Source organism: Acinetobacter sp. 25-47-122, assembly GCF_056779695.1.
This window is the reverse complement of record NZ_JBWYIJ010000013.1, coordinates 57,672-99,781: the sequence shown is the minus strand read 5'-3', so window position 1 is coordinate 99,781 and position 42,110 is coordinate 57,672. Positions and strand designations below refer to the sequence as shown.

Genomic DNA, 42,110 nt, shown 5'->3' with positions numbered 1-42,110 from the left:
TTGAGCTGAACGAAGCGTTTGCAGCACAAGCATTGGCGTGTACACGTGACCTAGGTTTAGCCGACGATGATGCACGTGTAAACCCAAATGGCGGTGCAATTGCACTGGGTCATCCATTGGGTGCATCAGGTGCGCGTTTGGTGACGACTGCACTGAATCAACTAGAAGCAACTGGTGGCAAATATGCATTGTGCTCTATGTGTATCGGTGTGGGTCAAGGCATCGCTTTAATTATTGAACGTGTTTAACTATTAAAAACCCCCTCCCTTTTATCAAGGGAGGTCGGGAGGGATTCTATGCCTACTTTTTCTTCAAATGATGCGCAAATCAATTATCAAACTTTTGGTGATTCAAGCAAGCCTGCTCTTGTTTTCTCTAACTCTTTAGGGACAAATTTCAGCATGTGGCAATCACAAATTGAGTTTTTTAAAGCTTCTCATTATGTGATTTGTTATGACACGCGTGGTCATGGTGCATCAGACGCGCCTCAAGGTCCATATACCATTGATCAACTTGGTCAAGATGTGGTGAATTTACTCGACCATTTAAATGTTGAAAAAGCTGCATTCTGTGGTATTTCGATGGGTGGTTTGACAGGTCAATGGTTAGCAATCAATCATCCTCAACGCTTTAGTCATGTGATTGTGTGTAATACCGCCGCTAAAATTGGCAATGAAAATGCTTGGAATGATCGTGCCGTATTGGTTCGTGAACAAGGTTTAGCACCGATTGCATCAACGGCTGCAGGTCGTTGGTTTACAGATCCCTTTATCCAAAGCAACCCAGCAGTGATTGAAAAACTTTCAAACGACTTAGGAGCTGGCAGCCCTGAAGGTTATGCAAGCTGCTGTGAAGCTTTGGCTAAGGCGGATGTGCGTGAACAACTCAAACAGATTTCGATTCCTGTATTGATTATTGCAGGTCAGCAAGACCCTGTGACCACTGTGGCAGATGGTCAGTTTATGCAAGCCGCGATTGCGGGTAGTCAACATGTTGAGATTAATGCTTCGCACATTTCGAATGTTGAACAACCACAAGCGTTTAACCAGGCTGTGGCTGAATTTATTCAGGCTTAAGTTCGGAACAACTCAAACCTGAACTCAGGAAACATCACTTGTCACGGGTGACTCATCTTGACGCTTTGCCAGATTGCTCCACCAGTCTGGCTTTTTTTTTCACAGTAATTAGACCATGAACAACGACAATTAAATATCAGTCTCGTGATTCCTTAAAACGGCGATAGTTATGTCATAAGTGATTGAAACGATTTCACTCATCATTCTCAAAGATTCAGATGATTCTTCTAATTTTATCTTAAATCAATTGTTTAAGTAAATTTTTGAAGCGTTATTTTAGAAGCTAAAATCCGCTTAATTATGCCTATATCTTAGTTTATATTACTCAATTATGATCAACATCGATTAGTCGTGAGTATAGTGTTTAAATTAAAAACCCATCACCTAGATGATGGGTTAATTGTTGATGTCTAAAGATTTAGATTAATACGCCCACTGGATGAGCAATCGAAATAGACCAGCAATCAATAATAGACTTAAAAAACCACCGAGCCATAAAACAATAAACCACCCTGCTTGATTCAGTTTCATTATCATTCTCCTCAGTGATAACCTTCGTCACCAACACGGACCTTGTCTCTAAATACCCAATAAGATAAAGCGGTATAAAACAATATAATTGGGATTAGAATGAGTGCACCAATGAGAGCAAATAATTGACTACTTTGAGGTGCAGCAGCTTGCCAAATCGTTACACTTGGCGGAATGATATTCGGCCATAAACTAATTAAGAAGCCCGTATACGCAAGAAATACCAAAGCCAATGTATAGATGAAAGGTGCAAATTCCTGACGACGTTTACAAGCTCTGAGCGCAAGGAAAGTAAAAATCAATACCAGTATTGGTACGGGGCTGAAATACCACATTTGTGGTTGGCTAAACCAGCGCTGTGCAATATCGTCATGTACAAGGGGGGTATAAATACTGACAGCGCCAAATATTAGAAATAACGCGATCATAAGCTTAGGCATCAGACGGTACATATGATCTTGGACACGCTCATCCGTTTTAAAGATTAACCATCCGCAACCGAGTGTCGCGTATAAAGCAACAACGCCTAAACCTGTAAAGAGTGAAAATGGAGTGAGCCAATCCAGACCACCACCCGTGAACACACCATTAGTGGTCTGAATTCCTTGAATATAAGCGCCTAAAATCACACCTTGTAAAAATGAAGCTAAAATTGAACCCCAAATAAATGCTTGGTCCCAAAGTGCTTTAGTCCGATTAGCCTTAAAACGAAACTCAAAAGCGACTCCACGAAATATAAGCGCGATCACCATTAAGGTGATGGGCATATATAATGCGGACAATACAGTCGAATAGACCAGTGGAAAAGCGGCAAATAAACCAGCTCCACCAAGTACCATCCAAGTCTCATTGCCATCCCATACGGGTGCTACAGTATTCATCATGACATCACGCTCTTGGCGATCTTTCACAAATGGAAATAAAATACCAATTCCCAAATCAAAACCATCAAGAACGACATAAATCAACACACCTAGTGCGATGATCACAATCCAAATCAATGATAAATCAATCATTTCAAATTCTCCTGATCATTCACCTTGTTTGATGCTTCAAGTTGTTGTTCATTATCAATGGTACTCATCGGGCGTTTAGACGCTCGGATCACTTCGCCATCTGAATGTGGTGTTGAATAAATAAATTCTGGTCCTTTCACCATCATTTTCAACATATAAAAGATACCGATACCAAATACGATGCAGTACACCACAACAAAAATAATCAGCGTCAGCCCAACCTGTTCAGCAGAGACAGGAGATAACGCATCTTTCGTACGCATTACGCCATAGATAATCCAAGGTTGACGTCCCACCTCTGTAGTAAACCAGCCTGCCAATAATGCAATAAAACCTGAAGGCCCCATCCACAAAGCAAACTTGTGCAACCATTTAGAATCATAGAAGTTGCCTGTCTTACGTAGCCATAGACCAAATACAGCCAGTAAGATCATGAGCATGCCCATACCCACCATGATTCGGAAACTCCAAAAAACGATGGTTGAATTAGGTCGATCCTCAGGTGCGAATTCTTTTAAGCCTTTAACCTCACCATCAAGGGTATGTGTCATGATCAGGCTACCCAGATTTGGAATACCAATCGCATATTTAGTTTCTTCAGCTTCCATATCTGGAATACCAAATAGATACAACGGCATACCATGATCTTTATTGGTTTCCCAATGACCTTCGATTGCAGCTAATTTAGCAGGCTGATGTTCTAAGGTATTCAATCCATGTAAATCACCCACGAACATCTGTAGTGGAGCTAAAGCAAGGATCATCCACATTGCCATCGAGAATGACTTTTTAACTAACGCATCACGACGTCCTTTGAGTAGATGCCATGCAGCAGTAGCTGCAACCAATAAGCCTGAAACCAAGAAAGCGGCCAGTGCCATATGCGCTAATCGATAAGGAAAGGATGGGTTAAAGACAATCGCGAACCAATCTTGAGGAACGATTATTCCATTTTCAAATGCAAAGCCTTGAGGTGATTGCATCCAGCTATTAGATGACAGAATCCAAAACATGGATATACATGTTCCAATTGCCACCATTAAGGTTGCAAAAAAATGCGTCTTTGGTCCAACTCGCCCCCAGCCAAACAACATGATACCGAGGAAACCAGCTTCTAAGAAAAATGCACTGAGCACTTCATATGTCAGCAATGGTCCAGTGACACTACCAGCTATACGTGAAAATTCACTCCAGTTGGTTCCAAACTGATAGCTCATCACTACGCCTGAAACGACACCCATACCAAATGATAGTGCAAATATTTTGATCCAAAATTTAAACAGATCTCGATAAACAGGATCATTCGTTTTAAGCCAACGCCATTCGAGCACAGCCAAAAAACTTGCCAATCCAATCGAAATTGCTGGAAAGATAATGTGAAATGAAACAGTGAATGCAAATTGTATACGCGCCAATTCGAGCGCTGTTAGTCCTAGATCCATGACGTCACCTTATCGTTGAATTTTGTGGTGAATGTTGTTCTTCACTGAGTTTAAAACTACAGTCACAATTACATTGTAGATGTCATGTATCACTCCGATAACACGCGATTTTAAATTCACTTTTTTGAGGATGAGTGAATACCGTCTGTTGGCTACAGACTGTTTAAAGATTTTTTTCATAATATTGAACTCTACATAAATTGATTAAGATCAAAATGATCCAAGGTTTAAATCAATTAGAGTCCAAAAGGTGGCGCTCGGCCTTGAGGCAGAAGATAGAGCTTCTGTAGAGAAAAATAGACGTGCCAAAAAGAATTGCGGTAGAAACTCAGCTTAACTTGTAAGCGATCAAAAATTTCTTTTACACCAAAATCAAATGGTAAGACGAGGTCACCATACACAGTGCAATATTGGCATTGGTGAGTAATTTGATTATGGTCGTGATGATGTTCGTGTTCACTCAAATGGTGGACGAGATCGTGATAAGTCTCATGAACATGCTGATGGCGTTCTGGAGAAAGTAAATTATGCATAATAGACATACATACCGGAGCGATATGAAATTTCTCCGGTAAGATCGGTTGTAAATAAACCGCTAGTTGTAATAACACCGTTGCAAATGCAATGATGAGTCCACTAGATCTAAACAAAATTTCCTCTCAACTCTTTTCGATAAAGAGTGTTTAGAAACATAGAAAAAATCAAGTTAATAACCGACTAGGCTGATCAACTTTCATACTTAACTATACGCCTATTGAACTTGTTTTTAAAGCCTTTTTCAATTTTATACATAACATGTATTTATAATATTTATAAAAATTAAAGTAGCTAAATTTTATGATTTGAAAAAATTTAAAGGAATTTTCAAATAAGATACTCCATTGTGTTCAGTGGACGGAAATTTGCCACCGTTTATATTAATTTGAATGGCTGGTAAAATGAGCTTTGGCATCCCCAATGTCGCGTCACGGCTATTGCGCATTTCCACAAAATCAATCTTTTTTGAATCAATTCGAATGTGTATATTCGATTCTTTTTGCGTTCTTATATCCGTTTGACACATATATTGATGTCGATTTTCTGGTAAATAATCGTGACATAGATATACACGCATATGATCAGGCAGTTGATAAAGCTTCTGAACTGAATCAAATAATTCTGCTGCACTGCCCCGTGGAAAATCACATCGTGCTGTACCATAGTCTGGCATAAATATAGTATCACCCACGAAAACTGCATCACCTATCACATAACTAAGACAAGCAGGTGTATGACCAGGCGTTGGAATGTTGTAGGCTTCAATTTCTCCAATTCTGAAACACTCATGATCTTTAAATAAATAATCGAATGGTTGCTGTGCGTTTATTGCTTTAATATCCAATTGATAAATTGAGCCAAATGTTTCTTGTACAATTCCAATATGATGACTCATGGCAATTTTGCCACCCAGCTTTGATTTTAAATATTGCGCAGCGGTCAAATGATCAGCATGCACATGTGTTTCTAAAATCCACTCAACCTTGTAATGCTGTTCATGTATGTATTGAATAATCTGGTCAGCATGTTCCGTCGTTGTTGTCGCAGAAGCAGCATCAAAATCTAAAACACTATCGATAATGGCACAACTTAATGTCACAGGATCAGCCACGACATAACTAAATGTATTGGTATTTTGATCAAAAAAATCTTTAATTAGCGGCTTGATGTGATCTTGAGTGGCGTCTTTCATCACTAGTTTCATAATTATGCGCCCATCCATTTACGGTGAATCAAAACTCCTATCAACATCGCAATCACAAAATAGAGTGATTGATAATGCCCTAAACCAATCAATGTTAATCCTGGTGCTGGACAGATGCCTGCGATGCCCCATCCTATACCAAACAAGCTAGCACCTATGATGAGCTTGTTATCAAGCTGATTGTTCTTTGGTAAATCAATCGTCTCATTGAATAGAGTTAAAGGTCTTTCACTTCTGGTTACGATCTGAAAGGGTATGAATGCCACGACAATGGCACCCATCATGACAAATGCCAAACTTGCATCCCACTCCCCAAATAAATCAAGAAAATTAAGAACTTTTTCAGGGTTCGACATTCCAGATAACATGAGCCCCACGGAAAAAAGTGAGCCAAACAAAAAAGCAAAAAGGTTTTTCATTTAGAATGCTCCTGTGACATGCCGAATTAAATAAACCGTTATAAAGCCTGTCACCATAAAGCTCAGTGTTGCCACAATAGATCTTTTGGACAATCTACTTAAACCACAAATGCCATGCCCACTTGTACAGCCAGAACCTAAACGTGTTCCAAATCCAACTAAAATACCTGCCACGATCATCATGAATGGACTTGCTTCGAGTTCAATTTCAGGCTGAACCCAAATACCATAGATAAAGGGTGTGATGATGAGACCCAGTAAAAACCACAATGCTGGTGTTTTGAAAACTGTATGCGGATTTAGTACTTGACCGATTAAACCACTAATCCCTGCTATTAGACCATTCACATATAAGTATCCAACCACAGATAAACCGAGTAGTGCTCCACCTAAAAAAGCAATCACAAAATCATGCATAACAATTTACTTATTTACAATATATTTTTTTATATTATATAATTTTGAAAAATAATCAAGATGCTTTAACATACGCATCCTTCTGTTTCAAAGGAACATCCAATGCCGTCTGATGTTGAATTCAATCAAATGGATTTTTCACAAGTTGATCAAGTCAGCGATCGACTTAAAGTCCTGTCGAATCCTGATCGCTTAAAGATACTTTGTATTTTAGCAGATGGTGAATTGAACGTTCAGGAAATTGAGAATCGAACTCAAATTTTTCAACCCACGCTTTCACAACAGTTAACCGTATTACGTAAAGCTGAAATGGTGGTGACTCGTCGTGAAGGTAAACAAATTTTTTATCAAGTGAGTGATCCTAAAGTCCTCACCATTATGCAAACGCTTTATAGCTTATATTGCGATCCTACTTCATAATCTTGCAATTCTTTCAGTTGTGGATATGAGACTCAAATACGATCATATTCTCCATACAAATGACCATGTATTAAATTTTAAAGTTTTGTATTCAAGAGTACTAAAGACCAAAAAATTCTATTTTTCAAAAACTTCTTGCAAGTCTTTTGCCATTCCTTGCATAGACTTGAACTCTCCTTGTTGATTTTTCCATACCATAGCGGGCGTGGAAAAAAATCCATATTTATCCATGAGTGACTCGTTATAGTCGATTTTTTCATGTAAAGATTTTGATATATTTTGCGTAACAACTAATCGCTCTTTACCTTTCTTTTTATTGTAGTCATTAAATACTTTAGCAGGATCACTTGAGTTAAGTATGGTGGCAATTTGCCCTCGACTTTCTTCTCGAATCACACCAACTTGTATATGTCGAAGTTGAACTTTTCCCGAGTTTACCCATGGTCGTGCAGCTTCCCAAAATTGATGGCAATATGGGCAGTTAGGATCTGAAAATACATAAACAACGCGTGCTGCTGTATTTTCACCATCTTGAATCCAAGTCGACTTTTCAATGCTCTTCCATACATCATCTAATACGGCGTCTTTGACATGTGTATTTAATGCTTCAATAGAAATATTTTCACCTTGAGCATTATATAAATCACCCATAATGTAATATTTCTGATCATTAGAAATAAAAACCGTGCCTGGATGTTGGTTCATATGCCCTACCCATCCTCTCATACCTGCTGGTGCTGGAATTTCTTTTACAAACTCAAAGCCCTCTGCTGAAATCTGCTTTTTTAAATCCGCATAACTAACGCTACTTATTAAAAATACGCTAGACAACAATATTAATTTATTTATATCTTTCATAACCTTTAGCTCTACTCAGCTGTCATTTTAATTAAATATTCTTGCAATTTTGCAGCGCTTAACTCACCCATATGTCTATCCACCAATTTACCTTTTTCATCGTAAAACAATGTAGTTGGCAAGCCAAAACTATTGATCTGCTTGGGCATTTCACCATTTACATCAAGTCTGACATTTTTAAAGTTGAAGCTGTGTTTTTGTAAATAGTTTTGAACCGTTGTGATATCTTCACCTTGATTGAGCATCACAAAATGAATATTGGGATGAGCCTTTTGTGCTTGAAAAAGTATTGGCATCTCTCTATGACATGGCGGGCACCAACTCGCCCACAAATTAACGACTGTAGGCTGTCCCAAAAAATCTGTGAAATACCCTTCATTCTTATTTTCACTATGATCAGTTGGGAGTATCTGAAAACTTAGATCAGGATAAAAACTTTCAACCTTGTATTGAGTTTTTATCATTACGCCAATCGCTACCCATAATAAAAACACCCCAACTAAAATGATTTTCATTTTTGTTCGTAAGCTTCGATTGAGAATGATATAGCTTAGCCCACCGAAGAATAATCCACTCCATAAGTTAAATCCTTTATCTTGGATTTTGAGTATATCTAAAGGATTTTCAATATAAATCTCCCAATAGAACATAACAAAGATGACTCTAGCGGCAACTGCTCCAATAATGATGCTTGTCCACACTGAATCTTTACTGATTTTGACTTGGGTATCTGTCCATTTATAGTGATAACCTAAAACATTGATCAGGATACTGATGAACAGTATCCCACTGAATAGAATCAATAAAACCCATGGAAACATGAGTGATCCAAGTTGAATCCCATCAAATGAAATCATTACTGAACCATCCCGACAGATTGTTCCAGCAATCGATTTAATAACTGTGTTGCAGTAAAAGTGCCAGTCAAACGCAGATCACGTATTTCATCATGTTGCGTATTTAAAAAAATAAATGTTGGCGGACCTAAAATTTGCCATTTTTTTAACAGTTCATCTTGGCTTGGTTCAAAATGAGTGAGATCTAATTTAATTAAAACCAACTCATTGAGTTTGGCTTGAACATCTTCACGCGGAAGTACCTCTTTTTCTATCGGTTGACATGCAACACACCAATCTGCGTAAACATCAATTACTACGGCTTTACCTTGATTTGCTTCCAAAACATTTGAAAGCTGCGCGGCAGAGTTGACTTTATGCCATGTATGTAATGTTTCGGCCTTCGTTACAAGCGAGTGCGTATACCCTTGCTGCACATAATTCACTCCTAAAAACATCATGCCAAGACTGAGTAATATGATGATGCTTTTAACCACTATTTTTTCGACATAAGGTCGCATTTTCCAGAGTAAATATACAGCGAATCTAAGAAGTAAAAGACCCATCAGAATTTGATAAATACTGGTTGGAATAAGTGGCCGTACAAAATAAATGGCCACAAGCAACATCACGAAACCAAAACAGACCTTGAGTCGATCCATCCATACCCCAGGTTTAGGTAAAAAATGCGTCCCGAAAACTGCCGCAATAAAAAGCGGCAAACCAATCCCAATGCCCAAAACAAAAAGATAAGTGGCCCCTAATAAAGGTTGGTTCAACTGTGAGACAAATATCAATGCTCCAGCCAACGGAGCACTCATGCAGGGTCCAACTATCAGTGCAGAAATCATCCCCATGAGTCCTGCACCGATCAATGTTCCACCTTTTTGTTTTTGTTGCCAAAGATCTAAGCGTTGTAACATTCCTTGAGGTAAAGAGATTTGAAATACACCAAAAAGATTAAGGGCAAAAATAATAAACAGGAGACTAAAAATACTAATGAAGATCGGACTTTGAAACCAACGCTGAAAACTATAGCCCAGTTGAGAAACAACGAATCCCATTAACGCATAAACGATAGCCATCCCTGTGACAAAAATAAAAGCTATTACCGCGGCACGATAACCTCTGTGATTTTGCACAAGAATGCCTGATAAAATCGGAATTAAGGGCAATGAACAAGGCAAGAATGCCAACAATATTCCAAGTCCTAAAAACACCAATAAATTAAGCCATACACTTTGTTGAGAGAGCAAATTTAAAAAAAATTGATCGTTGTTCCATACACTCGAAAAGTTCGCTGGCCTATTCTGATTTTCTTTAGATAAATTTGCATCTAGCGTGGATTGATCCTCACTGATTAAATTATTTTCCCGAAATTCGGTTTTATCTAGCTCAAGCGCAGTAGCGTTAAAATTTTTACGATCTGCGACTGTATTATTATCCTTTGAAATGAGTTGTGTTTCTGTTTTTGGTGAAGCATTTTCTTGTGCATCTCGAGTATTTACAACTCCATTAGATGCCGCTGAAATTTCTTTGAGATTTAAAACTTTCTTAGCTTGTGTAGTTTGCTGCGCTGGGAATAAACCTGTGCTGTCAGTTGTTATCGTTGTTCTTTGAATCGGATAACATAAACCACTTTCAGCACATCCTTGCCATTGAATCTTTAATTCTTGATTTGGTTTGACTGGAATATTGCTGATTACATCCTGATAATGCACTTGGGTCATACCAAAGTTTGGATCATCTTTCTCTTTTGGGCGTGGTAGAGATAACTTTACAGGACCTTGAATGTCTGAAACTTTGATTTGATCATGATAGAGATAGTAACCATCTGCGATCTTCCATTTTAGTTCAGCTTGATGATGACTGACTGATACTGCCTCAAATTGAAATGCTTGATCTGGTGGTAGAAAATCTGCAAATGCAAAACTACTCACCAAAGAACCAAGCAATAAACTACCCTTAAACCACTTATTCATATTGACTGTATCAGTTCCTGTCTAGTCATTCAAAGTTCAAAGAATGAATTAAGAAAGCGTGATAAAGCAAATGCCGCTTCAACGCCAATCGTCACTCGAGATCGCTCATACATTTGTACTCGCCCTAACATGAACTTTATATCGCAAAAAATCTCATTATTCCGTTGGAATTCTTTAAATATTTCTGTTGATCACCTTGGCACAGCGTTTGTGATTGAGACTTGACTCGAACCACCAAAGAAACCCTCATTTGATTCACCGAGTACTCAACATCAAGATTAATCATTCTTTCAAAATACGATGCGATTGAATGACGAGTACTGAAAACTCAAGTTCAGGTTAAACACCCTTAAAGTTGAGCAAATTAATACACTCATATTGACTGAATACAAAATAAGTTTAGATGAATTTATTTTAAAGTGTTCTGTTGTATCGATTGGCTAGGATAAGCAGCATGCGCATATTAATGATGCTCAGACCTTATCAAAAATCAAACAGGCCTTATAACACTGTGATCAAAAAAATTCGTGGTTAAAGAAATCATATAATTAGCCCCCCAAATTTAATTAAAATACCCAACGATAATATGTGTGAATTAAATCACACAATACACCAAATCAACATGTAAGAAAAACTTCACAATATAAGAATTAATTTTTAATAACCTTGAATGAAATTCCAAAATATTTCGTTATGAGTTATTTATCAATATTCAACTAAAATAGTGAGAATTTATTCTCATATTAAATTAAATTCAAAAACAAAATCACACTTAAATATTTAAAAAAACAATAATAAAAAATAAATTACTGATTTATATATACTATTAATTTTAATAAATATTAATCTAATCACAAATAATATAATAAAAATATAATAAAATACAAAATACATATAAATAAAATAATTTATCTAAATAATAAAATAACAAATAAAAAAATATTATTGTGACTCAAATCTCATTATAACCACCATGATATTAATTCGTTCAAATTAATAATTAAAATAATGTTTGTTTAATTAATCTAAATATTGAACAATAATTAAACACGAAATCTAGCTATTAAAAATCAAGCTAGATCTCAAATAATATCCCATCATTAAGGTGTAATTATGAAATCCTTCGCGTTTGGTATTATAAGTTCAATTGCATTAATCTCGACTGGCTGTGTTTCAACCACATCATTAGGCACTGTAGCTTCCGAACGCAAACAACTCATGATTATTCCGGAATCAGCTTGGAATAAAATTGCAAACCGTAGCTATAATAAATTTGAAAAGAAAGCGAAAACTAAGTCTTTATATCTTGAAGATCCACGCTTAAATCAAATTTTGGCACGTTTAATCCCACATGCTAATCAATATTTACGTGAAGGTCGTCAACCAATTCAATGGCGAATTAACGGTGTGCTCAGCAGCAAACCGAATGCCCAATCCTTTCAAAGTGGGCAAATTGTAGTTAATTCGGCTGTATATATGTTTGAAAACTTATCAGATGACGAGTTAGCCACCATAATTGCGCATGAAATGGCACATATTATCCGTAATCATAGTCGTGAAAAGGCTTCTCGTTTCGCAGCAATGAATTTAGGTCTAATGGGTGCAACCATGGGAACTGGGGCTGCCATCGGGCTTGCAAGTGGTTTATCAGGCAATCAAACCAATATGTCTCATCACCGTCATCTAGAAGAAGAAGCTGATTTGATTGGTTTAGATTTGATGGTGAGAGCGGGCTACAATCACAATGCAGCACTGTCATTTTGGGATAAATTCGAAGCTAATCTCAACAAACGTAAAATGAATAAAGATCAATCAACCTTATTCGCAAGTCATCCGAGCAATGACCAACGCAAAGCATTCTTAACCGAACAAGTCATGCAGATCGAAATGTATCGAAAGGATGTCAACCTCACTGCATTACGATAATCTAGTATAAATAATAAAGCCCAACACAATGTTGGGCTTTTTCATTTATGGATCAACAAATAGATCAACCATCAATTCTTCATCTGATGGTTCCACTCGATATTTTTCGAAATCAGTTTCACCTTTCTCTCTTAATATCTCTTCATCGATCATCATACGACCCGTGAGCGAACGTTTCTCACTCGTCAAGATTGCATACGCTGCATCAGCCATGATTGCCGGTGTCCGAGCCTTGCTAAATAACTCACGTCCACCGAGAGAAAACTCAATCGCTGCAGTTGCAATAATGGTTCTAGGCCACAAGGCATTAACACTTATTCCATAACGTTCGAATTCTTGATTCATTCCCATGGTCAACATACTCATGCCGTATTTACTGATGGTGTAAGGAGAATGAACCGCAAACCACGTTTCTTTTAAATTTAAAGGTGGAGAGAGACTAAGAATGTGTGGATTTTGACTTTGTTTTAAATAAGGCAAGGCAGCTTGACTACAGACCATAACGGCGCGAGTATTAACTTGATACATAAGATCAAAACGATTTGGATCAAGCGTTTCAACCCCACTCAAATTAATTGCACCAGCATTATTAATGAGGACATCTATCCCACCAAAATGTTCAGCAGCCTGTTTCATTGCGGCTGCGACAGCATCTTGATCTCGTACATCAAGTTGGATCGCTAATGCTCTCCCACCAGCTGCTTCTATTTCTTTTGCAACAGAATGAATCGTACCACTGAGTTTCGAATGTTCAGTGCTCGTTTTTGCAGCAACCACAATATTTGCACCATCTTTTGCAGCTTTAAGTGCAATCTCACGACCGATACCTCTGCTTGCACCTGTAATGAACAGTGTTTTTCCTTGTAGTGACATAATCCCTCTGTGTTATTTTGTTTTTGAGTTTTCAATGTACAAAAAAAAAGCACTTATGCAAAATTTCTTTATGAACCTCTAAGTCGTAGAAGCATACATTTTGCAATTACAAAATTAGAATTATTTTGATAGCATGCTAAAAAACATAAATAACATTCTGTTTTTATTAATTTTTCAAAAACCAACTATAGTTGCATTTTGTGCCAAAAAATCAACTTTGATTTTCAATCTTATTTTGTGTGAATTTAAAAAAGTGAAAATCGCGCTCATACGACTATTATTATTCTGAGATAAAAAAAAGCCCAAGGAGGAGTACAATCTTTGGGCTTAGTAAACTGAATATTTACATTAAAATAATATACCTAATTGATATAAAATAGAAAGTACTAATTTATTTTTTTTATATTATTTTAAAAATATTTTTATAATCAACAATATAATTAGATTAACAAGTATAATTTTCTACGATTTAATCTTGTCTATCTCGTATCAACTGCGTTGATGCAATATTTTCGTAAATCGTTTGCTGCAATTGATCTCTGAATTCAATCAAATCCTGTTCTGTTTTGATATTTGAGATTGATTGTCGTGGTAAAAATTTGAAATAGAATGGGACTCTTTTAGGAATAATATTTTTGGGTATTGAAGGCAAGACATCACCTTGACGGAGTAATTTTCCAATTTTAGGAACAGCTAAAAGCTTTTTAAACCACTTTTTTTCAAGCAAATAATTGGCATCAAGTGCCAAATCGAATACTTCATCACCACCTACAGCTACAAAAGGTGCAATGTCGTAGTCAAATTCTTGAGCTAACTTTAAGAATCCGTAGCGCTCTTTCCATATGAGTTGATATTCTTCCCCTTTGCGCTTTACTACCTCACGCCCACCACCTGGAAACACTAGGATAGAGTATCCTTGTTGCATTGCATCTCTGGCGTATTCTCTTAGACCCTCAATTGCACCCATTTTATGAACCATATCTTTCCAATACGGTATTTTGAAATGAATGTGATCACCTAAACTCACAATTTTAATTTTGTGCTCTGTATATAGATAATCAATCAATATTGGCGTATCAAATACGCCATAAATTGTATGATTACCCACATACATGGCAGGTCGATCAGCATTGAGATGTTCAACACCAAGAAAGGTCGGTTTAAAATAAAAACGTTGCAACAAACTACCATATCGGATCATTTTAGAATGGTGTTGGATTTGCAATGCTTTATTTTCCATTGAACATCTCTTTATCTAATTAAGCTACTCGCTTCTGAACCAGTATCGAACCAACAGAATAACCCGCACCAAATGAACATAATACACCGTATTCACCATCATTCACTTGATCTGCAGTTCGGTGTAACGCAATGATGACCCCAGCTGAAGAAGTGTTTGCAAACTCGTCTAAAATGATTGGAACTAAGTCTGGATCTGCTTCAGCAACAGCTTTACCCACCACTAGCTTTAAGATTAACTCGTTCATGCTGGCATTGGCTTGATGTAACCAGAAACGTTTAACATTCGTCGGTTCGATTTGGTTTTTCTGAAGTTGCTTTGTAATCATTTTCGCAACCAATGGGCATACTTCTTTAAACACTTTACGACCATCTTGACGGAAGCGTTTATCATCCGCGTTAGTTGTTTCACTTGGATTCAAGAAGCCAAAATTATTACGAATGTTATTAGAGAATTGCGTAAACAATTGCGTATCTAAAATTTCGAATCCAGTTTTAGAATCTGTATCTTCGATAATTGAAGCTGTCGCCACATCACCAAAAATGAAATGACAATCACGTGAACGATAATCTGTATGACCTGATGTGATCTCCACATTGACCAAGAGCACACGACGAGCACCAGACTTAATCGCATCATAAGCTTGTTTTAAGCCAAATGTTGCAGCAGAACAAGCAACATTCATGTCATAAGCATAACCTTGAATGCCTAATGCAGTTTGAATTTCAATAGCAACCGCAGGATATGCACGTTGCATATTTGAACAAGCCAATATTACAACATCAATGTCTTCAGCAGTTACACCGGCATTTTCCATTGCTTGTTTTGAAGCGATCACACCCCACTCAGCTTGAAGTGAAATTTCATCATCTGATCGTTCTGCTAAGTTTGGACGTAAACGATTAGGATCTAATACGCCTTCCTTCTCTACAACATAGCGTGCTTTAACACCTGAAGCCTTCTCAATAAATTCTGCACTTGAACCACGGCGTGCTTCGATTTCACCCGCAGCAATTTTTTCAGCATTCTCTTGATTAAACTTTTCTACATAAGCATTTAAACTTTCAACCAATTCTTCATTGGTGATGACATGTTCAGGATGGAATAAGCCAGTGCCTGTAATACGAATGCCCATGCAAAACTCCTTTTTTGAGTAACTCAATATTTCAAATTAAAGCTATATTAACTGATTCCGAGACGTTCCCATACTTTTTGAATACGGTTTGGCGAAATTGGCATCTTGGTTTTCATCGGTTGAGAGAATAATGAGATTCTCAGTTCTTCAACCATAAAATATAACTCTTTCAATTTCTTATCATTTTTATATTTAAATAATTTATCCATCCAAGGATCGACTTGAGCAATCGCATCATCATCTCGTTTTAGATTATGAGGCAAACGATCAATCCTGATCAATAAAGCTTTAAGATAGCGTGGAAATTCAATCCACACATCTACAGATTTACTATAAGCAAAATCCGCTAAACTCATTAGATCAAGTTGATCTTCAATATCATCGATATTTTTACCAAATACATTGGCATCAATCATCATCAACTCGCGTCGAATTTGTTGCCATTGTACATAAATGTCATTAAAGGCAGCCAAGACCTTTTGACCATGCGTTAGGAAAGACTGCTTGACAGCCTGCAGAATTATTTGGAAATCTTGCGCATCTACAGGCTCTTTCTCTAAAGCCATTTGCAATGTTGCGTAAACTAACATTTGTTCTAACTGAGCTTTATCACCCAAAGGGGAATAGGCTAATGCGAGTGGTTTAGAAATTTGTTTTTTAAGCTGTCGAATCAAATCACCTAGCTGCATATGAATCAGGCGAATAATACCAGCACGATGATGGCGTATTGCTTCGTGCTGATCGTTAAACGTTTGAATGACAACACCTGACTCATCCTTTTGCTCAAGCTTAGAAAATTCCTTGCATGGTACAAGTGCTTGATATTGTTTGACGACGACACCTGTGACTTTTTGCGATGCTTCAAACACAAAATGCTCAGGGAAAGTTTGATACTCACCTTTTAACTGCTTGACTGGACTATGCGTTTCAGTACGACAGCGTGCTTTTAATTCTGATAAATCGCGACCTTGCTCAATCACTCGTCCTTTTTCATCGATGACTTTAATGAGCGGTAAAAGATATTGTTCAATTCGATCTACATTAAAATCTTTTTCAGTTATCTGTTCGCCTCTCAACTGAAAAGCTAAAAAACTAAAAATGTGCTTTTGTAAATCTTGCGCATCTATTTTGGACATCAGTTTGCGCGCTGTATCTGGTATAGGTACCAAGCCACGACGCTTATCTTTTGGAAGAGCTTTTAATAGTGCTTCAATCAAATCAAGACGCCAACCTGGAATGCCCCATGACCATAAGTTTTCATTTACTTGTGGCAGGGCCTGTAGTGGAATCTTGACCGTCGCACCATCTTCATCATGACTTGGGTCAAATCGATAACTTGCCGCTAAACGAAGTTCGCCATTACGTAAGTAATCAGGGAACTGTTGGGTGGTTGGACGATCGTTAAGCCATAAAGCATCGTCATCGATGAACAAATAACGTGGATTTTGAGGCTCAACTGTTGCACGCCAATCTTCAAAACTACGCCGACTCGCAACATCTTCAGGCACTTTTGCAGCATAAAACTGATAAATCGTCTCTTCGTCTACCACCAAATCACGACGTCGCAATTTGTCTTCAACTCGCTCAACCTCTTCTAGTTTAAGTAAGTTATGTTTTAAAAATGGCGGCGTAATCCCCAGATGACCCGTCGTTAACGCATCGCGAAGGAAAATTTCATGCGCCGCAGTTTGATCGACCTTTTCATAATTGATTTGACGCTTAGGCTCAATAATCAAACCAAACAGTGAAATTTGATCATATGCGTTAACCACACCTGCTTTTTTCGACCAATGCGGTTCAAAGTAATGATGTTTGACTAAATCACGTGCGGCTAGCAAAATCCACTCAGGCTCAATTTTTGCCAGTGTTCGTAAATACACCTGAGAGGTTTCTACCATCTCAAATGCCATGACCCATGGTGTATTGGTTTTGTGTAAGGTTGATGCAGGAAATATACGTGCCTTTTGTTGACGCACTGCCATGAATACATTGCGTTCATCTGTTTTATTTGCAATGAATGACAATAGCCCTGTGAGTAAAGCTCTGTGAAGATTTTCGTAACTGGTTTTCTTTTCATTAAAAGAAAGCTTTAAGCCTTGAGCAAGATCAACCAGTTGCTCATGTGTTTTTTTCCATTCTCTCAAGCGTAGCCAACTCAAGAAATGATTACGTGCAAATGTGCGACGCTTATTTTCACTCATATCCCGATTTGCAACCAACGCATCCCATAATTTGAGATAGAACAGAAAGTCAGAGTCGGCTTCACGAAACAAGGCATGCTTCTGATCCGCTTGCATTTGTTTATCAGCAGGACGCTCTCTTGGATCCTGAACAGCTAACGCAGCCACGATAATCAATACTTCATTGAGCGCCCCGAAATGAGCCCCCCCCAAAATCATACGTGCGAGTCTTGGATCAATTGGCATTTTTGCCATTTGTTGACCAATTTTGGTGAGAGAATCGCCTTTGCCTTGAAGTCCACCTTTATCTAAAGATGAGGCTGTTTTAGCCACAAGAGAAGGATTACTCTTTTCCGTCATCGCCCCGAGTTCAATCAGCAGTTTACGACCATCATTGACGAGACGATGATCAGGCGGTTCAATAAAGTCAAAATCTTCGAGTGTTCCAAGACCTAAACTCTGCATCTGCAAAATAACAGATGCCAAATTAGTACGTTTGATTTCAGGTTCAGTAAATTCGGGACGACTTAAAAAGTCTTCTTCTGAATACAATCGAATACACACACCCGGTGCAATACGACCACAACGACCTTTACGCTGATTGGCTGCTGCTTGAGAAATCGCTTCAATCGGTAAACGCTGAACACGTGAACGGTAGTTATAACGAGAGATACGTGCAAAGCCACTATCAATGACATAACGTATGTTTGGAACGGTCAATGCAGTTTCCGCAACGTTGGTGGCAATAATGATACGCCGTCCACCACCTGCAGGATTAAAAATCTTTTGTTGTTCAGATAACGCTAGTCTCGCATACAAAGGTAGAACTTCTGTATGACGAGGTCCATGTTTGATTAAAGTTTCCTGTAGCTCACGAATCTCTTGTTCCGTACTGGCAAAAATCAAAATATCTGCGTGTTCAGGATGACCTTTTTCCTGTGCATCTTTAAAACATTCTTCAACAGCTGATACTACTGCGCGCGGTAGGTTTTCTTCAAAGTCATCAAACTCATCATCATCACTCCCTACAATACTCATTTCAGAGATCGGACGATAACGCACTTCTACAGGAAAACTGCGACCTTCAACCTCAAAGATCGGTGCGTTATTGAAGTAACTTGAAAAACGATTAACGTCTAAAGTTGCAGATGTGATGATGACTTTAAGATCTTTACGACGTGGCAAGAGCTGTTTTAAATAGCCCATGATGAAGTCAATATTGAGCGAGCGCTCATGTGCTTCATCAATAATAATGGTGTCATATTTGGTTAAGAAACGATCATGAGCCAATTCAGCCAGCAAAATACCATCTGTCATTAAACGAACGATAGAGTCCTGTGAACCCTGTTCGTTAAACCTTACTTTAAATGAAATAGACTCACCGAGTTTTTCACCCACCTCTTCTGCAATACGTTGCGATACACTGCGCGCAGCTAATCGTCGTGGCTGGGTATGACCAATTAACCCTGTTAAACCACGCCCCGCAAGCATGGCTATCTGAGGAAGCTGAGTTGTTTTACCTGAACCTGTTTCACCCGCAACGATAATGACCTGATGTTTTTGAATGGCATCAATCAATTTATCTGCATATTGGGTAACAGGTAAATCTTGATTAAGTTTGATATTAGGAATGCGTTGAATACGCTGTTGTACTTTTAAATTTGATTTTTCAAAAAGTTCTTGATATTGCTTTTCATTGGCATCTTTTCCTTTGCGTAGTCGATTTAAACGATGAAGATCTCGTGCCATCACCATTTGTTCTACATTTAACCCTATCGTTGCCAAGTTTTAGCCCTATACCAATTACGAAACGCTTTATTCTACTCATTTTCAAAGATTATCCCAAATCTGAATCGGACTATTTTTTTAGATTAAATGAGAATATAAAGCTTAAAATGATCTTATGTTGAAATAGAAACAAGTCAGCCGCATTATGTGACAATTCATACAATTTTTGAAATTTTCATGTGGCTTTTTATATTTTTGAAAAACTAAATCCAAAATAATGATGGTTTTTTTAATATTTACCCTTGAATTTTCACTTCAGTGTCTTCATGTTGGTAGGCATGTGAAATTTTCTCATCCTGTCACGAATACATCATTTTGATGTGTTACAAGGAAGACAGATGACAAACTTAAATGGCAATCAATTTACATAATTCGGTTTTTCCGATTTTTGTAATGTAAAAATACCATTTCAGCACAGAACGAAAGTTCGATACTCTAATTGAAAATTAAAGACTAACCTCAATCATGGAGACAATGATGAGCTTAATTAATACTGAAGTTAAACCATTCGCAGCTACAGCTTACCACAACGGTCAATTCGTAGACGTGACTGAAGCTGATCTTAAAGGCAAATGGTCTGTAGTATTTTTCTACCCTGCTGACTTCACTTTCGTTTGCCCAACTGAACTTGGTGACCTTGCTGACAACTACGCTGAATTCCAAAAATTAGGCGTGGAAATCTACGGTGTTTCTACTGACACTCACTTCACTCACAAAGCTTGGCACGACACTTCTGACGTAATTGGTAAAATCCAATACCCATTAATCGGCGATCCAACTTGGACTCTTTCTAAAAACTTCGAAGTTCTAATCGAATCTGCTGGTCTTGCTGACCGCGGTACTTTCGTAATCGATCCAGAAGGTAAAATCCAAATCGTTGAAATCAACGCTGGTGGTATCGGTCGTGATGCTCAAGAACTTCTTCGTAAAGTTAAAGCAGCTCAATACGTTCACGCTCACCCAGGCGAAGTTTGCCCTGCTAAATGGAAAGAAGGCGATGCAACTCTTGCTCCTTCAATCGATCTAGTTGGTAAAATCTAATTTATTAGATAGCACTAAAAAAACCACGCTTTGCGTGGTTTTTTTGTGTTCAGTCCATCAAATTCTCAATCACCATCAATTCCGCGTAATCATCAATAATCCACACCCAATATTCAGCGTCATCGTGCAAAAATCTGGATCAGCTTTAACATCCTTTAAAAAACTTTGTATTTCAGCGGCGTGGGAAATCACTTTATCTACAAGTATTACGCCATGTTCAGGATGTAGTACCTTTTTTAAATATTGCCAATAATCAGGATATGCATTTCGATTCGCATCTAAGATAATTAAGTCATACACATCGCCTTCATTAATTAATAAATTAATTGCATCACTGCTGATAAAATCAATAAGGTGATCTAAACTAAATTGTTTGGCGTACTGAGTCGCAAGTGCTATTCTTTTTGAGTTTATATCAACCGTAGTCACTCGACCCTGATGATCCGAAACCGACTCCGCCATCCATAATGTTAAATATCCTGTCGAAGTTCCTATTTCAAGAATTCGTTTAGAGGTCTGGATCTTAATGAGCATCGAAATATAATGGGCAGATTCTGGTTTTATATTTCGATATCTCAGATCGCGATCAGTTTGATATGCATCATGTTGAATTAACTGCTGATATAAACTTTGCATTTGACTTAGAAATTCAGCATTCATGACATATTCTCATTGAATCGATTTCTATAAACTAATCAAAGATAAAGTCTTTACTATGACAATCATCATAATTTTTGAATCAATTTAAAACGTTCAATTTCACGATCATCATCTTCTAGATAAATACTTTCCGTAAACATCGCTAATGGCCTTACCCATATTGAATAATCTCCATAAAGGCATTGATAGACCACAAGCTTTTCTTGAGTTTCACTATGAGTCGCTACATGAAGGACCTGATAAAGTTGTCCTTTATAGTGTTTATAAATGCCTCTCTCTAAGGTCATAATTCGTCCTCGCTCATATCTATTAAAATAATTTTAGTGTAAATGTCTGAATTTAAATTGCTTTTATACTTGAAAATTCAAGTTTTAACTCAATATTTTCATACATCTACACCAATGACTTTGATGAAATTTATTTTTCCGATTGAATTTATAAAAACAAACTGTTTTATCTATTCAATCAATTATCTTAGTATACCTGTATCGAATGAATTATTACTCCTTTGGAGACGTTAGCAATGTTAGATCAAAATACTTCAGCTCAATTAAAAACGCTTTTAGAACGCCTTGAAGGTCCAATCGAATTGGTTGCGACTTTAAATGATTCAGACAAATCTGCAAAAATCAAAGAACTTGTGGAAGAAGTGGCTGCACTTTCTCCATTAGTCACAGCTCGTTTTGATGGTCAAAATAAACGTGCGCCGAGCTTTGGTATTGCTAAAGCGGGTGAAGAACCGCGTGTCTTCTTCGCAGGTTTACCAATGGGTCATGAGTTCACTTCTTTGATTTTGGCATTGCTACAAACTTCTGGTTATGCACCAAAAGTATCTGATGAAGTATTGGCATCCATTAAAGCTTTAGAAATCAAATCTGACTTTGATGTATTCGTATCTTTAAGCTGTCATAACTGCCCAGATGTGGTTCAAGCACTTAACTTGATCGCAATCTACAACCCTGGCACAACAGCAACCATGATTGATGGTGCATTCTTCCAAGACGAAGTTGAAGAACGCAAAATCATGGCTGTACCAATGGTGTTCCAAGACAACGAACATATTGGTCAAGGTCGTATGACATTGGAAGAAATTGTTGCGAAGCTCGATACTAATTCTGCAGCGAAAGATGCTGAAAAGCTGAATGCTAAAGATGCATTTGATGTACTTGTGATTGGTGGTGGCCCTGCAGGTAATACCTCTGCAATCTATGCAGCACGTAAAGGCATCAAAACAGGTATCGTGGCTGAGCGCATGGGTGGTCAGGTCATGGATACCATGGACATTGAAAACTTTACATCAGTGCAAAAGACGCAAGGTCCTAAGTTTGCTGCTGAAATGGAAGCACATGTTCGTGAATACGGTGTCGACATCATGAACTTACAACGTGTGTCTGACATCAAAGGTGCGGATGAAACTGCCAACGGTTTAGTTGAAGTAACTTTAGAGAATGGTGCAAAACTTGAATCGAAAACGGTCATCTTGTCTACAGGTGCTCGTTGGAGAGAAATGAATGTACCCGGTGAGCAAGAATACAAAACCCGTGGTGTTGCGTACTGCCCACACTGTGATGGTCCATTGTTCAAAGGGAAACGTGTGGCTGTGATCGGTGGTGGTAACTCTGGTGTTGAAGCTGCGATTGACCTTGCAGGTATTGTTGAGCATGTCACTTTGGTTGAGTTTGATACCAAACTGCGTGCTGACCAAGTCCTTCAAGATAAATTGAACAGCTTACCTAACACGACTGTCATCAAAAATGCGTTGTCTACAGAAGTCGTTGGTGATGGCAAACAAGTCACTGCACTGAAATACAAAGACCGTGCGACGGATGAAGAACACACTGTCGAATTGGCGGGGATCTTCGTACAAATCGGTTTGTTACCAAACACGGATTTCTTAAAAGAAACCCAAGTTGAATTAACCAACCGTAGTGAGATTGTGATTAACGATCGCAACGAAACCAATGTAAAAGGTGTATTTGCTGCGGGTGACTGTACAACAGTACCTTATAAACAAATCATCATTGCCACTGGTGAAGGCGCGAAAGCATCACTGTCAGCGTTTGATTACATCATTCGTTCTGGACAGTAATTTAAGCCTTAACATACCACATTAAAGTGTAGCCCTGAGAAAACTCTTTCTCGGGGCTTTTTTATAAGCCAATATTATCTTTACAATTTTTGAATAAAACTTTATTTAAAATCTGCTTATATTGTTCTGATCCATGCTACTTGGATACTCATTGAATTAAAAAAGGAAGATAAAATGAATAAGATTCTTGTTGCTTTAGGTCTTGCTGCTACAGTTGCTTTGGTTGGGTGTAATAAGGATAAAGCTCCTGAAACTGGCGCGACAACTGGTGAACATTTAGAAAATGCTGCTGAACAAGCAGGTGCAGATATTCAAAATGCGACTGAAGATGCAGCTCAATCAACTGCAACTGCAGTCGACAATGCTGCTGATGCGACAGCACAAGCTGCAGATAATGCTGCTGCACATGCTGAAAACGCTGCGCACAACGCTTCAGAAGCGGCTAAAGAAGCAACTGCTAATGCTGCGGCAGCTGTAGAAGAAGGTGCAGCGAATGTAAAAGAAAAAGCTCAACAATAATTTGATTTTTACCAATTAAAGCCTCTTTAGAGGCTTTAATTTTTTCTCTAACAGAGCAATTATACAGCCCCAAAATACGAATCAAGCCTATACTGTATGAATAACAACTCATTTTTGAATAACATTTTCAGATAATAAGACAAAATCCTATGAGCTATTCGCACCATACAGAACCACATTATATACATCGCACAGGTTGGTTAAGAGCTGCTGTTCTTGGTGCCAACGACGGTATAATTTCAGTCACTAGTTTAATCATGGGGATGGCAGCAAGTGGCGCGAATCAACATACCCTTTTAATCACTTGTATTGCTGGTTTGATTGCAGGCGCAACGTCCATGGCGGCTGGTGAATATATTTCAGTAAAATCTCAGTCTGATATTGAAGAAGCTGATCTAAAGTTTGAAGCAAGTGAGTTAGCACGCAATCCTCAAATTGAACTGAAAGAATTAACGCATATTTATATACAAAGAGGACTATCACCCGAACTTGCTCATCAAGTTGCTATACAACTGAGCGAGCATGATGCGTTAGCTGCACATGCACGTGATGAAATTGGTATCCATGAAAATACAACAGCTCAACCTTTTCAAGCCGCTTGGTCTTCTGCCACTGCCTTTTCAATAGGTGCAGCTTGCCCTATGATCGCTATACTGATCAGTCCTCCTACATATTTAGAATACAGTGTTGCCTTTTTTTGCATTTTAGCGTTATTTATTCTAGGGGCTTTATCTGGATATTTTGCTGGAACGTCTAAAGTAAAATCTGCATTACGAATTACGCTTTGGGGAATCGCAGCGATGGCATTTTCAAGTTGGATTGGCTCACTGTTTAATGTACATGTCGGCTAACATATAAGAATTACAAATATATAAAATCAATATTACTCAGCAGAATTTAATGCATAAATGCAGTGTAGGACTATCAACCCACAATCAATCAATTAAAATACTGATGTGTTTTATCAGCTTTTCTTATCTTCATGTCCATTATTGCAGCTCAATCTGACCGATCACAGTCATCGGTTTGGATCGCTATTGTTTTATTGATCGTAGGTACCCTTGGTGCTTATCAAATTGTGGGAATTAATCAAGCCCTGTTATTCCTCATTGGTGGCGCGCTTGGTATGACGCTCTACCATGCATCATTTGGTTTTACGTCGAGCTGGCGCGTTTTTATTAAAGAACGCAAAGGTCGCGGTTTACGTGCACAAATGATTATGCTCGCCCTAGCAGTACTGCTCTTCTTCCCAGCTTTAGGTGCAGGTGAGTTATTTGGTCAACCCGTTAAAGGCAACGTCAATCCTGTATCAATGTCAGTGATGATTGGTGCTTTTATTTTCGGAATTGGCATGCAACTGGGTGGTGGTTGCGCATCTGGGACACTTTATACTGTCGGTGGTGGTAGCTCACGTATGCTGATCACTCTATTCTTTTTCTGTTTAGGTTCACTGATCGCAACTTCACATATTGAATGGTGGTTTGCACTGCCACATTTAGCCCCTATTTCAGTAGTACAAAGCTTTGGTGTTATTCCAGCGCTATTACTCAATTTTGTGCTATTTGGTTTGATCGCATTAGCAACAGTCTACTTCGAGAAAAAACGCCACGGTCAGCTTGAACAAGAACCTGTTGCAGCACATCAAGGCTGGAAACGTTTCTTAAAGGGACCATGGCCTTTAATTTGGGGTGGTATTATTCTCACCCTGCTTAATTTCGCCACGCTTGCATTGGCTGGTCGCCCATGGGGTGTCACATCTGCACTCGCAGTATGGGCAGCGAAAGGTGCAACATTAGTCGGAATTGATGTAACAGCTTGGGACTATTGGCAACAACCTGGAAATGCTAAAGCTTTAGCAAATTCGTTGTGGTTTGATATCACCTCTATGATGAATTTTGGCATCATACTCGGCGCTTTACTTGCAGCAGGTCTCGCTGGAAAATTTGCACCGAGTCTCAATATCCCTAAACGCTCAATTCTAGCAGCTGTCATTGGGGGGATCATGTTGGGTTATGGCGCTCGATTAGCATACGGTTGTAACATCGGTGCTTATTTCAGCGGCATTGCATCAGGCAGTCTACATGGGTGGTTATGGCTGATTTTCGCTTTTATTGGTAATGGTATAGGTGTGAAACTTCGTCCACTATTTTTCCCGAATGAAAAGCCTCAGCCTGAAAAAATTACAGGTTGCTAATCAGCAAATATCGATATTTGAGAACGCCTAATTTCAATTGGGCGTTTTTATCTTTCTATAGTGCAATTACAACCACTTAATAGAATAAGAAAAAGAAAGGAGTATTAAATTTCAGCCGATTGAAATCAGCTAGGTCACCAAAGTTTGTTCTTATAATAAATCTTAATGTACTTACTTTGAGTTTGATAAATGCTGCATCATCTATAAAAAAACCCATCCGAAGATGGGCTTAAGATTTAGATATTAAAAGTGAAGTCAAGCCTCTACTTTCTTTTTCAAAGTTGCATCTAATTGTTCTTTATCTAATGCATTATCCCAACGTGCTACAACAATTGCTGCACAAGCATTCCCAACAAGGTTAGTTAACGCGCGGCATTCAGACATAAAGCGGTCGATACCTAAAATAAGCGCCATCCCTGCAACAGGTAATGCAGGAACAACAGATAATGTAGCTGCAAGAGTAATAAAGCCCGCACCCGTTACACCTGCAGCCCCTTTTGAACTAATCATCGCTACCAATAAAATTGTGATCTGTTCCCAAATGGTCAAATCGATATTACAGGCTTGAGCAATAAAAAGAGCAGCCATCGTCATATAGATATTTGTACCATCTAAATTAAATGAATATCCAGTTGGAATGACCAAACCAACGACCGACTTTTCACAACCCGCTTTTTCCATTTTATTCATCAGCGTTGGCAGTGCAGCTTCAGAAGAGCTCGTGCCTAATACTAACCATAATTCATCTTTGATATAGCGGATGAGATCAATGATAGAAAATCCATTGTATCGTGCAACTGCTCCCAGAATAAGCAGAACAAATAAAAGTGAAGTAATATAGAACGTTACGATTAATAATAGTAAATTTCCAATACTCGAAATACCGAAAGCACCAATCGTATACGCCATCGCACCAAATGCACCAATTGGAGCTAGTTTCATCAACATACCGACAAGGTAAAATACCGGAGCGGTCAGTGTCGTTAAGAAGTCTGTAACTGGTTTCCCTTTTTCACCCACCGCTGCAAGCGCTAAACCAAATAGAACAGCAACAAATAAAACCTGAAGAATATCACCACCCGCCAAAGGACTGATTAAAGTCTTTGGTATGATATTCATGAAGAAGTCAACAATAGAGGCATCCTGAGCTTTTTCAACATAAGTTGAAACTTTGTCACCTTCTAAAGCAGCAGGATCGATATTAAGACCTTTACCCGGCTGAATAAGATTGGCAACAATCATGCCCACAATCAGCGCAAGCGTAGAGAAAGTTAAAAAGTAAGCCATTGCTTTACCCGTCACTCGCCCCACTGCGCCCATATTCGTCATACCAGCAATACCCGTGACCACAGTCAAGAAAATAACGGGTGCGATGATCATTTTGACGATTTTAATAAAAGCATCGCCAAGAGGTTTTAAACTTGCCCCCAACTCTGGCATGAAATGCCCAAGTGTGACACCCGCAATAATTGCAAAGATGACTTGAACATATAAAATTTGATAAAACTTTTGCTTCTTAGGTGGTTGAGATTGCTCATCAACGTGAATATCCATGGAAGACCCTTCTAATTCAAAAAAGTGAATCCATTGTTAAATGCAATAAATTTCACACTCAAAAATGAATTGCGCGTTAAATAATTTCAAAGGTCGAAATTTTAGTGACATTCACTTTTTGAATGAAAAAGTCGGGCTTAACTATTAGTCTAAGAAAAAAAGATTTATAGACTCCAATTCGGCTGAGATGACTAAATATGAATCGCCATAAAAATTAACTCATATAAAATTAAGTTTTGATATTTTTAGAAAAAAAATGAAAATTAAAAATTTATAAGTGAATTTTGAATATTAAAAATACAAATCATTTTATTTTATGACCCAATATATACCTATAAAGTATAATTAAATTTCAATGTAATTTAAGAACAACATATATAAATATATAATTCAATAGCTTATATAAATTACTCTTAAATAAATATAACCAAAAAATATTAAAAATTTTAGATGTATAAATTTAAAACACTCTTATATAATCGTTTTTATTATATTTTATTGAATAAATTCAATAACTTATTTTTAAAAATCACACTAAACCTGTTTTTCATTCATATATCTCCAATACCTTTTAGGTACGTATTGAACATGCAATTTAGGATTATCACGTGCCACTATATTTACACTCTTAAAATAATCCTTCCAAAGTTGATCATATAGCTCTTCTTGATCATCGAGTTCAATCATGAATGATTGACTAGAACCTATATGGATATTTTGATCAATTTCGGCTGCATTCAAATTAACTTGATGGACTTGCTTCAAATCATAGTAAATTCCGTAGCGTCGCTTTTCATCATAAATTAACCAACGCTGGTCTTGATAACGTGCTTTAAAATGCTTAGAGATTAAAGGCAGAACATTAAAATCTGGTCTTACTAATGATAAAAATAAACCATCCTTACACTTTTTAAAGCGAACAAATGCCTCCATTCGGTGCTTTTCACGACCAACTTGTTTAGCCCATTGTGCGAGCGCTAAAACATCACGATGACCGAAATTTTTTTCAACGGCATATTGGTGCTTAAAGATATAAATGGAATAATCAAATAGATGTTGGTATGCCACTTCCTGCTCAGACAAAAAAGTAAAATACCAATTACGTAAACTTGAAGCAGAAATTTTAGATTTTAAACCTTGCCAGACTCGTTCAGCTTGCTTTTCTTCACTGTAAATTCGGACTGACTCATCAAATAAATTCTGGTTAGCGTTTCCTTCAGTTTGAACTTTTACGTCGAACTCTTTGAATTGAAAAGCTCTAAAAACACAGCACAGCAACCCAGTCATGGTACCATCAAAAACATACACAGCCATTTAAAACCCAAATCCAAGTTGAGGTGACAGTTGTTTCACATATTTTGATTGCCCACTTTGTAAAATTTGCTGGCGGATCTGATGAGCGTGCTGTTCTCTTTTAAACTTAGGTGTATCAGCACATCGAATAAAATGTTGAGCACGATTATAAGCAACGCCTAAGCGCTTTAACTGATCGATATGAATTTTTCCAAACCGACGAGCCTGTACAATTTTCTTAGCAGATCTCACACCAATGCCAGGAACACGCAAAATCATTTTATATTCAGCAGTATTGATATCTACTGGAAACTGTTCTGGATGTCTTAAAGCCCAACCTAATTTAGGATCAACCTCTAAATCTAAATTGGGATGTGTTTCATCCACAATTTCGTTGGCTTCAAATCCATAAAAACGCATTAACCAATCTGATTGATATAAGCGATTTTCTCGCAATAACGGCGGTGCAGAACCTACAGCAGGTAAAGCAGAGTCTTCTGGATTGATAGGTATATATCCTGAGTAATACACCCGTTTTAATTTAAAATCTTTATAGTGCTTGTCAGCCATCAAGATTACATCACGATCTGTTTCGTGATGCGCACCGACCACCATTTGTGTTGTCTGACCAGCAGGCACAAATTTAGGAACCGACTTGATTAGTTTTCTCTCATCTTTCAATTCAATCAAACGGTCTCTCACAATACCTAAATCTTTCTGCACTTCTGCATGCGACTTTTCAGGTGCAAATTTCACCAAGCCTTCTTCTGTCGGCATTTCTAAGTTAATGCTCATCCGATCGACATACAGTCCAGCCTCATGAATAATTTCTTGCGAAGCACCCGGAATAGTTTTGAGATGAATGTACCCATTAAAATTTTCTTCCAGTCTTAATTTTTTTACGACTTGAAGCATTCTCTCCATGGTGTAATCCGCGGATTTAAAAATTCCTGAACTTAAAAATAACCCTTCTATATAGTTTCGACGATAAAAATTAATGGTCAGATCTACCACTTCTTGGACGGTAAATGCCGCTCGCTTTACGTCATTTGAACGTCGAGAGACACAATACGCACAATCATAAATACAGACATTTGAGAATAAAATTTTTAATAATGAAACACAGCGACCATCTTCGGTATAACTATGGCAAATTCCGGAACCTGTATTACCAAGACCTTTATCTTTGTTCTTGCGGTTACTACCACTTGATGAACAAGACACATCATATTTGGCAGCATCAGCTAAAATCTGTAATTTTTCACGGATACGATCAGACATATATGTATGGGGAAGCAATGAGATTTCGAATATTATAATTGTTTATTTATTCTACCAAATGTCAGTGATCACTCATGCGACACAGTTTGACGCTTTGCATTTTCGCACTAAATAATGAATATAATTTGATTCTCTGACCATGATTGTGCAAAGTGAAATTGAATCATGGAGCTTGATTATGTCTTTACTCGAACAATTATCCATTCAGCACCCCATTTTTTTAGCGCCAATGGCTGGGGTATCCACACCAGAACTGGCAGCTGAAGTATCCAATCAAGGTGGATTGGGGTCTCTTGGTTTAGGTGCAGCCAGTATCCAAAATGCTCGACAACAAATAGTTGCAACTCAAAAATTAACAGATTTACCCTTTCAGGTGAATTTCTTTTGCCACAAACCAACTGAACTTGATTCTGAACGAAATCTGAACTGGATAAATTATCTAAAACCCCACTTTGATAACTTTAATACCGAACCACCCAAAGAATTAAAATGTATTTACCCCAGCTTTTTAGATAATGATGATTTTTTAGATTTAGTCTTAGAAACTCGACCTAAGGCGGTGAGCTTTCACTTTGGGATACCTCATGCACATCAAATATCTGCCCTCAAGGAGGCTGGTATTATCACGATGGTATCAGCAACTAACTTAGCTGAAGCTAGAGCAATTGAAGATGCTGGTATTGATATCATCATTGCACAAGGTATTGAAGCGGGAGGACACCGTGGTATTTTTAATGAGCATTTTGACAGTGCAATCAAAACAGCAGATTTAGTAAAATTACTTGTTCCTACCTGCAAGATACCTGTCGTAGCAGCTGGTGGAATCATGAATGGCTTTCAAGCTAAATATATGATGAATCTCGGAGCTTCAGCCGTACAACTCGGTACTGCATTTGTACAATGCAAGAGTTCAGCTGCAAATGCAGCTTATCGTAATACATTATTAAGCAAGCCTTTAACTCAAATTACATCAAGCATCTCTGGGCGACCAGCGAGAGGGATAATCAACAGTTGGTCAACTCTCGTAGATTTACCTCAGCGTGAGTTAGTTGCTCCCTACCCTTATGCCTATGATTTAGGTAAACAACTTAATGCAACAGCATTAACCAACAAAGATGAAAGTTTTGGTGCATTCTGGGCAGGAAGTAATGTAAATCAAATCAGGGCTTTAGAAGCGCCTGATTTAATCAATCAAATCATATTAGAAATTGATCAATATGATGCTTAAATAATCGATAAAACCCATACCGAGCTGAAGTTTTTTAATTTACAATGAATTGTTAAATTATGTATCGAAAAGTATGGGTTTTGTATTATTAGCACTTGTGGCGATTGGATTCGGAATAGACACCTATTCACATGCTCAAGATAAAGATCAGTCCACTCAACATAATGTTGAGCAGCTAGATGCTCAAAATTTAAATCAAGATCAATCACCTTCTTCTGAAGAGAAAAATCAGATTCTCAAGTAAATTTACAACCTCTTGAATCTCAACAGTAGAATGTATGAATAACTTATCTCAGTTGAGTGCTGACATATAGAAACTCAACCTGATTTTAATAAATCCACAGATTCCACTTGAACATCACTCATAATTTGCCCTTCTGACAAAAGTAAATCGAAATAATTGGCTACGACTTTGGCTTGTTCCGCTGTACTTTCTACTTTGTACATATTCTGACGAAATTCATTACTTGAGTGGAGACCTTTGGTGTACCACGCGATATGTTTACGTGCAATGCGACAGCCTGAATACTCACCGTAAAACTCATATAGCTCATTCAGATGACCCAATAGAACTTCTTTTACTTCAGCAATCGATGGCGCTGCAAGTGGCTGTCCCGTTTTTAAATAATGAGCAATTTCTCTAAAAATCCATGGACGACCTTGTGCTGCTCGGCCAATCATCACGGCATCAGCACCAGTATGATCTAATACATACTTGGCTTTCTCTGGGCTATCAATATCTCCATTTGCAATGACTGGAATAGAGATATTTTGCTTCACTTCTTTAATTAGATCATAACGTGCAGTATTTAAATACATATCTTCCCGTGTACGACCATGCAATGCTAAAGCTGCAATACCCGCTTGTTCTGCGCGCTTCGACACACGCATAATATTTTCATGTCCGTTTAAAAATCCTAAGCGCGTTTTAAGTGTTACAGGGACATCTACTGCCTCGACCACCGTATCTAAAATTCTAGCTACCAAGTCTTCATCCTGTAGCAGTGCAGAACCTGCTAATTTATTGCACACCTTTTTCGCTGGACAACCCATATTGATGTCAACGATTTGAGCACCATTTGACACTTGATATCGTGCAGCTTCAGCTAAATCCCGTGGGTCTGATCCTGCTATTTGTGCTGAAATTGGAGCAATTTCACCATCAAAGTTGGCTCGGTAGAGACTTTTCTTGCTCATACGCAGCGTTTTGTCAGAAGTCATCATTTCACTAACTGCATGTCCTGCACCAAAATATTTACACAAGGTTCTAAATGGTCGATCCGTTACACCTGCCATGGGTGCTACAAAAACAGGAGTTGTTTTTTCGCGATCAAATAAATCACGGATCACAGGATGTTGAGACATGAATAATACCAATGATGATGAAACAGTTTCAGAATGCTTAACTTTTTAAATCTGCACTCATTGAGAGATTGAAATTAGATACAAGCATTAAATTATATAACGTTTGAAACTAAAAATATGTTTTATCTCATTTTGCTTGAATGTTAATGGATGAACTTAAGCTCAACACTTAGATTTATATTTGAAGCATGCTGCCATTATCTTGTATACATATAAGTTCTCACAAATCGTGAATGAAATAGTATACTTCGCTAGAATCTTTATCCCTGATACTTTGCATTTATGAAAAATAGCTTTCGCTCTAATGTAATTTTTAAAGCCTGTAGTGTTGCTACATTAAGTTTATTCATGAGTGCTTGTGGTGACTCATCATGGTGGAACACACAAGATAAAACGATTGATGCAGAACAAATCTCAAAACTCATTCCTGGCCGCGTTAATAATCGTGGTTCATGGGCCGAGGATATTTATAAAATAACCGAGCAACTCGGTATACCCCAAACGAAAGAAAATGTGTGTACCATTATTGCTGTAGTCGATCAAGAATCTAATTTTGTTGCAGATCCCCATGTACCCGGACTAGGTGCCAAAGCAGTTAAAGAAATTGAAGATCGTTTAGATGAAAAATTTAAAGATAAATTAGGAGATAGTATCGGAGGCACCGTTGCGGGGTATTTCCAAGAAGTCTTAAAAAATCAACCAATACCTGAAGACAATTATCTAAAACAAATGCGAAAAGTCTCCACCGAACGAGAATTAGATGAATTGTATCGTGAGATTTTTGCTCACATGGCAAAACACTACCATGTCAGTGCACTCACTGGTGCAGCTAAACTCGTTGGTCAAGATATTGGTGAAAAACTAAATCCCATTACCACTTTAGGCTCTATGCAAGTTCATATTAGCTATGCAAAAGATCATAAGCGCCAAGGTGGAAGTATCGCAGATCTAAGATCAGACCTTTATAGTCAATATGGCGGACTCTATTATGGTATTCACCGCCTGATGATGTATCCAGCAGATTATGATCAACCCATATATCGCTTTGCAGACTACAATTCAGGCATGTATTCAAGTCGTAACGCCGCTTTCCAAAGCATGCTCAATGAATTAACAGCAGCGGAGTTAACGCTTGATGGAGACTTATTACTGTACAATAAAAATGGCAATCCAAAAGCTGAAAAGAGTCAATCTGAACAAGAACTTATCAATGTATTTGCCGCAAATAATGTATTTATTACACCTCGTCAAATTCGAGCTGATTTAAAGAAAGAAAAAGAGAAAAAGTTTGAAGATACGCAAACCTATAAAGCTGTGACTGAGCTTTACGAAAAGAAAATTGGAAAAGAAAAATTTTATGCCATTATGCCTGAAGTGGTTATTTCAGGTCCTAAGCTTAGTCGCGACTACAATACCAACTGGTTTGCTACGCGAGTTAACGGTCGATATCAAACATGTATGCAGAAAGCAAAAAGAATCAAAACCTAGCGTTATTTGATTTTGATGGAACACTGTGTGAAAAAGATAGTTTTACGAGCTTTATCTTTTACGCCTTATCAAAACGACATATTGTTAAGCAAGGACTAAAAACCCTGCCTTGGATTCAAGCCTATTTTTTAAATATTTACCCCGCGCACGCAATGCGCCCTAAGCTATTCAAGGCAATGTTTACTGGATTTTCTAGGTCTGATGCAGATCCGATTGCACTTGAATACGCCCATTCATTACAACAACACTTAAACTCACCCATTTATGAACAATTGATCAAGCATCAACTCCGTGGTGACCGCATTGCGATTGTCTCTGCATCCATTGATATTTATTTAAAACCCATTTCTCAGATTTTAAATGTAGATTTGATTTGTACTGAAACTGAAGTGCTCAATCAGTTTTATACGGGTCATTATTCTTCTCCTGATTGTAGTGGCGAAGAAAAAAGACAGCGCATACTCAAGCAATATGATGTAGACCAATTTCAATCAATTTATGCTTATGGAAATTCTTATGAGGATCAAGCGATGTTAGACATGGCTGATTATCCTTATATGGTCGGATCATCTCATCAATTACCCGATCTTGACCCACAAAAAAAGCTCGCCTAAGCGAGCTTTTATTAAATAAGAAATTAATAGATCGCCATATGATTGCGATGGATCATTTCTAATGAACGTGCTTCACCTAAAACTTGGTGTACCTTATCTGAGGGTAAGCCTTTGACAATTTCAGCGCTACGTGAACTAAAGTTGACACGACCAACTGCGACGCGATGCCGTTGCTGATCCACACACTCCACCACATCACCACGCTCGAAATGCCCTTCAACTGCTTTCACACCTACAGGCAATAAACTCCGATGATTTTCTTTGATCGCTTTCACAGCACCATCATCAATCACCAATCGCCCTGCAGTCTGCAAATGCGCAGCTAACCATTGTTGGTGAGCAGTGATTCGATCATTATCAGTGATAAACAACGTACCTAGCATCTCACCCGACATTAATCGAGTTAACACATGATTACTGTCTCCACTGGCAATCAGTGTAGGACATCCTGATTTCGCAGCTAAACGAGCAGCACGTACTTTGGTCAGCATTCCACCTCGACCAAACTTACCACCACCACCTGCCATATCAAACAAACTTTCATCTAATGCGCGAACTGTATGAAACAACTTCGCATTAGGATTTGAGCGAGGATCTGAATCAAACATCCCCTCTTGGTCTGTCAAAATAATCAATAAATCAGCATGAACTTGGCCTGCAACCATTGCAGCTAAAGTATCATTGTCTCCGAATCGAATCTCATCAGTAGATACAGTGTCATTTTCATTAATCACTGGAATCACTTTCCAATCGATTAAATGTTGTAAAGCATCACAAGAATTCAAATAACGGCGACGGTCAGCCAAGTCATCATGAGTCAATAAAACTTGTGCAGACTGAATATTGTGATTCAACAATACACTAGACCAAGTTTGTATCAGCCCCATTTGACCAATAGCAGCACAAGCTTGAAGACTGGGTAGATCCGTGGGTCGATTCTCAAGTTTCATTCGAACCATACCTTCAGCCACAGCACCGGAAGACACGAGAATAATCTCATGCCCTGCATTGTGTAGATCTGCAATTTGCCCCGCCCAATGCGAGATTGCATCTATATCTAAACCTTTTCCGTTTGCTGTGAGTAAAGATGATCCGATTTTAACAACGATTCTTTTGCAACCCTTGAGCTGACGTTGCCCATCTACCACTTCTATCATCTTGTCCTCTGTCTCTTATATAAAGAGATTAACGTACGTAGTACACTTCCATTTCGCCATCATCTTCATCATCGTCAAAATCGTCATCCTCTTGACTGGCAAGACGTTGTTTACGACGCATTTCACGATAAGCCTCTTTAGCTGCAATGGTTTGTTCACGTGTTTCAGCTTCAAGCTGATCACGGAATGCTTGCATTTCTGCTGCATACTCTGGATCTTCAACTTCGCGTTCGCGCTGTTGTTCAATTTGATCCATTAAATAATAAACGACTTCTTTGGTTCCCTCAGACATCAAGCCTGAAGTCTTAAATACTGGACCCTCCCATTTCAACTCTTCAAGGATGTGATTGCACCACTCATCTCTTGAGTCTTCAGGCAACTGATCTACTTTATTTAAAACCAACACCACTGGGAGTTTTGACAATGTTGGAGAGAACTTTAAAAGTTCATTTAAAATTGCCTTAGCATTATAAGCTGGATCTGATCCATCAATTGGCTGTACATCCACGATATGTAGAAGAATACGAGTACGCGCCAAATGTTTTAAGAAGCGAATACCAAGACCTGCACCTTCTGCAGCACCTTCGATCAAACCTGGAATATCAGCCATTACAAATGAACGGTGACGATCTGCATCTACAACACCAAGATTAGGTACCATAGTTGTAAATGGGTAATCTGCTACTTTTGGTTTTGCTGCAGAGACAGCACGAATAAATGTTGATTTGCCCGCATTTGGCATACCTAATAAGCCAACATCTGCCAAAACTTTCAGCTCTAGGCGAATTTCGCGGAACTCACCTTTGTTACCATGTGTACATTTACGTGGAGCACGGTTCGTTGATGACTTAAAGTGAGTGTTACCTAAACCACCGTCACCACCTTGAGCAACAAGAACACGTTGACCATTTTCAATTAAATCACCAATGATGTCGCCAGACTCAGTATCTACAATTGTTGTTCCTACTGGAACATATAGTGTTACGGATTCACCACCGCGACCTGCACAGTTTGCGCCAGCACCATTTTTACCACGTTCAGCACGAAATCTACGGGTATAACGATAATCTACAAGCGTACTGGTGTTGTCATCAGCTTGAATATATACGCTGCCACCACGACCACCATCACCACCATCTGGACCACCAAATGGTACGAATTTTTCACGGCGAAAACTGGCTACGCCATTGCCACCGTCGCCAGCCTCTACGGTAATGACTGCTTCATCAACAAAGCGCATAATGCCAATCCTCTAAAAACTTTAAAACCGCCTATTCTGCCATATTTTAAAGTATTTCTCGACTATATTTATGCTGGTTGAGAATAAGTTAGCGACTTTTTTCATAAATTGAGTCTTTAATATTTTGGTGTATCACTGCATTAAATTTGATTTATTCATTACTCATTGTTTTATCAAATAACATCATTGGTTTTATTTATTTCTGAAACCACAAAATAATGCCTATAGTGCATTAAATTGCACTCTAAGATTTTGACATGGATCGCTCTGCTACCCCTTTATCCTCACAATTCGTGCTTATTATGGCTTTGGCCTGTGGTGTCTGTGCAGGTTCAGCCTATTTCAATCAACCACTGATTTATTCAATCGAAAGAAGTTTAGAAATTTCGACCAGCCAAGCTGGATTTACCGTGGTTATCGCTCAAGTGGGTTATATGCTCGGACTCATGCTTTTGGTACCCCTTGGAGATTTTTTTAATAAACGAAAACTCATTGTGAGTTTAATGATATTTGCGGCAATTTCGCAGATCCTTTTGTCTTTCAGCTCAGATATTAGCACTTTATATATCTTTACCCTTTGTGCAACATTTGGAGCCATATCAGCACAAGTATTAATTCCATTTGCTTCTTCCATTAGCCCACCAGAATTAAGCTCGGCAGTTGTAGGTAAACTCATGAGCGGATTGGTCATGGGGATTATTTTATCTAGGACATTTGCCGGCTTTGTTTCAACTTATTGGTCTTGGGAAAGCGTTTATTTCATTAGTGGTATTTTGACTTTATGTTTTGCATGTTTAATGTGGAAAAAACTCCCCAACACTCAACCTGCTTCGCATTTACAAGTCACCGATATTTACAAATCACTTTGGAGCATCTCAAAGCATAATCCGCATCTCATACGCCGTGCCTGCGCGGGTGCTCTAGGATTTGGCATTCTCTCAATGGTGTTTACATCGATGACTTTTGTTTTAGGGAGTGCCCCATATCAATTTACTGATTTTCAAATTGGTCTATTTGGTCTGTTAGGTATTATCGGAATTTATTCCTCGAGTTGGTCTGGTAAAACAGTTGGCAAAGGGAAAGAAGAATTTGTCGCTCAATTATGTATCACCTTGATGCTGTTCTCTTGTATTCCATTATATTTCGCGCAACAGAACATCTTCATTTATGCACTTGGCGTATTGATGAGCTATTTTGGTCTCACTGCATTTCATGTTTTGAATCAAAATCTAGTCTATCGTATTGATGGTCAAGCACGCTCACGAATTAATGCTGTATATATGACCATTTACTTTTCAGGCGCTGCATTAGGTTCTTTAGGTGCTGTCTATGCTTGGGAACATTATGCATGGATTGGTTGCGTTGCTTTGGGACTGTTTTTCTCAATTTTAATTTTATGTATTGATCGTTATGATTTTAAGATCATGAAAACCATATAAACATCTCGCTCAGCACACACTTTAAACTGAGCGATAACGAAATGATGAAGTATAACTATCGCGTAATAAGTGCCTTACTTTCCAAAATTTCGGGTAAATTTCGCTCAATCCAATGGATCAACTCATTTAATTTCATCGCTGCATTTGAACCCAATACAGTGAGTTGATACTCCACCTTTGGAGGAACTACTGGATAAACAGTGCGCAAAATAAAACCATCTTTTTCTAAGGTTTTTAGTGTCTGAGCCAACATTTTTTCGCTCACCCCCTCAATTCTTTGTTTTAGCTCACTAAAACGATGCACACCATCACTCAAGCAACTTAGGACGAGAACTGACCATTTACTGGTGAGATGCTCCAAAATTTCACGAGAAGGACATTCACTGGATAAAACTTGACCTAATAAATCACTATGCGCATATGTATTCATCATTTTTCTCTTAACAGTTAATAACTTACTTTTAGGTACGTACTTTCATTAAGTAAGTTAACAGATTAATATGCCTGCATCAAGTTTATTTTTTAGCCACAATGAGAGGAAATTAAAATGAAAATTGCGATTACAGGTGCAACTGGTGAATTAGGTCGTTTAGTCGTTCAAGAACTTGAAAAACTTCATAGCGAGCATGAAATTATTGCTTTGGTTCGCAACCCAGAAAAAGCTAAAATTTTATTTTCTGAAGATATTCTAGTACGCAAATTTGATTATGATCAGCCAGATGATCTCGCAAATTCCTTTCAAGATGTTGATAAACTCCTGCTCATTTCTGCCAATGAGATTGGTCGTCGTACTCCACAACACAAGGCTGTTATTGATGCTGCGATTCAAGCTAGAGTTCCTCACTTGATCTATACCAGCTTACTGAATGCAGATCACTCTCCGCTTGGCTTAGCCAATGAACATCGAGAAACAGAAAAACTAATACGAGAAAGTTCTATTACCTACACCTTTTTAAGAAATAATTGGTATAGCGAAAACTATTTATCTGCCCTCACCCATCAAATAGAAACAGGCATGGTATACGGAGCTGCTCAAGATGGTTTAATTAGTTCAGCTTCTCGTTTGGATTATGCCACTGCTGCAGCTCAAATATTAAATGTTGAATCAGCTCAACATTTGAACAAAATTTACGAGCTTGCTGGTAGCGAAAGCTTTAGCTTAAATGATTTTGCAACCCTACTTTCTGAGTTTTCACAACAGCCTGTGAAATATCAAAACTTATCCCCAGAAGATTATCGTCAAGGATTAATTCAAGCTGGTTTACCACTAGGTCTCATTGACGTTATTGTAGATGCAGATATTCACACTGCCCATGGTGCGATGTACAGTGTACGCAAAGATCTTGAACATTTAATTGGTCGAAAAACCACATCGATTCGTGAAAGCATTCAGCAAGCCCTGAATGCTTAGAGAATAGACTCCCCTTAAAGGGGAGTTTTTACTTTTTAATATTGCGCAGAGGTAAATCCAAGTTCATATCTAAATTTGCTTTTGTTTCACGCTCCAAGTTGTACATTGTTGCTCTAAAACTAGATACATCCTTCATCAAAATTGGATCATTTAAATGTAATACCGGTTTAAAAACATGATCAATATCCACATCAAGCTGCTCATGCAAATCTAAATACACAGGACCATCAAAATCAATCGTAATCGGAACCTGATAAGTACGCTTTAAATGAAATGGAACTTCAAGCTGAATAGGCAAATCTAAATTTAACGGAAATTTAGGTAAAAATCGTGTTTTATACACCAAATCTGTTGTTGCACTAATTGGAATCGTTTGATCGATTTTTACTTTCGTTTGATAATCCACACTCACAGAAACAGGGACTTCGACTTTAAACTTGAGATTGGTTTTGTATTTACCTTGCAAATCTAAATCAATATTTTCCTGCACTTTAATTTCTGTATTTAATGCGCCAATCGCTTGTACCTCAAGATAATTCCCAACATCAATTTTGGTCGGCAATGATTCTGACAACTGTACACTTGCATTCTTCGCACTGACATGAACAGATGCTTGAATATTGAGATATAGCCAAAAACCTACGGCGACAATGCTTGCCACGATAATAAATAAGAGCGAACCATATCCCACGATTTTTTTAGCACTCATGCTTCTCGAGCTCACTGGGCTTTTACCGATTCAGCAGATTGATCATCCTTCTGAACTTTAATGGATGATGCTACTTCCACTTTTTGATTTTTTTGTAATGTTAAGGTATTGAGTGGGATAACCAACTCACCTTTTTGTATTTTTATTGGCAAAGTATTTTGTACTTCGACTGAAGCCTCTAGTGCAGTTTTAATGGGTGCATTCAAGTGACCTTGTACTGGTATATCCACATCTAAATCCGTTTTTAATGGGATGCGTAGATTCTCTTTTAAATCAGCTTGAACAGGTGCTTGAAATTTCAAGTGAACCATTTGATCTAAGGGAACATCCATTTCAACAGGTACATCAAGTTTAATTGGAATCGTCCCTTTCAATGGCAATGTAATATCTTTGCCCAAAATGCGAACCTTAACTTTAGTATCTACTGCTAAATTTTGATCTACAATCAAATTTTCACGGACTGGAATAACCGTTTTAATTGGTACTTGATTGTCGAAATGAACCATAGGATTCAATGTCTGTTGTACAGGAATAGAAAGATTTTCACGTATTGGAATGGTCGTTTTAACACGACCTGTCACATTTACATCCAAAGCATCATGGATTTGAACTTTCGCTTGCAATGGCTCCTGAAGATCAATATTCACGGCTTGATCTTCAAGTGGAATGTAAATTTTAAAATGTTGAAAAACCCATAAGGCAATTGCTATACCACTCGCGGCAGCCAAAGCAATCAGCACGAAGCCAATGACAAGATATTTGATGCGCAAAAATATAATCCTTTAACACTTATTTTTTTAATCACCTGCTCACAATCCATATTTTATGTGAACAAATACGCAATTTTTCAATATTAAACCACTTATTTCGAAGAAACCATATTGCTCTAAAGTCTTAATTACGTAAATTTAGGCAAATAAAAAAGAGCCTCGAAAGAGGCTCTTTTTA

The 42,110-nt window shown here is 38.0% G+C and carries 39 protein-coding genes and 1 pseudogene; 15 read left to right on the top strand and 25 right to left on the bottom strand.

The features are described 5' to 3' along the window. Positions 1-248 (top strand): annotated as a pseudogene (locus AC1M9P_RS12670) (acetyl-CoA C-acyltransferase); the annotation flags it as partial. Between the two features lie 48 nt (positions 249-296). Beyond that, on the top strand, positions 297-1,076 hold the full coding sequence (gene pcaD / locus AC1M9P_RS12665) for a 3-oxoadipate enol-lactonase (RefSeq protein ID WP_481587821.1): 780 nt from the start codon (positions 297-299) through the stop codon (positions 1,074-1,076). Between the two features lie 423 nt (positions 1,077-1,499). Here pcaD and AC1M9P_RS12660 read toward each other — a convergent pair whose 3' ends face one another. From AC1M9P_RS12660 to AC1M9P_RS12630, 7 genes are all read right to left on the bottom strand, one after another. Then, a complete protein-coding gene (locus AC1M9P_RS12660) occupies positions 1,500-1,607 on the bottom strand; it encodes a DUF2474 family protein (RefSeq protein WP_155757002.1) in 108 nt (35 codons plus the stop codon). Positions 1,608-1,618: 11 nt separating this feature from the next. After that, entirely contained in the window at positions 1,619-2,623 is a 1,005-nt protein-coding gene (cydB, locus tag AC1M9P_RS12655; RefSeq protein WP_035269972.1) for a cytochrome d ubiquinol oxidase subunit II, read from the bottom strand. Continuing rightward, complete coding sequence (locus AC1M9P_RS12650) at positions 2,620-4,065, bottom strand: cytochrome ubiquinol oxidase subunit I (protein WP_481587820.1); 1,446 nt, start codon at positions 4,063-4,065, stop codon at positions 2,620-2,622. Before AC1M9P_RS12650 ends, cydB begins: the two co-directional genes overlap by 4 nt. Before the next feature lie 236 nt (positions 4,066-4,301). Next, entirely contained in the window at positions 4,302-4,718 is a 417-nt protein-coding gene (locus tag AC1M9P_RS12645) for a DUF2946 domain-containing protein (protein ID WP_481587827.1), read from the bottom strand. Positions 4,719-4,900: 182 nt separating this feature from the next. Next, positions 4,901-5,794, bottom strand: coding sequence for an MBL fold metallo-hydrolase (locus AC1M9P_RS12640; RefSeq protein WP_481587826.1), 894 nt, complete (start codon positions 5,792-5,794; stop codon positions 4,901-4,903). 14 nt (positions 5,795-5,808) lie between these two features. Then, positions 5,809-6,225: a DUF6691 family protein gene (locus AC1M9P_RS12635; RefSeq protein ID WP_481587819.1), complete on the bottom strand. Its 417-nt coding sequence runs from the start codon at positions 6,223-6,225 to the stop codon at positions 5,809-5,811. Beyond that, positions 6,226-6,642 carry a YeeE/YedE family protein gene (locus AC1M9P_RS12630; protein WP_481587818.1) on the bottom strand — a complete coding sequence of 139 codons (417 nt, stop codon included), beginning with the start codon at positions 6,640-6,642 and terminating at the stop codon, positions 6,226-6,228. A gap of 102 nt (positions 6,643-6,744) precedes the next feature. Here AC1M9P_RS12630 and AC1M9P_RS12625 point away from each other — a divergent pair, with 102 nt between their 5' ends. Continuing rightward, complete coding sequence (locus tag AC1M9P_RS12625) at positions 6,745-7,062, top strand: metalloregulator ArsR/SmtB family transcription factor (RefSeq protein WP_481587817.1); 318 nt, start codon at positions 6,745-6,747, stop codon at positions 7,060-7,062. A 117-nt stretch (positions 7,063-7,179) separates the two neighbouring features. Here AC1M9P_RS12625 and dsbG read toward each other — a convergent pair whose 3' ends face one another. From dsbG to dsbD, 3 genes are read right to left on the bottom strand one after another with little or no spacing between them, the layout of a single operon-like run. After that, positions 7,180-7,911 (bottom strand): thiol:disulfide interchange protein DsbG, encoded by a 732-nt coding sequence (dsbG, locus tag AC1M9P_RS12620; RefSeq protein ID WP_481587825.1) that lies wholly within the window; start codon positions 7,909-7,911, stop codon positions 7,180-7,182. A 20-nt stretch (positions 7,912-7,931) separates the two neighbouring features. Further along, positions 7,932-8,777 carry a prolipoprotein diacylglyceryl transferase family protein gene (locus AC1M9P_RS12615; protein WP_481587816.1) on the bottom strand — a complete coding sequence of 282 codons (846 nt, stop codon included), beginning with the start codon at positions 8,775-8,777 and terminating at the stop codon, positions 7,932-7,934. Beyond that, complete coding sequence (dsbD, locus tag AC1M9P_RS12610) at positions 8,777-10,738, bottom strand: protein-disulfide reductase DsbD (protein ID WP_481587815.1); 1,962 nt, start codon at positions 10,736-10,738, stop codon at positions 8,777-8,779. The genes AC1M9P_RS12615 and dsbD overlap by 1 nt, the downstream gene beginning before the upstream one ends. Positions 10,739-11,851: 1,113 nt before the next feature. On the opposite strand from dsbD, the gene AC1M9P_RS12605 reads away from it, so the two are divergent. After that, positions 11,852-12,664 (top strand): M48 family metallopeptidase, encoded by an 813-nt coding sequence (locus tag AC1M9P_RS12605; RefSeq protein ID WP_481587814.1) that lies wholly within the window; start codon positions 11,852-11,854, stop codon positions 12,662-12,664. Positions 12,665-12,709: 45 nt separating this feature from the next. Here AC1M9P_RS12605 and AC1M9P_RS12600 read toward each other — a convergent pair whose 3' ends face one another. The 4 genes from AC1M9P_RS12600 to hrpA form a co-directional block, all read right to left on the bottom strand. Beyond that, positions 12,710-13,537 (bottom strand): SDR family oxidoreductase, encoded by an 828-nt coding sequence (locus tag AC1M9P_RS12600; RefSeq protein WP_481587813.1) that lies wholly within the window; start codon positions 13,535-13,537, stop codon positions 12,710-12,712. 469 nt (positions 13,538-14,006) lie between these two features. Then, positions 14,007-14,777, bottom strand: coding sequence for a lysophospholipid acyltransferase family protein (locus tag AC1M9P_RS12595; RefSeq protein WP_092768833.1), 771 nt, complete (start codon positions 14,775-14,777; stop codon positions 14,007-14,009). A 19-nt stretch (positions 14,778-14,796) separates the two neighbouring features. Further along, positions 14,797-15,912 carry a beta-ketoacyl-ACP synthase III gene (locus AC1M9P_RS12590; protein WP_481587812.1) on the bottom strand — a complete coding sequence of 372 codons (1,116 nt, stop codon included), beginning with the start codon at positions 15,910-15,912 and terminating at the stop codon, positions 14,797-14,799. A gap of 47 nt (positions 15,913-15,959) precedes the next feature. After that, entirely contained in the window at positions 15,960-19,847 is a 3,888-nt protein-coding gene (hrpA, locus tag AC1M9P_RS12585) for an ATP-dependent RNA helicase HrpA (RefSeq protein ID WP_481587824.1), read from the bottom strand. 510 nt (positions 19,848-20,357) lie between these two features. Between hrpA and ahpC the strand changes: the two genes are divergently transcribed. Continuing rightward, on the top strand, positions 20,358-20,921 hold the full coding sequence (ahpC, locus tag AC1M9P_RS12580; RefSeq protein ID WP_035270191.1) for an alkyl hydroperoxide reductase subunit C: 564 nt from the start codon (positions 20,358-20,360) through the stop codon (positions 20,919-20,921). 75 nt (positions 20,922-20,996) lie between these two features. Here the strand turns inward: ahpC and AC1M9P_RS12575 are convergent, their stop codons facing one another. Both AC1M9P_RS12575 and AC1M9P_RS12570 read right to left on the bottom strand, forming a co-directional pair. Then, positions 20,997-21,581, bottom strand: coding sequence for an O-methyltransferase (locus AC1M9P_RS12575; RefSeq protein ID WP_035270194.1), 585 nt, complete (start codon positions 21,579-21,581; stop codon positions 20,997-20,999). A gap of 65 nt (positions 21,582-21,646) precedes the next feature. Further along, positions 21,647-21,868 carry a DUF1653 domain-containing protein gene (locus tag AC1M9P_RS12570; protein ID WP_035270203.1) on the bottom strand — a complete coding sequence of 74 codons (222 nt, stop codon included), beginning with the start codon at positions 21,866-21,868 and terminating at the stop codon, positions 21,647-21,649. Positions 21,869-22,104: 236 nt separating this feature from the next. Between AC1M9P_RS12570 and ahpF the strand changes: the two genes are divergently transcribed. The 4 genes from ahpF to AC1M9P_RS12550 all read left to right on the top strand — a co-directional run bounded on the left by ahpF (position 22,105) and on the right by AC1M9P_RS12550 (position 26,383). Then, on the top strand, positions 22,105-23,670 hold the full coding sequence (gene ahpF / locus AC1M9P_RS12565; protein ID WP_481587811.1) for an alkyl hydroperoxide reductase subunit F: 1,566 nt from the start codon (positions 22,105-22,107) through the stop codon (positions 23,668-23,670). Positions 23,671-23,844: 174 nt separating this feature from the next. Continuing rightward, positions 23,845-24,189: a hypothetical protein gene (locus tag AC1M9P_RS12560; protein ID WP_035265393.1), complete on the top strand. Its 345-nt coding sequence runs from the start codon at positions 23,845-23,847 to the stop codon at positions 24,187-24,189. A 149-nt stretch (positions 24,190-24,338) separates the two neighbouring features. Then, positions 24,339-25,040, top strand: coding sequence for a VIT1/CCC1 transporter family protein (locus AC1M9P_RS12555; RefSeq protein ID WP_481587810.1), 702 nt, complete (start codon positions 24,339-24,341; stop codon positions 25,038-25,040). A gap of 131 nt (positions 25,041-25,171) precedes the next feature. Continuing rightward, positions 25,172-26,383, top strand: a complete 1,212-nt coding sequence (locus AC1M9P_RS12550) for a YeeE/YedE family protein (protein WP_481587809.1) — start codon at positions 25,172-25,174, stop codon at positions 26,381-26,383. 255 nt (positions 26,384-26,638) lie between these two features. On the opposite strand, the gene AC1M9P_RS12545 is transcribed toward AC1M9P_RS12550, so the two are convergent. The 3 genes from AC1M9P_RS12545 to AC1M9P_RS12535 form a co-directional block, all read right to left on the bottom strand. After that, positions 26,639-27,937 carry a dicarboxylate/amino acid:cation symporter gene (locus tag AC1M9P_RS12545; RefSeq protein WP_035265514.1) on the bottom strand — a complete coding sequence of 433 codons (1,299 nt, stop codon included), beginning with the start codon at positions 27,935-27,937 and terminating at the stop codon, positions 26,639-26,641. 534 nt (positions 27,938-28,471) lie between these two features. Further along, positions 28,472-29,251, bottom strand: a complete 780-nt coding sequence (locus AC1M9P_RS12540; RefSeq protein WP_481587808.1) for a TIGR03915 family putative DNA repair protein — start codon at positions 29,249-29,251, stop codon at positions 28,472-28,474. Beyond that, positions 29,252-30,511 carry a putative DNA modification/repair radical SAM protein gene (locus AC1M9P_RS12535; protein ID WP_481587807.1) on the bottom strand — a complete coding sequence of 420 codons (1,260 nt, stop codon included), beginning with the start codon at positions 30,509-30,511 and terminating at the stop codon, positions 29,252-29,254. 178 nt (positions 30,512-30,689) lie between these two features. Here AC1M9P_RS12535 and AC1M9P_RS12530 point away from each other — a divergent pair, with 178 nt between their 5' ends. Next, positions 30,690-31,739 carry an NAD(P)H-dependent flavin oxidoreductase gene (locus AC1M9P_RS12530; RefSeq protein ID WP_481587806.1) on the top strand — a complete coding sequence of 350 codons (1,050 nt, stop codon included), beginning with the start codon at positions 30,690-30,692 and terminating at the stop codon, positions 31,737-31,739. Between the two features lie 73 nt (positions 31,740-31,812). Continuing rightward, positions 31,813-31,983 carry a hypothetical protein gene (locus AC1M9P_RS12525; RefSeq protein ID WP_481587805.1) on the top strand — a complete coding sequence of 57 codons (171 nt, stop codon included), beginning with the start codon at positions 31,813-31,815 and terminating at the stop codon, positions 31,981-31,983. Positions 31,984-32,057: 74 nt separating this feature from the next. Here AC1M9P_RS12525 and dusB read toward each other — a convergent pair whose 3' ends face one another. Further along, positions 32,058-33,104: a tRNA dihydrouridine synthase DusB gene (gene dusB / locus AC1M9P_RS12520; protein WP_481587804.1), complete on the bottom strand. Its 1,047-nt coding sequence runs from the start codon at positions 33,102-33,104 to the stop codon at positions 32,058-32,060. Between the two features lie 282 nt (positions 33,105-33,386). On the opposite strand from dusB, the gene AC1M9P_RS12515 reads away from it, so the two are divergent. Both AC1M9P_RS12515 and AC1M9P_RS12510 read left to right on the top strand, forming a co-directional pair. Further along, positions 33,387-34,592 carry a DUF1615 domain-containing protein gene (locus tag AC1M9P_RS12515; RefSeq protein WP_481587803.1) on the top strand — a complete coding sequence of 402 codons (1,206 nt, stop codon included), beginning with the start codon at positions 33,387-33,389 and terminating at the stop codon, positions 34,590-34,592. Beyond that, positions 34,559-35,206: an HAD-IB family hydrolase gene (locus AC1M9P_RS12510; protein ID WP_481587802.1), complete on the top strand. Its 648-nt coding sequence runs from the start codon at positions 34,559-34,561 to the stop codon at positions 35,204-35,206. The genes AC1M9P_RS12515 and AC1M9P_RS12510 overlap by 34 nt, the downstream gene beginning before the upstream one ends. 23 nt (positions 35,207-35,229) lie before the next feature. Here the strand turns inward: AC1M9P_RS12510 and proB are convergent, their stop codons facing one another. Further along, on the bottom strand, positions 35,230-36,363 hold the full coding sequence (proB, locus tag AC1M9P_RS12505) for a glutamate 5-kinase (protein WP_035265485.1): 1,134 nt from the start codon (positions 36,361-36,363) through the stop codon (positions 35,230-35,232). Positions 36,364-36,391: 28 nt separating this feature from the next. Continuing rightward, a complete protein-coding gene (gene cgtA, locus AC1M9P_RS12500; protein ID WP_092767039.1) occupies positions 36,392-37,603 on the bottom strand; it encodes an Obg family GTPase CgtA in 1,212 nt (403 codons plus the stop codon). Positions 37,604-37,860: 257 nt separating this feature from the next. On the opposite strand from cgtA, the gene AC1M9P_RS12495 reads away from it, so the two are divergent. Further along, complete coding sequence (locus AC1M9P_RS12495) at positions 37,861-39,042, top strand: MFS transporter (protein ID WP_481587801.1); 1,182 nt, start codon at positions 37,861-37,863, stop codon at positions 39,040-39,042. A 55-nt stretch (positions 39,043-39,097) separates the two neighbouring features. On the opposite strand, the gene AC1M9P_RS12490 is transcribed toward AC1M9P_RS12495, so the two are convergent. Next, positions 39,098-39,472, bottom strand: a complete 375-nt coding sequence (locus AC1M9P_RS12490) for a winged helix-turn-helix transcriptional regulator (protein WP_179997917.1) — start codon at positions 39,470-39,472, stop codon at positions 39,098-39,100. A 117-nt stretch (positions 39,473-39,589) separates the two neighbouring features. On the opposite strand from AC1M9P_RS12490, the gene AC1M9P_RS12485 reads away from it, so the two are divergent. Next, positions 39,590-40,453 (top strand): SDR family oxidoreductase, encoded by an 864-nt coding sequence (locus AC1M9P_RS12485; RefSeq protein WP_481587800.1) that lies wholly within the window; start codon positions 39,590-39,592, stop codon positions 40,451-40,453. Between the two features lie 28 nt (positions 40,454-40,481). Here the strand turns inward: AC1M9P_RS12485 and AC1M9P_RS12480 are convergent, their stop codons facing one another. Both AC1M9P_RS12480 and AC1M9P_RS12475 read right to left on the bottom strand, forming a co-directional pair. Continuing rightward, positions 40,482-41,162 carry a hypothetical protein gene (locus tag AC1M9P_RS12480; RefSeq protein WP_481587799.1) on the bottom strand — a complete coding sequence of 227 codons (681 nt, stop codon included), beginning with the start codon at positions 41,160-41,162 and terminating at the stop codon, positions 40,482-40,484. Between the two features lie 11 nt (positions 41,163-41,173). Continuing rightward, positions 41,174-41,932: an MFS transporter gene (locus tag AC1M9P_RS12475; RefSeq protein WP_481587798.1), complete on the bottom strand. Its 759-nt coding sequence runs from the start codon at positions 41,930-41,932 to the stop codon at positions 41,174-41,176. Between the last annotated feature and the right edge of the window lie 178 nt (positions 41,933-42,110).

Coding starts and splice junctions, on each gene's coding strand:
- pcaD (WP_481587821.1), top strand. CDS start 297: ATGCCTACTTTTTCTTCAAATGATGCGCAAATCAATTATCAAACTTTT.
- AC1M9P_RS12660 (WP_155757002.1), bottom strand. CDS start 1,607: ATGAAACTGAATCAAGCAGGGTGGTTTATTGTTTTATGGCTCGGTGGT.
- cydB (WP_035269972.1), bottom strand. CDS start 2,623: ATGATTGATTTATCATTGATTTGGATTGTGATCATCGCACTAGGTGTG.
- AC1M9P_RS12650 (WP_481587820.1), bottom strand. CDS start 4,065: ATGGATCTAGGACTAACAGCGCTCGAATTGGCGCGTATACAATTTGCA.
- AC1M9P_RS12640 (WP_481587826.1), bottom strand. CDS start 5,794: ATGAAAGACGCCACTCAAGATCACATCAAGCCGCTAATTAAAGATTTT.
- AC1M9P_RS12635 (WP_481587819.1), bottom strand. CDS start 6,225: ATGAAAAACCTTTTTGCTTTTTTGTTTGGCTCACTTTTTTCCGTGGGG.
- AC1M9P_RS12630 (WP_481587818.1), bottom strand. CDS start 6,642: ATGCATGATTTTGTGATTGCTTTTTTAGGTGGAGCACTACTCGGTTTA.
- AC1M9P_RS12625 (WP_481587817.1), top strand. CDS start 6,745: ATGCCGTCTGATGTTGAATTCAATCAAATGGATTTTTCACAAGTTGAT.
- AC1M9P_RS12615 (WP_481587816.1), bottom strand. CDS start 8,777: ATGATTTCATTTGATGGGATTCAACTTGGATCACTCATGTTTCCATGG.
- dsbD (WP_481587815.1), bottom strand. CDS start 10,738: ATGAATAAGTGGTTTAAGGGTAGTTTATTGCTTGGTTCTTTGGTGAGT.
- AC1M9P_RS12605 (WP_481587814.1), top strand. CDS start 11,852: ATGAAATCCTTCGCGTTTGGTATTATAAGTTCAATTGCATTAATCTCG.
- AC1M9P_RS12600 (WP_481587813.1), bottom strand. CDS start 13,537: ATGTCACTACAAGGAAAAACACTGTTCATTACAGGTGCAAGCAGAGGT.
- AC1M9P_RS12595 (WP_092768833.1), bottom strand. CDS start 14,777: ATGGAAAATAAAGCATTGCAAATCCAACACCATTCTAAAATGATCCGA.
- AC1M9P_RS12590 (WP_481587812.1), bottom strand. CDS start 15,912: ATGGGCATTCGTATTACAGGCACTGGCTTATTCCATCCTGAACATGTC.
- hrpA (WP_481587824.1), bottom strand. CDS start 19,847: ATGGTGATGGCACGAGATCTTCATCGTTTAAATCGACTACGCAAAGGA.
- ahpC (WP_035270191.1), top strand. CDS start 20,358: ATGAGCTTAATTAATACTGAAGTTAAACCATTCGCAGCTACAGCTTAC.
- AC1M9P_RS12575 (WP_035270194.1), bottom strand. CDS start 21,581: ATGAATGCTGAATTTCTAAGTCAAATGCAAAGTTTATATCAGCAGTTA.
- AC1M9P_RS12570 (WP_035270203.1), bottom strand. CDS start 21,868: ATGACCTTAGAGAGAGGCATTTATAAACACTATAAAGGACAACTTTAT.
- ahpF (WP_481587811.1), top strand. CDS start 22,105: ATGTTAGATCAAAATACTTCAGCTCAATTAAAAACGCTTTTAGAACGC.
- AC1M9P_RS12560 (WP_035265393.1), top strand. CDS start 23,845: ATGAATAAGATTCTTGTTGCTTTAGGTCTTGCTGCTACAGTTGCTTTG.
- AC1M9P_RS12555 (WP_481587810.1), top strand. CDS start 24,339: ATGAGCTATTCGCACCATACAGAACCACATTATATACATCGCACAGGT.
- AC1M9P_RS12550 (WP_481587809.1), top strand. CDS start 25,172: ATGTCCATTATTGCAGCTCAATCTGACCGATCACAGTCATCGGTTTGG.
- AC1M9P_RS12545 (WP_035265514.1), bottom strand. CDS start 27,937: ATGGATATTCACGTTGATGAGCAATCTCAACCACCTAAGAAGCAAAAG.
- AC1M9P_RS12540 (WP_481587808.1), bottom strand. CDS start 29,251: ATGGCTGTGTATGTTTTTGATGGTACCATGACTGGGTTGCTGTGCTGT.
- AC1M9P_RS12535 (WP_481587807.1), bottom strand. CDS start 30,511: ATGTCTGATCGTATCCGTGAAAAATTACAGATTTTAGCTGATGCTGCC.
- AC1M9P_RS12530 (WP_481587806.1), top strand. CDS start 30,690: ATGTCTTTACTCGAACAATTATCCATTCAGCACCCCATTTTTTTAGCG.
- AC1M9P_RS12525 (WP_481587805.1), top strand. CDS start 31,813: ATGGGTTTTGTATTATTAGCACTTGTGGCGATTGGATTCGGAATAGAC.
- dusB (WP_481587804.1), bottom strand. CDS start 33,104: ATGTCTCAACATCCTGTGATCCGTGATTTATTTGATCGCGAAAAAACA.
- AC1M9P_RS12515 (WP_481587803.1), top strand. CDS start 33,387: ATGAAAAATAGCTTTCGCTCTAATGTAATTTTTAAAGCCTGTAGTGTT.
- AC1M9P_RS12510 (WP_481587802.1), top strand. CDS start 34,559: ATGTATGCAGAAAGCAAAAAGAATCAAAACCTAGCGTTATTTGATTTT.
- proB (WP_035265485.1), bottom strand. CDS start 36,363: ATGATAGAAGTGGTAGATGGGCAACGTCAGCTCAAGGGTTGCAAAAGA.
- cgtA (WP_092767039.1), bottom strand. CDS start 37,603: ATGCGCTTTGTTGATGAAGCAGTCATTACCGTAGAGGCTGGCGACGGT.
- AC1M9P_RS12495 (WP_481587801.1), top strand. CDS start 37,861: ATGGATCGCTCTGCTACCCCTTTATCCTCACAATTCGTGCTTATTATG.
- AC1M9P_RS12490 (WP_179997917.1), bottom strand. CDS start 39,472: ATGAATACATATGCGCATAGTGATTTATTAGGTCAAGTTTTATCCAGT.
- AC1M9P_RS12485 (WP_481587800.1), top strand. CDS start 39,590: ATGAAAATTGCGATTACAGGTGCAACTGGTGAATTAGGTCGTTTAGTC.
- AC1M9P_RS12480 (WP_481587799.1), bottom strand. CDS start 41,162: ATGAGTGCTAAAAAAATCGTGGGATATGGTTCGCTCTTATTTATTATC.